This window comes from Halopseudomonas xiamenensis (assembly GCF_014219065.1).
GTDB classification, from domain to species: domain Bacteria; phylum Pseudomonadota; class Gammaproteobacteria; order Pseudomonadales; family Pseudomonadaceae; genus Halopseudomonas; species Halopseudomonas xiamenensis.
This window is the reverse complement of record NZ_JACLGO010000029.1, coordinates 1-56,321: the sequence shown is the minus strand read 5'-3', so window position 1 is coordinate 56,321 and position 56,321 is coordinate 1. Positions and strand designations below refer to the sequence as shown.

Here is a 56,321-nt window from a genome sequence, read left to right as displayed (position 1 = left end):
CCCCGGAACCGGGGCTGGAAAGCGCATCGCCCGCGTTGCGCCTGCTCAAGGACATCCTGCGTGCAGTGCGCCTGCCGCAGGTGCCGCATCTGTATGCGGACTTTACCTGGCCGCTGAATAGAAACCCGCAGTTCGATCGCAGTGCCCCGGCAGCCAGCCTGGCACTGCAAGCCTTCATGCAGGGGCGCCTGGAAAGTGAACCGGTGGTATCCATCGGCTGCTTTGGCACTTACCCCCGACTGTTGCTGGGGCCGGAGCTGGACGGGCAGGATCTGGTCTGTGGCCGCGAGGAGGCACTGGAACAGCTGCCGCCGGCATGGTTTGCACCTGATCTGGAAGCCTTGATGAAGGACTCGGCGAGCAAGGCACAATTGTGGCAGCAACTGAAGCGCATCATGTCCCGCTGGCAGGTTACGCAATGAGTGAACCGGTGTTTCGTCCCATGACCGAGGCGGACGTGGAGGCAGTATTGAATATCGAGTTCGCCGCTTTCAGTCATCCCTGGACCCGTGGCATCTTTCTGGACTGTGTAAAATCCGGCTATGAATGCTGGATGATGTTCCTCGGTGATCAGCAGGTCGGTCACGGTGTGCTGTCGGCCGCTGGGGATGAATCCCATCTGCTGAATCTGACGGTCAAACCGGAGAGCCAATGCAATGGATTGGGTGGCAAGCTGCTTGCGCACTTGATCGAGCAGGGCAGGCAGCGCGGGGCCGAGACGACCTTTCTCGAGGTCAGGGAGTCCAATCAACCAGCCATTCGACTGTATGAGCGCTTCGGCTTCAATGAAATCGGTCGCCGCCGAGGATACTATCCCGCCGTCGGCGGCCGTGAGGATGCGCTGGTCATGGCCTATTCGCTAATCGACTGAGTCTGCGCTCAATCACCACCAATGGCTTGTTTATGTCGACGCGACAATGGGCTGTTATCGGCCTGCTGACCACCGCCCTGGCCTGGGCCGGGAACGCCCTGATCGCACGGGCCTCGGCGGGCATGTTACCACCGATCAGCCTGTCTTTCTGGCGCTGGAGCTGCGCCCTGTTGCTATTGCTGCCGTTCACTGCACGAGGGGTGTGGCAGCATCGCCAGCTGTTGTTGGCACACTGGAAGCGCCTGGTGATCCTGTCGGCGCTCAGCATTGCCTCCTACAACACCTTGCTGTACCAGGCTGCGCAAAGCACCACCGCTATCAACCTGACGCTGGTCGGTACCGGGCTGCCGGTGGCGGCGTTCTTCTGGTCGGTGGTGCTGCTGCGCCAATGGCCGGCATGGACGACATTGTGTGGCGCCTTTCTGGGGTCCTGCGGGCTGCTATTGATCCTGGCGGGTGGGCAACCGGAGCGCTTGCTGATGCTGGAGTTCAATGACGGTGACCTGATCATGCTGGCGGCGGTGCTGTCCTGGGGGCTGTATTCGGTACTGTTGCAGCGCTGGATCATGCCGGTGCCGGGGCTGATATTGATGGCCGCCATGCTGCTGTGTGGGGTGCCGTTGCTGGTGCCGTTCTTTCTCTGGGAGTTGGTGCATGTCGGGCCGATGCCGCTGAGCTGGCAGGCTGCCGGGGCGGTGGGGTATACCGCTGTGTTTGCCTCGCTGCTGGCCTATGTGGCCTGGAACAATGGCGTCAAGGTACTGGGGCCGGCTACCGCCTCGCTGTTCAGCTACCTCACACCGGTGTTCACCGCGCTGCTGGGCGTGCTGCTATTGAGCGAACAGCTGTACTGGTATCACCTGGCCGGTGGCGCGCTGACGTTTCTGGGGTTGCTGTTGGCGACACGCTGGCCACAGGTCAGTCGATAGGTGGCGGCCTGGATTGCGCGCGCCATTGCCGGGGTGCCTGACCGCTCCAGCGCTTGAAAGCCCGGGAGAAGGCGGTCTCATCGGCATAGCCCAGATGCAACGCCAGATCGGTGATTGACTGCCCAGAGAGCCGCAGTTGCTGCCTTGCCTCGCTGTAGCGCACCTCATCCAGCAATTGGCGAAAGCTCAGCGAGCGGGCCTGCAAGGCCTGCTGCAGGCTGCGTGGGTGGCGGTCCAGCAGGCGCGCCACTACCTCAAGCCGTGCCTCGCCGGTGGGCAGGATCGATTGCAGAACCAGCCGCACCTGGCTGGCCAGGTCGCCGGGTACCTGGTGGCGCAGGGCGTATTCTTCCAGCAGATGATTCTTGAGCTGCAGGCGCTGCTCCAGCGGGCGCAAGGCAAGGGTTTGGGCACTGGCCCTGATACCATCGAGTGGCTGCTCGAACAGCACCGGGCAGCCGAAGAACTGTACATAGTCCTGCACCCGTCCCATGCAGGCGTGGCGCATGGATACTTCCAGCGGTTGCCACTGGTCACCGAACAGGCTGCGCATGGAACGGTGTACTACCCCCAGGCCCAATTCCAGCAACTGACGCAGATCCACCGACTCCTGCAGTTGCAGACGATACTCCACTTCCAGATAGCGATCGTCCTGCCGCGCGTTCAGGGTTATGCCCTGGGCATGCAGATGCACATATTGCTGGGTCAGCTTGAGCACCTCGGTGAAGCTTTCCGCCTGGGACAGCAACAGGCCGAAGGGGCCGAGCACCAGATAGTCATGGTAGTGGCTCAGGCGCAGGCCGAAGTCGGCACAATTGCCTCGCTCGGCGGCAAGGGTCAGCACCTGGGCAAAGCGTGCATAGGGCAGATGCAGGGCGGCGCGGCGCAGCAACAGCGGGTCCAGCCCGCAGCTCAATAGCAGATCATTGGGGTTCAGCCCGTGGCTGCGGCACAAGCTGTCGAAACCGATGAATACCGCGCTGCGGGCAAGTTGTGACATGGGAAAACCAGCTGGATAGGTATGTCCAGCCTGCGTAGCCATGCGTGAAATGTCAACTTCCCCTTCGTGAAATGTCAGGCCTCTTGTTTCCCGGCTGTCTATCATCAAGGCAGCACCAAGGGAGGGGAGTTCATGACCAAGGCGCAGCATGCGTGTGAAACGCTGGTGATCGGCGCTGGTCTGGCAGGCATCAGTACAGCGCTGGAGCTGCTGGACCTGGGGCGTAGTGTGTTGTTGCTGGATGCGGCACCGCGCAGCCAATGTGGCGGGCAGGCCAATGATGCCTTCGGTGGCATGTTGCTGTGCGGCACGCCTGAGCAGAAGCGCAATGGCATCTCCGACTCGCCGCAACTACTGCTGGAGGACTGGTGCCGGGCGGCGTTGTTCCAGCAGGATGATCTGTGGGCGCGGCGCTGGGCCGAGGCCTATGCCACACGCAATCGCATTGATATCTACGACTGGTTGCGGGCGCGGGGCGTTGGCTTCTTCCCGGCGGTGCAATGGGTCGAGCGTGGCAATCATGGCGATGGCAACTCGTTGCCCCGTTACCATGTCGCCTGGGGCTGTGGCCGCGGTGTGGTGCAGACGTTGGCAGCGCAGCTGTTCGGCCATGCGCGCCAAGCGCAGTTGAAAACGCTGTTCGAGCACCGGGTAACCGGCCTGCTGCAGTGCGATGGCGCAGTGGTCGGCTGTTGGGGGCAGGGCCCGCAGGGAGATTTTGAAGTGCGTGCCGAGCATGTGGTCCTGTGCAGCGGCGGGATCAATGGCAACCTGGAACTGGTGCGCCGGCATTGGGACCCGATCTATGGCCCGTGCCCGGAGAACCTGCTCAACGGCACTGACCCGCGTGCCGACGGTGCGCTGCATGAGCAGGTGCGCGTGGTCGGCGGCCAGGTGGTCAAGCTCGGGCAGATGTGGAACTACGCCGCGGGGATCGCGCACCCGCAGCCGCAGTATCCAGGGCATGGCATCAGCCTGATTCCGGCACGCTCGGCACTGTGGCTGGAGCCCAGCGGCCGGCGCATAGGCCCCTTGCCCCTGGTGACCGGCTTCGATACCCATGACCTGTGCAAGCGTATCGGCCATCTGCCCGGACAGTACGGCTGGCAACTGCTCAACTGGCGTATCGCAATCAAGGAACTGGCGGTCTCCGGCACCGATGCCAACCCATTGTTCCGCGATCGCAAACTGCTGCGCCTGTTGTGGCAGACCTTGACTGGTAACCGCAGCCTGGCACGTGAACTGATCGAGCAGTGCCCGGATGTGCTGGCTGCAGACAACCTGGATGAGCTGGCCCGGAGCATGGCGGCATTGGCCGACGATGGGCGCCTGGACCCGCAGGCCATGCGCGCGGATGTACAGCGCTATGATGCGATCATCGATCGCGGCCCGGCATTGCACAATGACGAACAGCTGCGCCGCCTGCAACAACTGCGTCAATGGCGTAGTGACCGCATGCGTACCTGCCGCTTCCAGAAAATACTCGATCCGCGGGCAGGCCCATTGATGGCCATCCGTACCCGCCTGATCAGCCGCAAGAGCATGGGTGGCATGCTGACCGATCTGCAGTCGCGCATCCTGAACCACCAGGGGCAGGTCGTTCCGGGACTGTATGCGGCCGGCGAGGCCGCCGGGTTCGGTGGGGGCGGCATCAGTGGCATACGCTCGTTGGAAGGCACCTTCCTGTCCAACTGTATCTTCAACGGGCGGCGGGCGGCGCGGGCCATCGCCAACCGACCCCTGGAATAACAATATCGGAGAATGGACCATGAAGAAAACCGGAGCTGCACTGGCACGCTTTGCCCTCGAACAACTGGGGGTGACCCACACCTTCGGTATTCCCGGGGTGCACAATACCGAACTCTATGATGAGCTGAATGCGTCCGGGCAGATCCAGCCGGTGCTGGTTGCCCACGAATGCGGTGCGGCCTTCATGGCCGATGCCGTCAGTCGCACCGGCGACAGCATCGGCACCCTGGCCATCGTGCCCGCGGCGGGGGTGACCCACGCTGCCAGCGGCATTGGCGAGGCGGGGCTGGACGGCATTCCCATGCTGATCATTTCCGGCGGCATCCACAGTGAAAACGGGCGGCGCTACCAACTGCACGATATCGATCAGCACAGCCTGCTCAAACCCATCACCAAGGCCAGCTTCCGTATTCTCAGCCATGCCGAGGTGATTCCCACCTTCTATGAAGCCTACCGTATCGCCACCAGTGGCGAGCCGGGGCCGGTATTCATCGAGCTGCCCTACAATATCGGCAACTTCCTGGGTGAGGTGGACGGATTGCCTGCCTATCAGCACGACGCTGCAAGCAGCGATATCCTACCGGATAGCCGGGTAGTGCAGCAGGCAGCACAGATGCTGGTCAACGCCCGACAGCCGGGGCTGTTCGTCGGCTGGGGCGCGGTGGATGCCCAGCCGCAACTGGTGGAACTGGCCGAGCTGCTCGGCGCCCCGGTGTGCACCACGCTGCAGGGGCTCAGTGCCTTTCCCGGCAATCATCCGTTGCACGTGGGGATGGGCTTTGGCGCCTATGCAGTGCCGGCTGCGGAAAACGCCTTCGCCAATTGCGACTGCCTGCTGGCAGTGGGCACCCGCTTCTCGGAAATCCCCACCGGCAGCTTCAGCATGCCGGTGCCGGAGCAACTGATTCATATCGATATCAACCCCGAGGTGTTCAATGCCAACTACCCGGCCAGCCTGACCCTTGCCGGGGATGCCGTGCAGATCCTCCCGGCGCTGTTGGCCGAGGTGCGTGCCCTGCAGCCGCAACCGCGCGGTGCTGCGCTGACCGAGCAGATCGCCAGGGACAAGGCCGCCTACCTGCAGAGCTGGCTGCAGCATGACAGCAAGGGACGGGTCAACCCGGCACACTTCTGCCAGGAGCTGCGTCGGCAACTGGCGGATGATGCCATCGTCGTGGTCGATGATGGCAACCATACCTTCCTGCTGGCCGAACTGATGCCGATCCATATCGGACGTGGCTTCATATCCCCCAGCGACTTCAATGCCATGGGTTACTGCGTACCGGCGGCCATCGGCGCCAAACTGGCCAATCCGCAGCGCCAGGTGGTCGGTGTGGTGGGTGATGGGGCGTTGCGCATGACGGGCCTGGAGACCCTCACGGCCAGCAGCCTGAATGTCGGCGTGCCGCTGTTCGTCTTCAATGACGGCGAACTGTCCCAGATCGCCCAGGCCCAGGAAGTACCCTATAACCGCAAGGCCTGCACCGTGCTCAAGCCACTGAAGATCGCCGCCCTGGCCGAAGCCACCGGCGCTGCCTTCGTCAGCATAGAAAGCAATCAGGACTGTGCCGCAGGCATCGCCGAAGCATTGCGCCTCGCCGCTACCGGGCAGCCGGTGCTGGTGGACGTGCACATCGACTACAGCAAGCGCACCCGCTTTACCGAGGGCGTGGTCAAGGCCACCCTCAAGCGCTTTACCCCACGGGACAAAGTGCGGGTGGTCGGTCGGGCGCTGTGGCGGCGGGTGACGGGGTAGCAGATGGAGTCGTTGGCTGGATCGCCATGGTGTGGGCTTGGCTACGCCGTTTGGTCAGTTTCTGGGCATTTTCTGGTCTGTGGCCCAAAACAAAAAAGGCTTAGCCGAAGCTAAGCCTTTGAAAAGGTTGGTGGCTACACCGGGACTTGAACCTGGGACACCAGCATTATGAATGCTGTGCTCTAACCAACTGAGCTATGTAGCCATCCGAGGCGCGCATTATTCCCAGCTACGCGATTCTTGTCAAGAGGTGTTGCGCTCAATTGGTAAAATTTTCAACCGCTTAGCCTTCCCAGCTGGTTCCGCTCAGCGGCTGCCCAGTTGTAGCTCGGTGGCGACCAGGCCGTTGCTGTCGGCTGCCCCTTCGCTGGCATCCAGCAGGTGGATGCGCTCGGCTTCCATGCCGCCTTCGTCCACCAGCCAGTCCTTGATGGTGGCGGCGCGTTGCTGCGCCAGTCGGCGCAGAGGCAGCGGGCTGTCGCTCCAGCTCTCGATCAGTGCCTGGCGCATGGCCAGATCACGTTCCTCGCGGGACAGCTCCTTCCATTGCTCGGGCACCGGCAGCGCGCGCTGCTCATGCAGTTCACGGACCAGCCTGGCCTGGTCTTTCTCGTCCAGCTCGATCTCTGCCGGGTTTTCCGGGGGGCGGCGCATCTTGCTGGCGGCCAGTTGGCGCATTTCATGTTCCAGGCGCTGGGCCGCCAGGGCCGGGCCGTCGGCACTGATAGCGCTGATGCCTTCCACTTCCAGAATCAGTTGTGGGCGCTCCTGCAGGGCAGTGGACAGAGTGCCCAGGGTCTGTCTGGCCTCGGGGTTCAGCTCGGCGCTGCCGGCAGCGAAGCCGAGCTGGCTGAGATCGGTATCGCCGGCACCGGCCAGGCCGGCGATGAACTTGAACGGGGCCTGTGTGGCACGCAGCACCAGGTTGCGCAGGGTCTGCCAGACGATCGGCATGACGCTGAATTCGGGGTTGTTCAGATCGCCTGCTACCGGTAGTTCGATATCGATATTGCCTTTGGTGTCCTTCAGCAGGGCGACTGCCAGCCGCACCGGAAGGTCCACTGCATCGGGGCTGTCGACCCGTTCGCCGAGCTGCAGGTCCTCCAGCAGCAGGCGGTTGTCGGCCTTGAGCTGACCCTGGTCGATCTGGTAGTGCAAGTCCAGGTTCAGCCGGCCCTTGCGGATGCGGTAGCCGGCGAACTTGCCGGAGTAGGGGGTAAGGGTGGTCAGTTCGACATTCTGGAAGCGGGTAGCGATATCCAGGCTGTTGAGCGGGTCGAAGGGTGTCAGGCTGCCCTTGATGCTGACCGGCGCGTAGCGGTCGACCTTGCCGCTGAGGTCCACGGCTGCGGCCTTCGGGCTCTGGTTGTCCAGCGTGCCGATATGACCGTTCAGTTGCTCGATGCCGGTGGCGAAGTTGGGACGCAGGCTGAAATCGGCGAAGTTGGCCGAGCCATTGGCGATATCGATGCCGCCGATGCGGATGGCCATGGGTTCGCTATCTGTACTGTCACTGGCTTCGGCTGCGGGCTGGGATACCACCAGGTCGCTGAAGTTGGTGGACATGTCGCGGTTGATGATGAAGCGCACATAGGGTTGCTGCAGGTTGACCTTGCCGATGCTCAGGCTGTCGCCCCGGTAGTCGATCTCGTCCAGTTGCAGGCTCTGCCATTTCAGCAGGTCGCGCTTGGCCGGACCGTCCACCACATGCAGTTGCTGCACTCCGGCCTGGCCGGTTACCTGCAGTTGCAGCGGCTCCAGTTGGCTGAGCTGCACCCGGCTCCGGGTGCCGAGCAGGCCGGATTTGAGCTCCAGGCGCACCAGCGGCTCGATGTACGCCTGGGCCAGTGTCAGATCGATATCCCGGGTCTCGACCTGCAGGTCGGCGCTGATCGGGTTGATGCCAACTTCGCCGGTGATGTTCAGTTGACCGTCGGTATTCAGCGCGGTATCCAGGCTCAGCTGGAAGGGCGTTTCGGCCAGGCTGTCGAAGTCGTTCAGGTCCAGGTTCAGCGGACCTATATCCAGCTGTACCGGTTGGGGCGGCTGGTGGTCGGTCAGGTGTAGCTGGTAGTCGCGCAGTTGCGCATCGGTCAGCAGGATGCGCCATGGGGCTTCTTCGGACTCGGCAGATTGCTCGGTCGCTGAGGTGCCTGGTTGTAGCAGCTGCAACCAGTCGATCTGCCCATCCGCTTGCCGGGCGGCCCAGGCTTCCAGCCCCTGGCTGCGGATGGAGCCCAGGTGTACCTCGCGCCTGGCCAGGTCCAGCGATGTGTCGCTGATTTCCAGACTGCTCAGGCGCAGCAGTGGATTGTCTGCCGACGCCAGATCGAGACCGCTGAGTTGCACCCGGACACCGGACAGCAGCAGTTCGGTCTCTGAGGCCAGGCTGAGCTGGTATTCGCTGCTGAGGTCCAATGAGCCCTGGTGCAGGGTCAGCGGCAGTTGCTCCTGCACATAGGGCCAGAAGGTTGCCAAGCGCGCCTCGCTGATCCGCAGCGTTCCGCTGGAGGTCAGCGGGCTGATACCGAGCCGGCCTTCCCAGTCGATGCGGGCACCGTAGGGGCCGCTGGCGCTGACCTGCATCAGCGCATTGTCCTCGGGCAGGGTGCTGAGATTGGTCAGCTCGATGTCCACCGCGTCATAGCCGAACTCGACCGGTTCGGCGGGGCGCAGGTCGCGAAACTGCAGGCTGTTGTCGATCAGTGCCAGGCGGTCGATGCGTAGCGGGAAGGGCCCGCTATCGCTGTCCTCGGGCTGCTCCGGTGATTCCGGCAGAATGAACAGCTCGGCAAGGTTGAGGCTGCCGTTCTCAGCAAAATGTACCCGTGTGCTGGCCTGTTCCAGTTCCAGGTCACGCAGATGTACGGCGCGGGTCCACAGGCTGTCTATCTGCAGGTTGGCATAGAGCCGGGAGAAGGCCACTTCCGGCTGCTGCGGCTCGCCGATATGCAGGCCGTGGAGAGTCAGCTCCAGGGTGAAGGGGTTGAACTTGATGTCATCCAGCTGCGCAGGCACGGTCGCCCGTTGTTCGAGCTGTTTGTTGACCAGGTGCAGGGCGATGGCCGGCAGTAACACAAAGCCCAGCAGGGCATACAAGGTCAGTGCCGCGACCAGGCTGATCAGCAGGGTTTTCGGTTTCATGCGCATGAACATCATCCGGCTCGCTTCAGATAGACCGGAGTATCGCATGCCTGCCGGCAAAACTGGACCAGTAGTGGCGCGTCAGAGCAGCCACTCGATTGGCAGGAACGACAGAAACCGGATACCGCTGCGCTTGAGCAGCCCGGTATTGGGTTCCCGATCATGCCGGACCTGCCGGTCGCCCAGTTGCTCCAACCAGTAGAGCTGGCCGCTTTCATCCAGCCGAACCTGATAGGCGTTGGCGGGGATGCTGCTGTCGAAGGCGGCATGGACGGCCCGGGCCAAGGGCGGGCTGTCGATGACAAAGCCCAGCTCGGTATTCAGGTTGGCCGAGCGCGGATCGAAATTGAACGAGCCGACGAAGACCCGCTCGCCGTCCACGGCAAAGGTTTTCGCATGCAGGCTGGAACCGGAGCTGCCAAAGGGCCCGGCGCTTTCATTGCGTTCCAGGTGCGGTGAGAGACGGCGCATTTCATACAGCTGTATGCCGGCCTGGAGCAGGTCCCTGCGCCGCTTCGCGTAACCGGCGTGTACCGCCGCCACGTCGGTGGCGTCGAGCGAGTTGGTCAGGATGCGCACATCGATACCCCGCTCGGCCAGGGCGGTAAAGGCGGCGACGCCGGTGGCGGTTGGCACGAAATAGGGCGAGACCAACACTACCGCCTGGTTCGGCTGCTCCAGGATCTGCGCAAGTTGATAGGTCAGCAGGCCGTTGGCTTCGGCCTGGCCCAGGCCCTTGGCCGGGTCATCAGTGACCATGCGCGTCTGCGCCCATTCCAGAGGCAAGTCACCGCTGAGCAACTGGCGGGTGAAGTCGGACCGGGCAATCGCTGCGACATAGTCGGCCGCGCTGGCATCCTGCTCGATGAGTGCCGCCCGCTGGCTCAGTTGGGCCAGGCTTCTGGCAGAAACCGCGGGCAGGACCTGTTCCACCGGGTAGGAGGAGCCGCTGGCCCAGTAGCGGTCGAAGTCCGTCGACACTTCAGCAACCACCGGGCCGACGGCCAGCACATCCAGATCGGCGAATAGAATCCCTTCGGTCGCGCCAAAATATTCATCGCCGACATTACGCCCGCCGACAATGGTGGCCTGATTATCGGCGGTGAAGGACTTGTTGTGCATGCGCCGGTTGGCCCGGGAAAAATCGGTGATGTAACCGAGCCACTTGGGGTTGCGCACCTTGAACGGGTTGAACAGGCGTACTTCGATCTGCGGGTGCAGCGCCAGGGCCGCCAGCTCCGTATCCAGTCCTGCGGTGCCGTTGTCATCCAGCAGCAACCTGACACGCACACCGCGATCCGCGGCAGCATGCAGCTCTTCCAGCAACAATGTGCCGGTCATGTCGCCGTGCCAGATGTAGTACTGCACATCCAGAGTGCGCTCGGCGGCCCGTGCCAGCAGCGCCCGCGCGGCAAAGGCGGCATGCGGATCGGCCAGGGCATGAATGCCGCTCTTGCCCGGGTGGACAGCCAGGCGCGGGGCCAGCCCTTGCCCGAGGCGGGTGGCCTGGGCGGCCTCGGGAGCCAGCGCGCTGGAGGCAATCATGTTCTGCGCCGGCAGGCTGCAACCGCCCAGCAGGGCGCCAAGCAGAATGACCGGCAGCCATTTGGCTGCCGGTATGGAGAAGAGGCTGATGGGAAGCATGCTCTCATGTTGTCCTGGTACTGGGGGCTGCCATATTCCGGGCAGCCGGGAATGTCGCTGCGCAGCATATCACCTGTGGTGATCGGAATGAGTTGCCGGATAGCCGGGCAGGTTTTGCAGCAAAGAAAAACCCCTTGAAGAGGTGATCCTCAAGGGGTCTTGGTAGCGGCTGGGTTCTGTACGTCTCAGACGTTGAACCGGAAGTGCATCACATCCCCATCCTTGACGATGTACTCCTTGCCTTCCAGTCGCCATTTACCGGCTTCCTTGGCACCGGCTTCGCCGTTGTACTGGATGAAGTCGTCGTAGGCGACCACTTCGGCGCGGATGAAACCTTTCTCGAAGTCGGTGTGGATTACACCTGCGGCCTGGGGGGCGGTGGCGCCGACCTTGACGGTCCAGGCGCGGACTTCCTTGACCCCGGCGGTGAAGTAGGTCTGCAGGTTGAGCAGTTCATAGCCGGCGCGGATCACGCGGTTCAGGCCGGGCTCGTCCATGCCGATGGCTTCGAGGAACATGTCCTTCTCCTCGCCGTCGTCCAGCTCGGCGATCTCTGCTTCGATCTTGTTGCATACCGGCACCACCACGGCGCCTTCGGCATCGGCGATCTCGCGTACGATGTCGAGGTAGGGGTTGTTGTCGAAGCCTTCCTCGGAGACGTTGGCGATGTACATCACCGGCTTGCTGGTCAGCAGGTGGAAGCCCTTGATCAGCTTCTTCTCCTCGTCGGCCAGCTCCTTGAGCAGGGTGCGTGCCGGTTTGCCTTCGGTGAAGTGCGGGATGAGCTTTTCCAGCAGGGCCTTCTGCGCGACGGCTTCCTTGTCGCCACCCTTGGCGTTGCGCGCCACGCGTTGCAGCTGTTTCTCGCAGCTGTCCAGGTCGGCGAAGATCAGTTCCAGGTCGATGATCTCGATATCGCGCTTGGGGTCGACGCTGTTGGAAACGTGAATGACGTTGTCATCATCGAAGCAGCGCACCACGTGGGCGATGGCGTCGGTTTCGCGGATATTGGCCAGGAACTTGTTGCCCAGGCCTTCGCCCTTGGAGGCGCCTTCGACCAGCCCGGCGATATCGACGAACTCCATGGTGGTCGGCAGGACTCGCTCGGGTTTGACGATGGCGGCCAGGGCGTCCAGTCGCGGGTCGGGCATGGGAACGATACCGCTGTTCGGCTCGATGGTGCAGAACGGAAAGTTCTCGGCACCGATGCCGGCCTTGGTCAGTGCGTTGAACAGGGTGGATTTGCCGACGTTGGGCAGTCCGACGATACCGCAATTGAATCCCATACTGGTGTCCTCTGCCGTTTACGGCGGCGAAAATGAATCAGGCCTTGAAGCTGTGCAGGCGTTGCATGACGCGGGTCCAGTCACCGGCAACCATGCCGGGTACCTCGCGCAGTGCTTCGTCGATACAGGCGTCCAGCGCCTGCTGTTCGGCCTTGGGGGTGCGGCCCAGCACATAGCCTGTGACCTGCGAGCTGTGACCGGGGTGACCGATACCCAGACGCAGGCGGTGAAAACCATTGTTGTTGCCCAGGCTGGCGATGGTGTCGCGCAACCCGTTGTGCCCGCCATGCCCGCCACCTTTCTTGCATTTGACCGTACCCGGTGGCAGGTCCAGCTCATCATGAGCGACCAGGATTTCGTCGGGGGGGATACGGTAGAAACCGGCAAGGGCGGCAATCGCCTGGCCGCTGCGGTTCATGAAAGTGGTGGGGATGAGTAGGCGAACATCCTGACCATTGACGGTCAGGCGGCCAGTGAGGCCAAAAAACTGTTTTTCCTGACGTAGAGTCAGGTTATGAGCATCCGCAAGACGCTCAACGAAAAGAGCGCCCGCGTTATGCCGGGTCATGTCATATTCCGGCCCCGGATTACCAAGACCGACGATCAACTTGATTCCCTGCGTCACGACGGGCGCCCCTCCAGGATTTCAGCGGGAAATTATTCCGCTGATTCCTCACCTTCACCAGCTGCGTCATCGGCGGCGGCAGCGGTACGCTGGGCCATGATGTTGACTACCGGCAGGTTGTGGTCGTCACCCAGAGCCAGACTCGGGATGGTCACGCCCTTGGGCAGTTTCAGGTCGGCCAGGTGCAGAGACTGACCAACCTTCAGCTCCAGCAGGTCGACTTCGATGAAGTCGGGCAGGTCTTTCGGCAGGCAGCTCACTTCGATTTCCGGCAGGTTGCGGAAGACCATGCCGCCTTCCTGCTTGACGCCTGCGCAGGTGTCTTCGTTGAGGAAGTGCAGCGGAACATGCACGGTCACTTTCTGGCCGGCAACGATACGCTGGAAGTCAGCGTGCATGATGCGCGGCTTGGCCGGATGACGTTGCAGTGCCTTGAGCAGGACTTCTTCTTTCTTGCCATCAATGGACAGGCCGATGATGGAGGAATAGAAAGCTTCGTTTTCCAGTGCCTTGTTCAGTTCGCGGGCGGCGATGGAAATACTTTGCGGCTCCTTGCTGCCACCGTAGACGATAGCCGGAACCAGGTCGGCGTTACGACGCAGGCGGCGGCTCGCACCTTTCCCCAGATCGTCACGCACATTCGCATTCAAAGTGAAGTCGACCATTGATAGTCTCCTTGCTGTGTGTCCGGGCACTTGCGACCAGTGCGTCGGACAATTGATAAAACCCGGCGGTATTGCCGGGCTGTTTGATCAGCGTCTGTTCCTAGCGGAACATGGCGCTGATGGATTCTTCATTGCTGATACGGCGCATCGCCTCGGCGATGATCGGTGCCATATCCAGCTGGCGGATGCGCTCGCAGTGGTCTGCGGCGGGGCTCAGCGGAATGGTGTTGGTCACCACCAGCTCATCGAGTACCGATGCATTGATGTTGTCGATCGCCTTGCCCGACAGGATCGGGTGGGTGCAGTAGGCCGATACGCGGGTGGCACCGAAGTCCTTGAGGGCCTTGGCCGCGGCGCACAGGGTGCCGGCGGTATCGACCATGTCGTCGACCAGGATGCAGTTGCGGTTCTCGACTTCACCGATGATGTGCATCACTTCCGACTGGTTGGCCTTGGGCCGGCGCTTGTCGATGATCGCCAGGTCGACACCGAGGCTCTTGGCCACGGCACGGGCGCGCACTACGCCACCGATATCGGGGGAGACGATCAGCAGGTTGTCCAGGCGCTGGTCCTGGATGTCGTCGATCAGTACCGGCGAGCCGTAGATGTTGTCCACCGGGATATCGAAGAAGCCCTGGATCTGGTCGGCATGCAGATCGACGGTCAGGACGCGATCGACACCGACCACGTCCAGCATGTCGGCCACTACCTTGGCGCTGATCGGCACGCGGGCCGAACGCGGGCGGCGGTCCTGGCGGGCATAGCCGAAGTAGGGGATCACGGCGGTGATGCGCGAGGCGGACGAGCGGCGCAGGGCGTCGGTCATGACAATCAGTTCCATCAGATTGTCGTTGGTCGGCGCGCAGGTCGGCTGGATGACGAACACATCCTTGCCACGTACATTTTCATTCAATTCAACGCTGACTTCGCCGTCGCTGAAGCGACTGACCAAGGCGTCACCAAGGGGGATATGCAGTTGACGCACGACACGTCGTGCAAGGTCGGGGTTTGCATTCCCGGTGAAGACCATCATCTTGGACACGCTACATTACCTTCTGGGTAGTGGTCTATGCGATGAGTCAGTGAGAGAGCCGGGCGAACAGAAACACGCCTGGCCGGTCGAGCCGGACTCAAGATGTCATGAATTATTGCTGCCGGAGAAAATGGCAGGGGCGGCTGGATTCGAACCAACGCATGGCAGGATCAAAACCTGCTGCCTTACCGCTTGGCTACGCCCCTGTAACTGTCCGGATGCTAAGGTTGCATCCTTCTTACGTCGCTTTGTCGAGTAAAGCATGTAACGGCGAAACGTTACATCCCTTTGCAACAAAGGCTTGCAGAGTGGCTGGCAACCGGGCGCGAACTTTATCAGCTTCGCGTTCGTTTGGGAAGGCCCCAAACAAGCAACTGCCAGTTCCGGTCATCTTAGCCTCACAAAATTTGTTTAGCAAGATCAACGTGTTACGTATTTCAGGGTAACGCGCTGTGACAACCGGCAAGCAGTCGTTCCGACCACCGTGCTCTCGAAAGGCCGCTAATGTAATAGGCGTCGTGTCGCGAGTCAACCTTTCATCGGAAAAAATTTCCGCGGTGCTGACGTGACAGGGCGGTACGACCACCAGATACCAGGGTTCGTCCACCTCCACCGGGGTCAGTCGCTCACCAACGCCCTCGGCCCAGGCCGCGTGGCCGCGGACGAATACCGGCACGTCGGCGCCCAGCTGCAAACCCAGTTCGGCCAGTTGCTCCTCGCCCATGGCGGTCTGCCACAGGTGATCGAGCCCGACCAGGGTGGTGGCGGCATCCGAGCTGCCGCCGCCGAGGCCGCCGCCCATCGGCAGGCGCTTGTCCAGGCGGATGTCCGCGCCCAGGCTGGTGCCGCTGGCCTGTTGCAGGATGCGGGCGGCGCGCAGGATCAGGTTGTCCTCGGCCGCCACGCCCGGCAATGCACTGAGCAGCCGCAGTTGGCCGTCGCTGCGCGAGGTGAAGTGCAGGGTGTCGCCATGGTCGAGAAACTGGAACAGCGTCTGCAGCAGGTGATAGCCATCGCTGCGACGACCGGTGATGTGCAGGAACAGGTTCAGCTTGGCCGGGGCCGGCAGGCTCAGGGTGGTGGTTGTCATTCGCTTGTATGCGGTTCCCAGCGGGTAATGACCAGCGTCAGCAGCACGTCATGGCCGGACAACTGCAGGCGCTGGGGCAGTTGCAGGCCATCGATCTGCTGGTAGCGGCTGTACTCGACGGTCCAGCCGGCCTGCGCCAGGCGTGCCAACTGGCTGTCGGGGTTGAGTTGCAGGCGGCTGGGGCTGTCCGGGGCGGGCAGGCCGCGCACCCACCACAGCAGGTGCTCGACCGGCAGGCGCCAGCCGATCTGCTGTTCCAGCAGGGCTTCGGCGGAAGCGGCGGTGGCCGGTGGCTGACCGGCGATTTCCAGCACGACCCCGGCATCGCTGCCCTGGATGCGGGTGGCGCCGCGGCCCAGGGGGCCGGACAGGCGGATGTCGTATTGGTCCTGCTGTTGCAACCAGAGCAGGGTGCCGCTGCCGGACTCAGCCGGTGCACGCACGCCCAGTTTGCCCTGCAGTGTCCAGTGGGTGAGCGGGGTCACCGCGTTGCGGTGTACCTGCCAGGCGGCAGGGTCGCCACCGAACTCCAGGGTTTCGCGTTGGTGCAGGCTGCTACAGGCGCTCAGTGTCAGGGCTAGGGCCAGCAGGAGCAGAATACGAAGCGGCAGCATCTCAGTTGGCCTTCAGGCGTTTGCGGGTGGCATCAATCAGCGAGCTGTCCTCGGCGTCCCTGGCGGCCTCATCCCAGATGGCCCGGGCTTCACGGTGCCGGCCCTGCTGCCACAGCACTTCGCCGAGATGGGCGCCGACCTCGGCATCGGGATAGGCGCTGAATGCCTGGCGCAGCAACTGCTCGGCCTGTTGCAGATTGCCGAGCCGGTAGTGCACCCAGCCAAGGCTGTCGAGGATGGCCGGGTCGTCCGGTTTCAGCTCATGAGCCTGTTCTATCAACTGCAGGGCTTCGTCGAGTCGCTCGTTGCGGTCGGCCAGGGTGTAGCCCAGGGCATTGAGTGCCATGGCGTTGTCCGGTTCCTGGTCCAGAATCAGGCGCAGGTCGGCTTCCAGCCCGGCCGGGTCGCCAAGGCGCTCGGACAGCAGCGCCCGGGTATACAGCAGGTTGTGGTTGCGTTCGAATTGCCTGAGTGCCTCGTTGGCACGCTGCATGGCCTGTTGCGGGTCTGCCGGCGCCAGGGTCTCGATTTCCAGCAGGTACAGTTCCAGCGCCTGTTGCGGATAGGTGCTGCGCTCGTCGCGCATGAGGGTGGCCAGTTCGCCACTGCGCTCGCGTTGCACCAGCAGCCGGCTGATGCGCAGGCGCGACGGCAGGAACTCCTCGCCGGCACCGATGCTCTGCCAGGTCTCGATGGCAGCGTCCCATTGCCCGGCGCGTTCATGGGCAGCACCGAGGTGATAGGCTGCGGCGGCGTTACCGGGGTCCATTTCCAGCAGTTGCTGAAGATCCCCGATGGCGGCCTCGGTATCACCGCTTTCCAGCTCCACCAGCGCCAGTGCCAGGCGTATTTCGTCGTCCTCGGGATTCTGCCTGGCCAGTTCGCGGAAGTGGGTGATGGCGGCCTGGTGATCCCCCTGGCTGACCAGCATCCTGGCCAGCAGCAGGCGCATGCGACCGTCGTCGGGGAATTCACCGACGCCACGCTGCAGCACCGCTATGGCTTCATCCACATCACCGAGCCCGGCATGCAGGCGGCTTTGCAGCATGATCGAGGCGCTGGTGCGATTATGCCGGGTGTGTTCCTCGAGCAGCTCCAGGGCTTCATCGGTGCGTTGTTCTTCCTGCAGCAGCAGGGCCGCGGCGAAGCTCAACTGGGCGTTGTCGGGATAGCGCTGCAGCAGCTCCAGCAGATTGTCCAGCATGCTGGCGCGGGTCTCGCTGTCGGCCTGCAGTGCGGTCAGTGCCAGCAGGTCGAAGTGGGTGTCGTCCTGCAGCAGCAACACCTGCTCCATCATCTGCATGGCCCGCTCATGCTGGCCGGCGCGGGCCAGTTGCAGCGCGGCGGCACGCAGGGCGTCGGGGTTGTCGGGGGCCACTTCGGTCCACAGCAGCGCCATGTCCATGGCCTGCTGGTGGGCGCCGAGGAATTCGGAGATTTCCATGGCCCGCTCGATGATGCCCGCGTCCCGGGTCACCACAGCCTGTTCCAGATAGTTGTTCAGGGCGATATCGAAGCGGTTGCGCTGCCCGGCGATTTCCGCCGCCAGCAGGGCGTAGAGGGTATCGGCCTGGAACTGGCCATAGACGGTCGGTTCCTCACTCGGAGTCGGGATGACCGGTGACTGCAGCGGCGCCGGGGGTGGCTCCGGGGTCGTGTCGGTGACCGCGCAGCCGGTGATCAGCAGACTGACTGCCAGCGCCAGAAGCGGGTGGTGGGATCTTGCCGTCATGGATACTCTCATTGGTACGGGTCTGCAGGCGCAGCCGGCAGCTGATGATACAGGATGAGTGGCAAACCCACAGTGTGCAAGTGCAAAGCGATATCGAACGCCTTGCGTGGGCCGGTTTTACCCGCCCGCCATGGAAGGAATTGATTGCCGCCTGTTTACATAGGACAATTACCCGCTTTTAACCCGTAGTTACTCGGGACCACATCTGTTGAGGTGTCATGGGCTTTCTCGCATTCGGGATCAATCACAAGACGGCGACGGTCGAGGTGCGCGAGCGTGTCGCCTTCGCGCCGGACCAGTTGGCCGATGCCCTGCAGCAACTGCGTGACGCCACCCTGTCCCGGGAAGTAGCCATTCTCTCGACCTGCAACCGCACGGAGATCTACTGCACCCAGGACCATGCCGACTCGGCCGCGCTGATCGACTGGGTGGCGCGTTACCACGGGCTGCAGCCGGAGTCGCTGGAGCAGTGCAGCTACGTGCACAAGGATGCCGGCGCGGTGCGGCACATGATGCGCGTGGCCGCCGGGCTGGACTCCATGGTACTGGGCGAGCCGCAGATCCTCGGCCAGATGAAGGATGCCTGGCAGTACGCGCGTACCGCCGGTACCCTCGGCCCGCGCCTGGATCGTCTGTTCCAGAGCACCTTCAACACCGCCAAGCAGGTGCGTACCGATACCGCCATCGGCGCCAACCCGGTATCGGTGGCCTTCGCCGCGGTCAGCCTGGCGCGGCAGATCTTCTCCGACCTGAGCCGCAGCACCGCCTTACTGATCGGCGCCGGGGAAACCATCGCGCTGGTCGCCCGGCACCTGAACGAGCAGGGTGTCAGCAAGCTGATCGTCGCCAACCGGACCCTGGAGCGGGCCGAGGAAGTGAGTTCGCCGCTGGGTGGGCGGGCGATCACCCTGAACCAGATTCCCGAGGTGTTGCACGAATGCGAGATTGTCATTGCCTCGACCGCCGCTCCGCTGCCGATCCTTGGCAAGGGTGCGGTGGAGCGAGCACTCAAGCAGCGCCGACACAAACCGATGTTCATGGTCGATATTGCCGTGCCGCGCGATATCGAGCCGGAGGTGGGTGACCTGGCCGACGTCTACTTGTACAGCGTCGATGACCTGCGTGAGGTCATCGAGGAAAACATGCGCTCGCGCCAGGACGCCGCCCAGGCGGCGGAACGGCTGATCGAGCTGGGCACCGACGAGTTCATGCAGCGCCTGCGCGCCCGCGCCGCGGTGGATGTGCTCAAGCGTTATCGCCAGCGCGCCGAGCAGCAGCGCGACCAGGAGCTGAACAAGGCCCTGGCGCGGCTGGAGCGGGGTGGCGACCCGGCGGCGGTGATGGCGGAAATGGCCCGCGCCCTGACCAACAAGCTGCTGCATGAACCCAGTGTGCAACTCAAGCGCATGAGCGCCGATGGCCGCAGCGAGTCGCTGTCGCTGGCCATGGAGCTGTTCGCCCTGGATGACGACACGAACACCGCACAAGGCAAATCATGAAAGCTTCACTGTTGAACCGTCTGGATACCCTGCGCGAGCGTTTCGAGGAGCTGTCCGCGTTGCTCAGCGATGCGGAGGTCATCAGCGACCAGAACCGCTTTCGCGCCTATTCGCGCGAGTATGCCGAGCTGGAGCCGACCGTGCAGTGCTATGGTCAGTGGCTGAAAACCAATGCCGACCTGGAAGAGGCGCGCAGCCTGCTCAAGGATGCTGACCCGGATATCCGCGCCATGGCCGAGGACGACGCCGACAGCTGCAGCGAGGCGCTGGCCGCCCTGGAGGCCGAGCTGAACCTGCTGCTGTTGCCCAGGGACCCGGATGACGAGCGCAACGTGTTCCTGGAAATCCGCGCCGGTACCGGTGGCGATGAGGCGGCGATCTTTGCTGGCAACCTGTTCCGCATGTATTCGCGCTATGCCGAGCGTCACGGCTGGCGTATCGAGATTCTCTCGGAAAACCCCGGCGAGCACGGTGGCTACCGGGAAGTGATCGCCCGGGTCGAGGGCCAGGGGGTGTATGCCCGGCTGAAGTTCGAGTCCGGCGCGCACCGCGTGCAGCGGGTGCCGGAAACCGAGTCCCAGGGGCGTATCCACACCTCGGCCTGTACCGTTGCGGTGATGCCCGAGCCGGACGAGCAGGCCGCGGTGGAGATCAACCCGGCCGACCTGCGGGTGGACACCTACCGTTCCTCCGGCGCCGGCGGCCAGCACGTGAACAAGACCGATTCGGCAATCCGCCTGACGCACCTGCCCACCGGCATCGTCGTCGAATGCCAGGAAGAGCGCTCACAGCACAAGAACCGAGCCAAAGCCATGGCCCTGCTGCAGGCGCGGCTGGCCGACCGCCAGCGCGAGGCGCAGGAGAAGGAGATTTCCGATACCCGCCGCTCACTGGTGGGCTCGGGGGACCGTTCCGAACGCATCCGCACCTACAACTTCCCGCAGGGACGGGTCACCGATCATCGTATCAACCTGACGCTGTACAGCCTGGATCACGTCATCGAGGGTGAGCTGGACAACGTGATCGAGCCGCTGCGCCGGGAATACCAGGCTGACCAGTTGGCGGCGCTGGACGCATAGATGACCCACAGCATCGCGGCCCTGCTGGCGCAGGCACAATTGCCCGACTCGGATACGCCGCGGCTGGATGCCGAACTGCTGCTCGCCCATGTGCTGGGCAAGCCGCGCAGCTACCTGCTGACCTGGCCGGAGCGCCAGCTTGCCGAGCCGCAGGTGGCGCGATTCCTGACCCTGCTGGCGCGCCGGCGCCAGGGTGAACCGGTCGCCTACCTGTTGGGTGAGCAGGGTTTCTGGAGCCTGTCGCTGCAGGTCAGTGCCGATACGCTGATTCCGCGCCCGGATACCGAGCGGCTGGTGGAGGTCGCCCTGCAGTTGGGTCCGCAGCATCCTGCGCAGATACTCGACCTGGGCACCGGGACCGGCGCCATCGCCCTGGCACTGGCCAGCGAGCGGGCACATTGGCAGGTCATCGGCGTGGATCGCATGCCCGGTGCAGTGGCGCTGGCCGAGAACAACCGGACCCGGCTCGCACTGGCCAACGTGCAGTTCCTGCACAGCGACTGGTTTGCCGCGCTGGGTCAGCGGCAGTTCCAGCTGATCGTCGCCAATCCCCCATATATCGCCGCGGATGATCCGCATCTGCAGCAGGGCGATGTACGTTTCGAGCCGGCCAGCGCGCTGGTCAGTGGCGCCGATGGGCTGTGTGACATCCGCCATATCATCGACAGCGCACCGAGCTATCTGCAGGCCGGTGGCTGGCTGCTGCTGGAGCATGGCTGGCAGCAGGCCGAAGCGGTACGCCAGCTGTTGAGCGAGCGCGGCTTCGAGGCGGTACAGTCCTGGCAGGACCTGGGTGGACATCAGCGCGTTACGGGAGGGTGCTGGCATGCATGACCAGCAGTTGTTGCGCTACAGCCGGCAGATATTGCTGGAACAGATCGATATCGACGGCCAGCAACGGCTACTCGACAGCAGGGTGCTGATCGTCGGCCTGGGCGGCCTGGGTGGCCCGGCAGCCCTGTACCTGGCTGGCGCCGGGGTCGGTAGCCTGCTGCTGGCCGACGACGACCACGTTGACCTGACCAACCTGCAGCGCCAGATCATCCACGGCACCGCCGATCTGGACCGGCCCAAGACCGCCTCGGCGGCCGACCGGCTGGCGGCGCTGAACCCCGAGGTGCAATTGCAGCGGCTCGACCGGCGCCTGCTCGGCGAGCAACTGAACCAGGCGGTGGCGCAGGTCGACCTGGTGCTCGACTGCACCGACAACTTCACCACCCGCCAGGCGATCAACAGTGCCTGCGTGGCGCTGCGCCGCCCGCTGGTGTCCGGCGCGGCCATCCGTTTGCAGGGTCAGCTCAGCGTGTTCGATCCCCGGCGTGCGGACAGCCCCTGCTACCAGTGCCTGTATGGCGATGGTGACGATGTCGCGCTGAGCTGTAGCGAGGCCGGGGTGATCGGGCCGCTGGTGGGCCTGGTCGGCAGTCTGCAGGCACTGGAAGCGCTCAAGCTACTGGCCGGCTTCGGTGAGCCGCTGGTCGGTCGCCTGCTGCTGATCGATGCCCTGCAGACGCGCTTTCGCGAGCTGCGTATCCAGCGTGACCCTGGTTGTACCTGCTGCGGAGCTGGAGCGGGGCATGAGTGAGCAACCCATCGGCGTATTCGATTCGGGCGTCGGGGGGCTTTCGGTGCTGCATGAGATACGTCGCCTGCTGCCGGCTGAATCATTGCTCTACGTGGCTGACAGTGGCTTCGTCCCCTACGGTGAAAAATCCCCCGAACTGATCGCCGAGCGCAGCCGGCTGATTGCCGAGTTCCTGCTGGCGCAGGGTGCCAAGGCGCTGGTGCTGGCCTGCAATACCGCCACTGCCGCCGCGGTGATGGACCTGCGCTCGCGCCACACCCTGCCGATCATCGGCATGGAGCCGGCGGTCAAGCCGGCCAGCAGCGCGACCCGCAGCGGGGTAGTCGGCGTGCTGGCCACCACAGGTACGCTGCGCAGTGCCAAATTCGCTGCGCTGCTGGATCGTTTCGCCGGTTCGGTGAAGGTGGTGACCCAGCCATGTCCGGGCCTGGTCGAATGTGTCGAGCGAGGCGAATTGAGCGGAGCGCATGTGACCGCTCTGTTGCTCCGCTATACTCAGCCACTACTGGAAGCGGGCTGCGACACCCTGATCCTGGGGTGTACGCATTACCCCTTCCTGAAGCCTGCGCTGCAACGGCTGTTGCCTGCCGATATCCAGTTGGTGGATACCGGCGCTGCGGTTGCGCGGCAAGTGCAGGTGAAACTGATGGAGTTCGATCTGCTCGCCCGGGGACCGGCTGCACCGACTGGGTTCTGGAGCAGTGGCGATACCGATGCACTGCAACGGGTTCTTCCACTCCTGTGGGCGGGCCAGGCAGCGACGGTGCAGCGGCTATCGGTATAGCCAAGCGGAACGGAACCTGCTCCGGGAGAGTCGATCATTGTGAGATTACCCATTGCAAGGAAAAAACGAGATGAAGAAAACTGCCCTGGCCTTATCTTGCGCGCTGTCAACGCTGCTCAGCATTCCTGCTGCCCAGGCGCTGGACGGGATCACCTTCCAGATTGGTGAATCATCCGAGAACACCACCACCTACCGCATCGGTGCGCAGTTCGAGTTCGGTCGCACCCTGTGGCAGAGCCAATCCGGTGGTGTGCAGCTCAATGGCTACTGGGACGCCGGGGTGACCCGCTGGAGCGGGCTGGATGCTACCAGCCTGACGCTGACCCCGATGTTCCGCCTCAGCTTCGGCGCCAGTGACGGTGGCGTGACGCCCTTTGTCGAGGGGGGGATCGGTGCCTCCTACTTCACTGAAACCGATCTGGATGACCAGGATCTGGGCAGCAAATTCCAGTTCGAGGATCGGCTGGGAGCCGGCCTGATGTTTGCCGGCGGCTCGGAGGTGGGTATCCGTGCCTACCATTACTCCAACGCCGGCATCAAGAAGCCGAATGACGGCATCAACATGGCCGCCCTGTACTACCGCCTGGGCTTCTGAGCCCGCCCCGGGCACGGGCAGGGAAGCCCGTCAATGCACACTTTCCCGTCCTACTTGTCCAGCAATGCCCTGGCCGCCTGCCGGCCGCTGAGCCAGGCATTCTCGATGCGGCCGCCCAGACACCAGTCGCCACACACATACAGGCCCAGCTTCGGCGCGGCCAGAGCACCCCATTTCAACTCTTCGGCGGGGCGCGCCTGCGGCCAGTAATGCAGCTCGACCTGTTCGGCCTGCGGCAGGGGCATGCCCAGCACCTCGCCCATCGCCTGCTGCAGGGTGGTGACCACCTGCTGCGGGCTGGCGTGCTGCTGCTCCTCGGCCCAGCTGGCGGTGGACTGCACTACCCAGCGTTCGTCGGCTGCCCGTTGCGGCTTGCTGTTGTTACGAGCCAGCCAGTCGAGCGGCCCGTCGCGCACGAAGCAGGCATCCAGTGCGGTATCCAGCGGCCTGGCAAAGCGTAGCGCCAGGCTCCAGCAGGGGCGCATGCGCACCCGTGCCACATCCTGCTGCAGGTGCGGCGCGGCGTCCTGCAACAGCGTCGCTGCAGCTGCGGGTGCGGTGGCCAGGATCAGCCCGGCGAAGGGGCCAGGGACGCTGCCGTCGTCGGCCTGCAGCAACCACTGTTCATCGGCGCTGCGCTGGATCTGGCGGATCTGCGTGTTGCATATCGGGCTGGTGCCGAGCAGGTGCGCTGCCAGCATGGCCATGTCCGGTATTCCGACCAGGCGCTGGATATCATCGGTCGAGGGGCGCAGACCATGGGCGTGGTCGTAGTGATACAGCCGAGGCGACCATTCGGCGACCCAGCCACGCTGCTGCCAGTCCCGGGTCGCCTGGCGGAAGGCGGGGTGGCGCACGGTGAAATACTGCGCTCCCATATCGGCGGCGCCACTGCCTCCGAGCCGTCCTCCCAGGTTGTCCTGCTCGAACAGGGTAACCTGCAGTCCGGCCTCGGCCAGGCTGGTGGCCGCGCTGAGACCTGCCAGCCCGGCGCCTATGATGGCAACCTTCTGATCTTTGTTGTGCATGTCCGTCGACCTTGCTGTACTTCGATGCCAGGCTATTGCGAGCCGTCAGCATCACCGAATCGCGGATGCTCTGCAAGAGGTGTATTGAAAGGATTGATTGGTCACCCCCGCCAGGCTGGTTATCCTCTATCTGCCTGCGGTGGCAACGCACCGCAGGCAAGGCACACAGGGTACAATTGCCATCTTGGCAGTCTGCCCAAGGTAACAACGATGCAACGGAGAGAGCCTGATGTCTGAGCGTGGAGTTCTGCTGGTCAACCTGGGGTCACCTGCCAGTACCGAGGTCGCGGATGTGCGTCGCTATCTGAACCAGTTCCTGATGGACCCCTGCGTGGTGGATCTGCCCTGGCTGCCGCGCCGAATACTGGTCAGCCTGATCCTGCTGCGTCGCCCACGCGAGTCCGCGCATGCCTACGCGTCCATCTGGTGGGAAGAGGGCTCACCGCTGGTGGTCATCAGCAAGCGGGTGCGCGACCAGCTGCGCAGCCGGGTGGACATGCCAGTCGAGCTGGCCATGCGTTACGGCGAACCCTCCATCGAGCAGGGTATCCTGGCGCTGATGCAGCAGGGCGTCAGTGAGATATTGCTGATGCATCAGTACCCGCAGTTCGCCGACAGCACCATTACCACGGCGGTGCGCGAAGCGCAGCGGGTCATCGAGCAGCACCGTCTGCAGGTGCGCCTGACCGTGCTGCCGGCCTTCCATGGCCGCCCCGACTACCTGGAGGCGCTGACGAGCAGCGCGCTGCCGCATCTCGAAGGCGGCTTCGACCATCTGCTGTTCAGTTACCATGGCCTGCCCGAACGTCACCTGCGCAAGGCCGATCCCACCGGTGACTACTGCGTGAGCCTGGAAGACTGCAGCGCGCGTCATTCGCCATCCCATCCCACCTGCTACCGAGCCCAGTGTCGGGCGGTCAGCCAGAGCGTCGCCGAGCGCCTTGGCCTGGCTCCACAGCAGTGGAGCATGTCGTTCCAGTCGCGATTGGGGCGTGCCAAGTGGATCGAACCCTATACCGAGGTGCAACTGGACGAGCTGGCTGCCCGCGGCGTCAAGCGCCTGCTGGTGATGTGCCCGGCTTTCACCGCCGACTGCATCGAGACGCTGGAGGAGATTGGTGACCGCGGGCGCGAGCAGTTCATCAGCGCCGGTGGTGAGGAACTGGTGCTGGTGCCCTGTCTGAACGACCACCCGCAGTGGATGGACGTGCTGGCCAACTGGGCGCGCAGCGAGCCGGCCAGCGCCTGAGCCGGGCTCAGCTGCGTCTGAACCACTCCGACAGTGCCAGGTGCAGCCCCAGCCCGACCAGCACGGCGCCCATCAGCCGGTCGAACCAGTGGCCCAGGCGGGCGAAGCCACGGCGTACCGCCGGCTGGCTGAACAGCAGGGCGACCAGGCAGAACCACAGGGTGGTGGCCACTGCCAGGTACAGGCCATAGCCGGCCTGCACCAGGATCGGTGTCTGCGGGCTGATCACCAGGGTGAACACCGACAGAAAGAACAATGTCGCCTTGGGGTTCAGGCCATTGGTGATGAAGCCGACGCCAAAGGCCTTGCGTGGTGCCAGGCTGAGAGCGGGTAGGGTGATATCCGTCACCGCCTGCGGCTTGGCACGCAACGCCTTGATGCCGATATACAGCAGATAGGCCCCGGCCAGCAGCTTCAGCAGGTTGAACAGCCATACCGACTGCGAGACGATGATGCCGATGCCCAGCAGCGAATAGGCCACATGCAGGAATATCCCGCTGCCTACCCCCAGGGCTGTGACCAGCCCGGCCTGGCGACCTGCGCTGACGCTGTTGCGGATCACCACGGCAAAATCCGGCCCGGGACTGATCACCGCCAGCAGGTGCACCAGCGCCACCAGAAGAAATTCGTTCAGATACAATGGACTGCTCCGGCTTGGAAAACGGCCATTCTAACTCCCTTCCCATGGCAGACACAGGTTGCACAATGAAAAAGCTATCGGCGGTATTTCTCGATCAGGCCTCGCTGGATCTGGGCGATCTCGACATGCGGGCGCTGCATGACAGCACCTCGCAGTTGACCCTGTATCCGGTCACCGCGGCGGAGCAGGTGGCGCAGCGTATCGGCGAGCATCAGGTGGTGATCAGCAACAAGGTGGTGATCGACGAGCAGGTCATGCAGGCCTGCCCGCAGCTGCAGCTGATCCTGATTGCCGCCACCGGCACCAACAATGTCGATCTGGAGGCAGCCCGGCGTCGCGGCATCGGCGTCTACAACTGCCAGGCCTACGGCACGCCGTCGGTGGCCCAGCACACGCTGATGTTGATGCTGGTCCTGATCACCCGTTTCGAGTCCTATCGCGACGCGGTACGCGGCGGTGCCTGGCAGCGCAGCAGCCAGTTCTGCCTGCTGGACTACCCGATCGGCGAACTGTCAGGGCGCACCCTGGGTATTCTCGGTTACGGCGAGCTGGGCCAGCAGGTGGGGCGCCTGGCCAGTGCCTTCGGCATGCGGGTGCTGGCCGGTTCGCTGCCGGGGCGTGAGCATCCCGAGCGTCCGGCGCTGGACGAACTGCTGCCGCAGGTGGACATCCTCAGCCTGCACTGCCCGCTGACCGACAGTACCCGCGGTATGATCGGCGCCGCGCAATTGGCGGCGATGAAGCCGGGCAGCCTGTTGATCAATACCGGCCGCGGCGGGTTGGTGGAGGAGCAGGCGGTGGTCGACAGCCTGCGCAGCGGGCACCTCGGCGGTGCCGGCTTCGATGTATTGACCACCGAACCGCCGGTGGCGGGCAACCCGCTGCTCGATGCGCAGTTGCCGAACCTGGTGGTGACGCCGCACAGTGCCTGGGGTAGTCGGGAGGCGCGCCAGCGCATCGTCGCGCAGTTGGCGGAGAATCTGTTGGACCAGCCGCAGCGTGCCAGCCGGCGCATTGTGTAGGCTGATCGACATAACGGGTATGACGGATTTCACAAATCCGCCAACATCACCCATTTGGGTGATGTTGCACCCCTGAGACCTCGCTACGTTTCCGGCCGCACGCCAGGAGCAGGCATTCCCTGAGCAACTTGTCTGCTAATGGGAGCCTGTCATGCGACCGAAACGATCTGCACGCCAGCAACGGCTGGCCTGTCTGCCGCTGTCCGGCACCGCTGGACGACAGTGCGGTGTGAGTCTGCTGGAAGTGCTGGTGGCGCTGTTGGTGGTGGCAGTGGGTGTGCTCGGTGCCGTCGAGTTGCAGACCAAGGCGCTGCGCTTCAATGCCAGCGCCGCCTATCAGACCCAGGCCAGCTTCCTCGCCTACGACATGCTCGATCGCATGCGCGCCAATCCCGGCGAGCTGTCCAGCTACGCCATCACAGTCAATACCGCCTGTGCCGCTGCAACGCAGAGTTCGTCGATCCTGGCCACCGATCGTGAGGATTTCGCCCGGGCGGTCAGTTGCCTGCTGCCGTCTGGCTACGGCAGCGTGGCGGTTAGCGGCAGCCGAGCGACTGTCACCGTGGGCTGGTCGGAACAGCGTATCGAGGCGGGTGCTGGCGATACCGAAGTGGTCATCTCCTCACTGATCCGCGGTGACCTGTGAACAGCCATCGGCGACCAGGTGGGCAGCAGGGCTTTGGTCTGGTCGAGCTGCTGGTCGCCATGGCCCTGGGGCTGATACTGGTGCTGGCGGTGGCGCAGATCTTCATCGCCGGCAAGCAGAGTTTCGTGGTCCAGCAGCACACCGCCGCGTTGCAGGAGAATGCCCGCTTCGTGTTGACGCGTATCAGCCGTGATCTGCGCCAGGCCGGCATGTTCGGTTGTCTGGATCTGGGCCGCCTGCCGGCCACCACGCGCAGCCAGCTGCCGCAGGCATTTGCCCAGCCAGTCAGTTCGATCGATGGTGTGCTGAGGGTGATCAGCGCGGTGCCAGTACATGCCAGCACCGCGCTCAGCGGCAACCACAGGGCCTCCGATTATGGTGCGCAATGGCTGCTGGCGAGCAACTGCCTGAACGAGCTGCGTATCGCCAGCGGTACCGAGAGTCTGATGGCGAGTCCCGGTGATCTGCTGATTCCGGTACGTCAGATCGAATACCGCCTGGCGCAGCATACGCTGCAGACCCGCATCAACGGCACTGGCAACTTCGAGGTGCTGATCGACAACGTGGCAGCCTTTGACGTCGGCTTCGGCCTGGCGGCCGATATCGCGCAGCGGCAGGTGGTCGGCAATTACCTGACAGCGGTGGCGGCCGAGGATAGCGCGCGTATCCGTAGTGTACGCATTGCCCTGAGTCTGAGTGACAACCCGGCCAGTAGCGATGACGGCCAGGTGCGCGCCCAGCAGTACACCCTGGTCACCGCCCTGCGCAACCGGCTGGACTGAATGAAACAGGAGCGAATCATGCTTTTACTTCCAGCAATGCGACAGACTGGCAGCGCGTTGATCATCAGCTTGATTCTGTTGCTGCTGCTGACCCTTACCGCGACCGCGGGCATCGGTATCTCCACCGGGCAGGAACGCATGGCGCATAACGCCAGGCTCAAGAATGACAGTCTCCAGGCGGCGGAAAGCGGCCTGCGCTACGTCGAACAGCTGGTCCGCGGCAACCAGCTGATGCTGCCGCAGACGCTCTGTGTCCAGAGCGCCTGCGAGTTGCCCGGCGCCGCCCTGGATACCGATCACCTGAGCGCTCCCGCTGCCGATTGGAGCGCACTGCCGGCGGCGGTCACCGGCAACGACATGCACGCCTGGTATCGGATCGTGCGGCTGGGTGACAGCGTCATGCCGACCAATCTGGCAGCCGGGGCGCCGAGCACCCTGTACCGGATCTCGGTGGTCAGCCACAAGGGTTCCACCCGTACGGTTCTGGAGACTGTCTATGCTTTCACACGGATGTGATATGCGCCGCTGGCCGGCGGCCATGGCGGGGCTGGCGCTGGGGCTGTTCGCGGCCGTGCCGGCGCAGGCCTTCGCTCCCTTGAGCGGGCCGATACTGACCGCCTCGGCGGTACCGCCCAACGTGCTGGTGCTGTTCGACAACTCCTCCAGCATGGTGCTGAACGCCATTGGCAACGAGACGCGCCTGGACATTGCCCGGGACGTTACCAAGGACGTGATCGCAGCCAATCGTGGCGTGCGTTTCGGCCTGTTCAGCTTCCGCCAGTCGCTGCCCAATGACAGCGGGCCGGGGGGACAGTTGCTGGTCGAGGCGGGCAGCGTCGATATCCACAGCGCCGATGGCATTGCCCGTTTCGATGCGCTCAACCGAGCACTGGACGGACTGAACCCGAGCACCAGAGGCAGTCTCACCTGGACGCCGCTGGCTGAATCCTACTATGAGATCACCCGCTATCTGCGCGGCATGCGTGCGTTCTACCCGCAGACCCTGGCCGAGCCGCAGCGCGAACTCTTCGACAGTCCGATCCAGTATCGCTGCCAGAAGAACTTCGGTCTGGTGGTGACCGACGGCTTGCCGACCCATGACAGTCAGTTTCCGAGCACGCTGGTACAGGAGCCGGACGGCAACAATCCGCGGCTGCCCGGCAGCTTCAACCTGCCCGACTGGGATGGCGACGGCGCCGATGTGGCTCCCGGTGCACAGGACAGCAGCGAAGGGGGAACCTTCTACCTGGACGATATCGCCCGCTTCGCCTATGAAACCGACCTGCGTCGCAGCGGCACCGACCAGGCCGGGCAGAGCTGGAATGATCCGCGCTTCCCCTTGCAGAACCTGCAAACCTATACCGTTGGCTTCGCCCTGGATGATGTGCGCCTCAGGCAGGCGGCAAGCGCGGGCAATGGACGCTATTTCACCGCCAGCGACCGGCAGCAACTGCAGCAGGCGCTGGGCAGCGCGCTGCAGGAAATCAGTGCCGCGGCCGGTTCCGGCGGCGGCGCGGTCAGTGACAGCCAGCAGCTCAGTGCCGGGATCAGTCGCTATTACCAGACCCGTTTCGACCCGACTGACTGGAGCGGCAGCCTGCATGCCTACCAGATGAACGCCGAGGGTGAGCCCGACACCCTGCTGTGGAGCACCGACCAGACCTTCGTGCCAGGTACTCCGGTGGGCAGTTTCCAGACCTGGCGTAACGCCGAGGGCAGCACGTCTGCCGGTGCCGTCCCCCTGGCCGGCAACAGCTGGACGCTGCTGGCTGCCGAACAGCGTGCACTGCTGGACGCCGAGGCGGCGGTGGCCGGCCTGACTGGCAGCAACGCGGCGCAGCGGTTGCTCGACTGGACCCGTGGCAGCCGGGACGGCGAGCTGCGCCGCCGCAGCCGGCTGTTGGGTAATATCATCAACTCCGCGCCGGTGCTGGTCGGAGCAGGGCATCAGGTGCTGGCCGGCGGTGACGCCGACTATGGCAGGTATTTGCAGCAAAGACGCAGTGGCATGGCGGAAGCGCTGCTGGTCGGTGCCAATGATGGTTTCGTGCGGCTGTTCGATACCGCCGGTGGGCACCTGTATTCCTATCTGCCGGCGGCGCTGCATACCGGACTCGGGGTGCGGGCGCGTACCGATCACGGCAATGGCAATCACCATCGCTCGGGTGTCGATGCGCGCCTGGCGGTAGCCGATGCGCCGCTGAACGGCCAGTGGAGTACCTTGGCGGCGGGTGGCCTGGGCGCTGGCGGCAAGGGCCTGTTCGTGCTGCGCCTGTTCGATGCGCTGCGTGGTGAGGCGGCACGCGGTGCGCTGTGGGAGGTCAATGCCAGCCAGAGCAGCATGATCGGCCATATCTACGGGCGGCCGGTGATAACCCGGCTGCATGGCGCTCCGGTGCTGATCACGGGTAATGGCTATGGCAGCGCTGCTGGTGGCGCAGCCCTGTTGATCTTCGATCTGCACAGTGGCGCGCTGCTCCGGCAACTGGATGTCACTGCCCGGCCGGGGGAGCTGCAGGGCAATGGTCTGTCTGCACCGGTGTTGCAGTTCGACGCCGCTGGCCAGGTGAAGGCGGCGTTCGCCGGGGACCTGCATGGCCAGTTGTGGAAGTTCGAGCTGCACGAGCCGGAAGCGGCCCGTTGGGCTGTGGCACATGCGGGCATGCCGTTGTTCACCGCCGCCGCTGCTCAGCCGATCACCCTGCCGCCACAGTTGCATGCGGGCATGCACGACGGCCTCGAGCTGGTTCTGTTCGGCACCGGCAAGTTCATGGAGGCAGCGGACCTGATCGATACCAGTACCCAGGCGTTCTACGCGGTTCTGGATGTACCGACGCTGCCAGCGGCCGGGTTGACTCCCGCCGCGTTGCAGGAGCAACGCATCGATTCGGTCACTACTGACCCCGGCACTGGCCAGGCGGTGCGTACGGTGACCTCAAATGCGGTGGATTGGACTAGCCGGTTTGGTTGGTACCTGCCGCTGATTCACAATGGCCAGGCCCAGGGCGAGCGGGTCACCCGGGACTTCGTGATCAAGAACGCCCGGGTGTTGTTCACCACCGGTTTCATCAGGACCGATGTCGATGACCCCTGCCTGACCCAGGCCGGCGGCTGGTTGATGGCGGTGTCGTTGACTCGCGGTGGCATGCCGGTCAAGCAGGTGCTGGACACCAATGGCGATCGGCGCATCGATGATGACGACCTGCCGGCGGCTGGATTGGAGCTGGATATCGGACTGCCCGGCGACCTCAGCGTCATGGATCGTGATGACCCTGAGGCGCAGAGTGGCTGCAACGACGAGATCTACCTGGTGCAGGGCTCCAGTGATGTCGCGGTGGTTGCCGGGCAGCCACACTGCCAGTTCAACCGCATCATGTGGCGGCAACTGCAATGAGGAGGGTATGCATGTCGAGGGAAGGGCGGCGGGGTTTCACCTTGATCGAGCTGATGATCGTGGTGGTGGTGATCGGCATTCTGGCGGCGATTGCCTATCCGTCCTACCTGGAACATGTGCGCCAGACCCGGCGTGCCGAGGTGAGCGCGCTGCTGCTGGAAAATGCCCAGCTGCTGGAGCGACATTACAGCCGCCACGGTGCCTATGACAGCGGCACGGTCAGCGGCCTGGCCAGCCAGAGCCCGGCCACGGGTGCGGCGATATTCAGCATAGTGCCGAGCCTGGCGGCCGAGAGTTTCACGCTGACGGCAACGGCTGTGCCCGGCGGCATCATGGCCGGGGATGCCTGTGCCAGCTACACCCTGAATCAGGTCAATCAGCGAACGCCAGCCGAGTCGAAATGCTGGCGGCGCTGATGTTCAGTCGGCTGTGGGGGCCGCCGGGTCCGGTCTGGTGCCTGGTAGTATCAGGTTAAGCAGAATGGCTACGATGCCGCACAGGCTGATGCCCTGCAAGGTGATCGCCTGGTTGCCGATAGCCATGCCGCCGATGCCGAACACCAGGGTGACCGAGACAATACACAGGTTGCGCGCTTCGGACAGGTCGACCTGGTGGCGGATCAGGGTGTTGATACCGACCACCGCGATCGAACCGAACAGCAGGCATAGGATGCCACCCATCACCGGTACCGGAATACCCAGCAGGATGGCACCGAACTTCTCGATGAACGCCAGTCCGATAGCGAAGACGGCAGCCCAGATCATCACCAGCGGATTGAAATTGCGGGTCAGCATCACGGCACCGGTCACTTCGGAATAGGTGGTGCTTGGCGGTCCGCCGAAGAAAGCCGCGGCAGAGGTGCCCAGGCCATCGCCCATCAGCGTGCGCTGCAGGCCGGGCTTGCGTATATAGTCCTTACCGGTTACCGCGCCGATCGCCATCACGTCGCCGATATGCTCGATGGCCGGGGCGATGGCAACCGGGATCATGAACAGGATGGCGGCCAGGTGGAACTCGGGAAGGGTGAAGTCCGGTACGGCCAGCCAGCCGGCATTGTCGACGTTAGTGAAATCCACCACGCCCAGCACCCAGGCCAGCGTATAGCCGACCAGCACGCCGGCCATGATCGGCACCAGGCGGAACAGGCCGCGGGCATAGACGGCGACCAGCAGGGTGGTGATAAGCGAGACCAGGGAGATGGTCAGTGCGGTGGAATAGTCCACCAATTGCACACTGCCGTCACCGGACTTGCCGGAGGCCATGTTCACCGCGGTGGAAGCCAGCCCCAGACCGATCACCATGATCACCGGGCCGACCACTACCGGCGGCAACAGACGATGGATGAAGCCCGGCCCGCGTAGATGCACCGCCAGGCTCAGCAGCAGATACACCAGGCCCGCAGCCACCAGTCCACCAAGGGTGGCTGGGAGCCCCCAGGTCTGATTGCTGTACAGGATGGGCGCGATGAAGGCAAAGCTGGAAGCGAGAAAGACCGGTACCTGGCGCTGGGTCACGAAGTGGAATATCAGAGTGCCCAGGCCAGCGGTGAACAGCGCTACGCTGGGGTGCATGCCAGTGATCAGCGGCATCAATACCAGCGCGCCAAAGGCCACGAACAATATCTGCGAGCCGGCCAGTACGCTGCGCCAGCCGGTGGTGCTCATGTCCTGCATCAATCGACGTCCTTCTGTCGGGTGCCGAAGATCTTGTCACCGGCATCGCCCAGCCCGGGCATGATGTAGCCATGTTCATTCAAGCCGTCATCCACCGAGGCGGTGAATATTTCCACATCCGGATGGGCGGCGTTCACCCGGCGGATGCCCTCCGGCGCGGCCACCAGCACCAGCGCACGGATCTCGTGGGCACCTGCGCGCTTGAGCATGTCGATGGTGCCGATCATCGAGCTGCCGGTGGCCAGCATCGGGTCGATGATCAGGGCGCGGCGCTGATGCAACTCGCTGACCAGCTTTTCCAGGTAGGTGTCGGCTTCCAGGGTCTGTTCGTTGCGCACCATGCCGATCACGCTGACCTTGGCGCTGGGGATCAGGCTCAGTACGCCATCGAGCATGCCGAGGCCGGCGCGCAGTATGGGCACCACGGTGATCTTCTTGCCGGCCAGCCGTTCGACGCTGACATCGCCGCACCAGCCGTCGATGGTGTGGTTTTCAACCGGCATGTCCTTGGTCGCTTCGTAGGTCAGCAGGGCGGCAACCTCCTGCGCCAGTTCGCGGAAGTTCTTCGTGCTGATATCGTTGCGACGCATCAGGCCGAGTTTGTGGCGGATCAGCGGATGGCGGATTTCCTGGATATTCATGGGTGGGATTCCGTGGCGAGTCAGGTTCGGCAATAGCCTAAACGAATGTCCAATGCCGGTCATCCGGTTATCCGCGGTGATTCGCCACATCGCTTGCATGGCCGCGGCAGGTACAGTATTTTGCCTCGCTTTTCCGATGCCCCCGGAGGCTATGCATGTCCCTTGATCTCGAGCACGTCAGGCAGGTCATGAACGAGGCGGATTGCCTGTATACGCAGCAGCAGGTCGAGGCGGCCATGGACCGGATGGCCGCGGACATTACCCAGGTCATGCAGGACAGCAACCCGATCGTCTACAGCGTGATGAATGGCGGCCTGATCATCGCCGGGCAGTTGCTGACCCGGCTCGCCTTCCCGATGGAAGTGGGCTATCTGCATGCGACCCGCTATCGCAACAAGCTGTCCGGCAGTGAGCTGTTCTGGAAGGCCCGTGCCGAGCATTCACTGGTCGGGCGTACGGTGCTGATCATCGACGATATCCTCGACGAGGGTCATACCCTGGCGGCGATCGTCGAATACTGCCGTGATGCCGGCGCCGAGCAGGTGCTGACCGCGGTACTGCTGGACAAGACCCATGAGCGCAAGGCCTATCCCGGCATGCGTGCCGATTTCACCGGGCTCGACGTGGTCGACCGCTACGTGTTCGGCTACGGCCTCGACTACAAGGGCTACTGGCGCAACGCTGCCGGCATCTACGCGCTGAAGGATCACTGAAGCGCAGGCTTCATCCCCCTGCCGTTTCCGCCAGCCGGGTTCTGATCATCTTCGCCGCCAGCTCAGGCGTGGCGACGAAGATGCGCATATCGCGGCTGGCGCCGATCCCGGCACGCTTGAGCTTGAGCCGGATCTGCGCCTTGACGCCCAGCAGGTATACCGCGATGCCCCGCTGGGCGAGTTCGCTCAGCGCCTTGTCGAACAGCACCAGGGCGCTCATGTCCATGCTCGGAACGGCGCGCATGTCGATCACCATGTGGCGCACCTCGTTGTCGAACCGACTGATGGCTTCCAGCGCCTTGTCGGCGGCGGCGAAGAACAGCGGGCCCTGAATGCGGTACAGGGCAACGCTGTCCGGCAGATCGGCCAGCGCTTGGTCATGCTGGCGTGGCTGGGCACTGCCACCACTCAGCTCGGCCATGCGCCGGATGAACAGGGCCGAGGCCAGCAGCAGACCCACCCCTACCGCCAGCACCATATCGAACAACACCGTCAACAGCAGGCAGATCAGCAGCACCAGCACATCCTGGCGCGGCCCGACCCGCAGCAGATGCACCACCCTGGGGGCCTCGCTCATGTTCCAGGCGACCATCAGCAGCATCGCCGCCAGCGAGGCCATCGGCAGCCAGGCGAACAGCCGGGCCAGCAACACCACCGCCAGCAGCATGACCAGCGCATGGACCACCGCGGCGATCGGAGAACGGGCGCCGCTGCGCACGCTGGTGGCGGTACGGGCGATCGCCGCGGTGGCGGTGATGCCGCCGAAGAAGGGGACGATCAGGTTGCCGAGCCCCTGGCCGAGCAGCTCGGCGTTGGGGTCATGCCGGGTATTGGCCATGCCGTCGGCGACCAGCGCACAGAGTAGCGACTCGATGGCGCCGAGCATGGCCACCGCCATGGCTGAAGGCAGCAGCTGGCGCAGCAGCTCGAAGTTGACCAGCAAGGGCTGGCCGTCGGCACCGGGGAGGCGCCATGGCAACACCCACTGCGGTGCGAACGGCGGGATGCCAGCATGCAGCACCCCGTCCACCTCGTAGCTGAAGCGCGCGCCAAGGGTCGCTACCGGCATCTGCAGCGTTATCAGAAGCAGCCCGAGCAGGCTGCCGGCCAGCAGCGCCACCAGGTGTCCGGGCACGCGCCGGGTCAGGCGCGGCCAGAGAATCAGCGTTGCCAGGGTGGCGATACCGACCAGCGTATCGCCCGCGCTGATCGACGGCAGGGCGCCGGCCAGCGCTTGCAACTGCTCGATGTAGTTGCTGTGCTGGCCGATATTCTGCAAGCCGAAGAAGTCCTTGATCTGCAGGGTGGCGATGACGATGCCGATGCCGGCGGTAAAGCCCATCACCACCGGGTAGGGGACGAACTGGATCAGGTTGCCCATGCGCCCCAGTCCCAGTGCCAGCAGGATCAGCCCGGCCATCAGCGTGACCAGCAGCAACCCGCCCAGGCCGTACTGCTGGGTGATCGGTAGCAGGATCACCACGAAGGCGGCGGTGGGGCCGGAGATGTTGAAGCGCGAGCCGCCACAGATGGCGATGATCAGGCCGCCGACGATGCCGGTGTACAGACCGTGCTGTGGTGCCACGCCGACGGCGATGGCCAGTGCCATGGCCAGCGGAATGGCGATGATGCCGACGGTGATGCCGGCGAGTACATCGCTGCGCAGACTGCTCAGGGAATAGCCCTGCCGAAAGCTGTCGCGCAAGGCGGCGAACAGTGGCACACGAAAGGAGGAGTTCATAGTATTTCCTGTGTTGACAACGCCGGGCATGGCTGCCACAACAGATCTTTGCGTCTGCTCGGGAAGTCTGCCCCATGAAAATTACTGCCAAGGCACTGACAAGCATACTCCTCGCTGCGCTGGCAGGTGTAGTGGTCGCCGCCCCGCTGGACCTGCCGCATGAGGAATTCATGCCGCCGGATCGCTACGCGGCACGCCAGGATCGTCCCGAGCAGCTGTTGCTGCAGATCGACAGCTATCGCATGACCGTGGCCAACGAATCGCGTCAGGGCAGCACTGGTCGCAGCCAGGAAAGCAGCCTGTGGCTGTTCGTCGAAGGGCGCTCGCTGCTGCGGGGTGGAGCGCTGCGCAGTGTGCGCATCGGCTTCATCGACGGCGCGGCCAGCCTGCCGCCGGCCCGGCATGACCAGCAGGCGCAGACATTGACCCTGTACTACCCGCTGAGCTACCTGCCGGCGGTCACCGGCCTGCTCGAGAGTCCCGGCCCGCATTTTGTCCAGGCACGCTTCCATGGCAACGGCACGGTATGGGCAGATATCCACGCCGGGCCGATCAGCGTTCCGTGAGGCCAGGCTGGTGGCGGCGTGGCCGGATGGTTACAATCTGGCCTTTCCGTATTCAGATGAGGGGTTATTCGTGCGCAAAGACAAGAAGAAGGTGGTTGGCGAGCCCATGACCGATGAGCAGGTTGCCGTGTTCATGAGCTTTCGTCCGCGTGAGGCTGACGAGTCCGTCGATCATTACATGTTGACGCGCGCCTACCGCGGTCTGCGGGCGCACGACTTTGCCCGCTTCCTGGAAATGTTCCAGGCTGCAGGCCATGATGTGAACGCGGTGGATGCCGAGGGCAGGACCTTCCTGCAGAGCATTGTCGATCACGCCCAGGCCGAAGACTACGTGGCGGCGCTGGAAGCGGCGGGAGCGAGTCCGGCCCAGGCCTGACCATCTGTCATTCTGTAACTCTGTCATCGCTGAAAGGAGTGCAAGCATGTTGAAACATCTGGGTTGGCTGGCGGTAGCGGGATTGACACTGGTGCTGGGCGGCTGTGCCCACAGCCCGCAGCAACTCAACGTGACACCCAGCGTGACCGTGCCCTTGAGCCAGGTTGCACGCCAGCAGCCGGTGGTGGTGACGGTGCAGGACAGCCGCTCATCACCAGTCCTTGGCACCCGTGGCGGTATCTATCCCGATTCGAGTAACCTGACCCTCAGCGCCCAGACCGTACCGCACCTGCGCCAGCAGGTGGAGCAGGCGCTCGGCAAGCTGGGCTTCCAGGTGGTGCCGGAAGGTACGCCCAATGCCAACAACCTGGTGGTGAGCCTGGCGGAGCTGTCCTACGTTTCGCCCAAGGAAGGCGTGTATGTCACCCAGGCCGACATCTCCGCGGTATTCGCCGCCGAGGTGCGCTCGATGAACCAGCGTTATAACGGCCGCTACAGTGCCTCGGCGCAGCACCGCTTCGGCTATGCGCCGAACCAGGCGACCAACACCCGGCTGGTGACCGAGGTCATGAGCGATGCGCTGTCGCGCATCTTCAAGGATCAGGAAGTCATCCGCATCCTGCAGCAGTAGCCGGCTGCAACTGCGCGGGCCGCCACGCCGACGGCCCGCGTAGCGCTTACTCTTCCTTCGGTGTATTCAGCATTTCGTCATGCTCGGCCATGTTCCACGGCAGCACGCCCGGTGACAGATGCAGGAAGTGCAGGTACTTCTCGAAGTGGTCGAGAATGTCACTGATGATCTCCTGGCCGTCATAACCATATACATCATAGGCCTGCCCGCCCCGGCGCAGGAATACCTCTGCGCGGTAGTAAAAGCTGTCCTCGTCGGCGGTTTCCCCGGTTTCCGGATGGGCGAAGGCCGGGCGCAGGTAATCGCGCAGGCGGATCTCGTAGAGAAAATCCAACTGCTCCGGTACCACCACTTCCAGATAGGCGCGGCGGTGCTCCTCATCGTAATGCACCTCGGCCGGCCAGGACTGCGCCTGCAGCCCCTTGGCCACGCGGATCATGGCGGTCAGCGCCGGGCCCTTGATGAACTGCTCCACCTCATCCTTCTGCGGATAGTTGACGATGCCGGCCAGGCGCTTCTTCCAGGGTGAGCCGCCCTGGCCGCTGCTGCCACGGTTCGCCTGCAGGCTGACCTGCTGGTGATGGCTTTCGATGATCAGCGCTCGCCACATGCCCAGCGCTGACAACAGCATGATGATGGCGAAGGGCAGGGCGCTGGCGACGGCCATGCTCTGCAGCGCCTTGAGCCCGCCGGCGATCAGCAGCACCGAGGCCAGCACACCGCTGAGAATGGCCCAGCCGCCACGCTGCCAGGCCGGGGTGAGCAGGGCGCCGCCCGAGGCCAGCGAGTCGACCACCAGCGCCCCCGAGTCGGCCGAGGTGACGAAGAACAGGGCGATCAGCAGTACTGTCAGGAACGATAGCAGGCTGGTCAGCGGCAACTGCTCCAGCAGCTTGAACAGGGCGATGGCGTTGTCGCTCTTCACCTGGTCGATCAGCTCGCTATAGCCCTGCTCGATGATCATGTGCAGTGCGGTGTCACCGAACACCGAGAACCAGAAGAAGGTGAACAGGGTTGGTACCAGCATCACCCCGAAGACGAACTGGCGGATGGTCCGCCCGCGGCTGATCTTGGCGATGAACAGGCCGACGAAGGGTGCCCAGGCGATGGTCCAGCCGAAGATGAACAGCGTCCAGTTGCCAATCCAGTCACTGCGCGAATAGGCCTGCAGGTTGAAGGTGCGCTCGACGATGTTGTTCAGATAGCTGCCGGTATTTTGCAGAAAGGTTTCCAGGATGAAGATCGTCGGCCCTGCGAGGAATACGAATAGCATCAACGCGGTGGCGATGATCATGTTCAGTATCGCCAGGTTCTTGATGCCCTTGTCCATGCCGGCCACCACCGAGCCCATGGTCAGGAAGGTGATGACCGCGATGCAGGTGATCTGTACCCCGGTGCTCAGCGGAATCGACGGCCACAGGTAGTTCAAGCCGGCGTTCATCTGTGCCACCGACAGGCCGAGAGTGGTGGCGATGCCGAACATGGTGCCAAGGATGGCGAAGATGTCCACGGCATGCCCGATCGGTCCATAGATACGGTCGCCGATCAGTGGATAGAGTGCCGAGCGAATCGATAGCGGCAAGCCATGGCGGAAGGAGAAGTAGGCCAGCACCAGGCCGGTCAGGCCGTAGATCGCCCAGATATGGAAACCCCAGTGGAAGAAGGCGATCTGCATCGCCTGCTTGGCCGCATCCACCGTCAGCCCCTGGGCGCCTTCCGGTGGGTCGGCATAGTGCAGCACCGGCTCGGCGACACCGAAGAACAGCAGGGCGATGCCGTAACCGGCGGAGAACAGCATGGCGAACCAGGACGGGAAGCTGTACTGCGGCTCGGCATGGTCCGGCCCGAGTTTGATGTGACCCCACTTGCTCATGGCCACGATGACGATGAAGATCAGGAAAATCGCCACCGACAGCATGTAGAACCAGCCGAAGGTATTGGTGATGTAGCTCAGCACTGAGGTGAACAGCTCGCCGGCCAGTTCCGGCTGGCTGGCGGTACCTATGACCAGCAGCAGTATGAAGAAGAAGGCCGGGATGAATACCGGCAGCAGTATGGTGGTATTCCAGAGACGGGATCTGGTGGCGTCCGGCATGCGGGAAAGCTCCTTGGGCCAGATGGGGTGAGCGCGTCAGGGCGCTGGCGAAGTATCGCCAGTATAGCAGCCGGTGGGCTTGCCCCCGGCTCCGGGGTGTCTCAGGACTCCAGTTCGCAGGTCTCCACCCGTACCCGGGCGGTACCGGCGCGCAGCATGCCCAGTTCCTTGGCGGCAGCCAGCGAGACGTCGATGATGCGGTTGCCGACGAAGGGGCCGCGGTCATTCACCCGCACCACGGTACTGCGACCATTGAACAGGTTGGTGACGCACAGCTGGGCATCGAACGGCAGACTCGGGTGGGCGGCGGTCATCGCTGTTTCGTCGTAGGGTTCGCCGCTGGCGGTACGCCGACCATGCAGGCGTGAGGAATAGTAGGAGGCGCGGCCCTCGGCGGTGTAAGACAGGCCGCCATCGCTGTCGTCCAGGCTGTCGCCGATGGCCGAGCAGCCGGGCAGCAGCAGGAGCGAGGTGAGCAGTGCGCGCCCCAGCAGCACCGGCAGGGTGCCGGCGCGGCTGGGACGGAAGCGAAGGATGGCGTTGACGACAGGCAAAACTCAGCCTTCCAGTTTCTGCTTGAGCAACTGGTTGACCTGCTGCGGGTTGGCCTTGCCCTTCGATGCCTTCATCGCCTGGCCGACGAAGAAACCGAACATCTTGCCGCGCTTGGCCTCGTCGCTGGCGCGGTACTGCTCGACCTGCTCGGCGTTCGCCGCCAGTACCTCATCCAGCATGGCCTCGATGGCGCCGCTGTCGGTGACCTGCTTCAGGCCCCTGGCTTCGATGATCTGGTCGGCGTCACCTTCGCCGGCGGCCATGGCCTCGAACACCATCTTGGCGATCTTGCCGGAAATGGTGTTGTCCTTGATGCGCAGGATCATGCCACCCAGCTGGCTGGCGCTGACTGGCGACTGCTCGATCTCGATATCGGACTTGTTCAGCAGGCTGGACAGCTCGCCCATTACCCAGTTGGCCGCCAGCTTGGCGTCGCCGCAGGTCTGCTGTACCTGCTCGAAGTAATCGGCCATCTCGCGGCTGGCCGCCAGCACGCTGGCATCATAGGCCGACAGGCCGAACTCGCTCTGGAAGCGCTCGCGTTTCTGTTGCGGCAGTTCCGGTAGCTCACCGCGTACCTGCTCGATGAAGGCCGGCTCGATGACCACCGGCAGCAGGTCCGGGTCGGGGAAGTAACGGTAGTCGTTGGCTTCCTCCTTGCTGCGCATGGAGCGGGTCTCGTCCTTGTTCGGGTCGTACAGGCGGGTTTCCTGCACCACCTTGCCGCCGTCCTCGATCAGTTCGATCTGGCGCTGCACCTCGGTATTGATGGCCTTCTCGATGAAGCGGAACGAGTTGACGTTCTTGATCTCGCAGCGGGTGCCGAACTCGGCCTGCCCCTTGGGCCGTACCGAGACGTTGCAGTCGCAACGCAGCGAACCTTCGGCCATGTTGCCGTCGCAGATGCCCAGGTAGCGCACCAGCGAGTGGATGGTCTTGGCGTAGGCGACCGCCTCCTTGGCACTGCGCATGTCCGGCTCGGAGACGATTTCCAGCAGCGGCGTGCCGGCGCGGTTCAGGTCGATGCCGCTCATGCCATGGAAGTCCTCGTGCAGGCTCTTGCCGGCGTCTTCCTCCAGGTGCGCGCGGGTTACGCCGACACGCTTGACTGTGCCGTCATCCAGGGTGATGTCCAGATGGCCCTTGCCGACGATCGGCAGCTCCATCTGGCTGATCTGGTAGCCCTTGGGCAGGTCGGGGTAGAAGTAGTTCTTGCGTGCGAACACGTTGGTCATGCCGATCTCGGCATCGATCGCCAGGCCGAACTTGACAGCGTTCTTCACCGCCTGGGCGTTGAGTACCGGCAGGGTGCCGGGCATGCCCAGGTCGATCAGGCTGGCCTGGGTATTGGGCTCGGCGCCGAAGGTGGTGGCGCTGCCCGAGAAGATCTTCGAGGCGGTGGTGAGCTGGGCGTGAATTTCCAGCCCGATAACGATTTCCCATTGCATGTTCAGTATTCCTCAAAACCCATCAGGCGTGCGGGTGTGCCAGTCGGTGTGCTGCTGGTACTGGTGAGCAATGTTCAGCAGCCGCGGCTCGCTGAAGTACGGGCCGAGCAGTTGCATGCCGATCGGCAGGTCACCGGCGAAGCCGGCCGGCAGGGCGATGCCCGGCACCCCGGCGAGGTTGGCGGTGATGGTATAGATGTCGGTCAGGTACAGGCTGACCGGATCGTCGATCTTCTCGCCGATGCGGAACGCCGGGGTCGGCGAGGTCGGGCAGAGGATAACGTCGACCTGCTCGTAGGCGGCCATGAAGTCGTTCTTGATCAGCCGGCGGATCTTCTGTGCCTGCAGGTAGTAGGCATCGTAGTAACCGGCGGACAGCGCGTAGGCGCCGACCATGATGCGGCGCTTGACCTCGTCACCGAAGCCCTCGGCGCGTGAGCGCAGGTACAGGTCGGTCAGGTCCGCCGGATTGTCGCAGCGATAGCCGAAGCGCACCCCGTCGAAGCGCGACAGGTTGGAGGAGGCCTCAGCCGAGGCGATCACGTAATAGGCTGGAATCGCCAGGTCGGCGTTGGGCAGGCTGATGTCCTTGACCTCGGCGCCGAGTGCCTGGAACTGCTTGACCGCGGCGGCGATCGCATCGGCGGTGGTGCTGTCCAGGCCGCTGGCGAAATACTCCTTCGGCAGGCCGATGCGCACACCGGCCAGCGGCTGGTTCAGCTCGGCGCTGTAGTCCGGTACCGGCTGGTCGACACTGGTGGAGTCCTTGTCATCGAAACCGGCCATGGCCTGCAGCAGCAATGCGCAGTCCTCGGCGGTGCGGGCCATCGGGCCAGCCTGGTCGAGGCTGGAGGCATAGGCGATCATGCCCCAGCGCGATACCCGGCCATAGGTCGGCTTGAGGCCGGTCAGGGCATTGAAACCCGACGGCTGGCGGATCGAGCCACCGGTATCGGTGCCGGTGGCCGCGGCGCACAGCCGGGCCGCCACGGCGGCGGCCGAACCGCCGGAGGAGCCGCCGGGGATATGTTCGAGGTTCCACGGGTTGCGTACCGGGCCGTAGAAGCTGGATTCGTTGGACGAGCCCATGGCGAACTCGTCCATGTTGGTCTTGCCCAGGGTCACGCTGCCGGCATCAATGAAGCGTTGGGTGACGGTCGACTCATAGGGCGCGATGAAGTTGTCGAGCATCTTCGAGCCGCAGCTGGTGCGCACGCCCCGGGTGCAGAACAGGTCCTTGTGCGCCAGCGGGATACCGGTCAGCGGACCGGCGCTGCCGTCGGCCAGGCGTGCATCGGCGGCGCGGGCCTGCTCCAGGGCCAGCTCCGGGGTGACGGTGATGAAGCTGTTGAGCGTGCCATCAAGCTGGTCGATGCGCTTGAGGTAGTGCTCGGTCAGCTCGACGCTGGAGATCGCCTTGCTGCGCAGGGCCTGGGACAAACCGGCCAGGGTTTTCTCATGCATGTCTAATAATCTCGTATCAAATTACTCGATGACCCGCGGAACCAGATAAAGACCCTGTTCGGTGGCTGGTGCGATGGCCTGCAGCGCCTCGCGCTGGTTGCTTTCGGTGACCACGTCGGCGCGCAGGCGCTGGGTGGTTTCCAGGGGGTGGGCAAGCGGCTCGACGCCGCTGGTGTCGACAGCCTGCATGGTGTCGATCAGGCCCATGATGCTGGACAGTTTGGCCGTGGTGGCGGGAATGTCCTCATCCTGGATGCCAATGCGCGCCAGATGGGCGAGTTGTTCCACGTCTGAGCGGTCTAGGGCCATGTGTATTCTCCATGAAGCCGGACGATCCGGGTTGGATGCTGGGTAATTCCGGGAAAAGGGACGAATTTACCACATCCGCGCCTTGCCCAAAAACCCCGCCATTGTTAGAGTTGCGACACTTCGGGAAGTACCGATCAGTTGCCTGTGTTCGAGTCGTTCCGCCGCTCTTCATCCTGTGTGTCAGTGGCCATTTGCCAGGCGACCAGCTTATCAGTGTTTCTTTACAATCAACCCATGTGCCCTCGGGGTGTATTCAACGCATGTTCAAAAAAATTCGTGGCATGTTTTCCAGTGACCTGTCCATCGACCTGGGAACCGCCAATACTCTGATTTATGTTCGCGAGCGGGGCATTGTACTGGATGAACCGTCCGTAGTTGCCATTCGCACCCACGGCAACCAGAAGAGCGTGGTGGCGGTGGGCACCGAGGCCAAGCGCATGCTCGGCCGTACCCCCGGCAACATTCAGGCGATCCGGCCGATGAAGGATGGCGTCATCGCTGACTTCAGCGTGTGCGAGAAGATGCTGCAGTACTTCATCAACAAGGTGCATGAGAACAGCTTTATCCAGCCCAGCCCGCGGGTGCTGATCTGCGTGCCGTGCAAGTCCACCCAGGTCGAGCGCCGCGCCATCCGCGAGTCGGCACTGGGCGCCGGTGCCCGTGAAGTATACCTGATCGAGGAGCCGATGGCCGCGGCCATCGGTGCCGGCCTGCCGGTGGAAGAGGCGCATGGCTCGATGGTCGTGGATATCGGCGGTGGCACCACCGAGATCGCGCTGATCTCGCTCAACGGCGTGGTCTATGCCGAGTCGGTACGGGTTGGCGGCGACCGTTTCGACGAGGCCATCATCACCTATGTGCGGCGCAACTATGGCAGCCTGATCGGCGAGTCCACCGCCGAGCGCATCAAGCAGGAAATCGGCGTGGCCTTCCCCGGTGGCGAAGTGCTGGAAGTCGACGTGCGCGGGCGCAACCTGGCCGAGGGCGTGCCACGGGCCTTCACGCTGAACTCCAACGAAGTGCTGGAGGCGCTGCAGGAGTCGCTGCAGACCATAGTCCAGGCAGTCAAGAGCGCGCTGGAGCAGTCGCCGCCGGAGCTGGCCTCGGACATCGCCGAGCGTGGCCTGATCCTCACCGGCGGCGGCGCGCTGCTGCGTGATCTGGACAAGCTGCTGGCCCAGGAAACCGGTCTGCCGGTGATCGTTGCCGAGGAGCCGCTGACCTGCGTGGCCCGTGGCGGTGGCCGGGCGCTGGAGATGATGGACCAGCACGCCATGGATCTGCTGTCCACCGAGTGATCGCTGGCGGGCAGCCCGGCGTGCTGCAGGCCGGGGCTGTCGCCACGGTCTGATCCTGCTGTCGCAAGGAGCCCATCATCAAACCGCTTTTCATCAAGGGGCCGTCGCTCGGGGTCCGCTTTCTGGCGCTGACGGTACTGTCGATCGTACTGATGGTGGTGGACGCCCGTTTCGCCGCCCTCAAGCCCCTGCGCTCGCAGTTGGGCATGCTGCTGACGCCACTGTATTACGTTGCCGAGTTGCCGGTGCGCGCCTGGGATACTGTCTATCTGCAGCTGACCAGTCGCGCCGACCTGATCGCCGAGAACGAGGGCCTGCGCGCCGAGGCGCTGCTGACCAAGCGCAAGCTGCAGAAACTGGCGGCATTGACCGAGCAGAACGTGCGCCTGCGCGAGTTGCTCAATTCCTCCGAACTGCTGGACGAACGGGTACTGGTCGCCGAGTTGATCGGTATCGATCCCAATGCCTTTACCCAGCGTATCCTGATCAACCGTGGCGAGCGCGACGGGGTGTTTCTCGGCCAGCCGGTGCTGGATGCCACCGGACTCATGGGCCAGGTGATCGAGGTGCTGCCGTTCAGTGCCCGGGTGCTGCTGATTACCGATGTGTCCCACAGCCTGCCGGTACAGATCAACCGCAATGGCCTGCGCGCGATCGCCACCGGCACCGGCAGCAGCGACTGGCTGGAATTGCGACATGTCAGCGATACCGCCGATATCCGTGTCGACGATATCGTGGTCAGTTCCGGCCTGGGCCAGCGCTTCCCGGCCGGCTATCCGGTGGGCCGCGTCACCCATGTCAATCGCGACTCCTCGCAGCCGTTCGCCGAGGTGCGCGTCGCCCCCACCGCGCAGCTCAACCGCAGCCGCTACCTGCTGCTGGTGTTCAGCCCCGAGAGTGGCTACGGTGATGTGTTGCCGGCGCTGAGCCTGGAGGCGGATGAGGAACCGCTGTCGGACGAGACGGCTGCCGTGCCCGATGCCGCTCCGGCGGCGCCGGCTGAAGAGGAGCAGGGCGATGCGCAGTAGCCTGATCGTGGGACTGACCTTCCTCGCGGCACTGGTACTCAGCGTGGTGCCCATGCCCGCGCCTTTCGATGCCGGCCGGCCGATGTGGCTGGCGATGGTGGTGGCCTACTGGGTGATGGCGCTGCCGCACCGTGTCGGCCTGCTCACCGCCTGGGTGGCCGGGCTGGCCACCGATGTGCTGTTCGGCGAGCTGTTCGGCCAGAACGCCCTGGTGCTGGTGCTGGTGGCCTGGCTGGTATTGCTGCTGTACCAGCGTATCCGTCGTTTTCCGCTGTGGCAGCAGAGTCTGGTGATGCTGCCGGTACTGGGTATCGCGCAGATGGTCGCGCTGTGGCTGAGCAGTCTCGCCGGCAACCGCCCGCCAACCCTGCTGTACCTGTTGCCGGCGGTGATCAGTGCGTTGCTCTGGCCGTGGGTATTCTCGGTGTTGCGCGGTATACGGCGGCGCTTCCATGTGCTCTGAACAGACGCTGTACCTGGCCTCGGCGTCGCCACGCCGGCGCGAGCTGCTGGAGCAGATCGGCGTGCCGCTGCAGGTCGTATCCTGCGCGGTGGACGAGCAGGTGCTGGCCGGCGAGGCGGCCATGGACTATGTGCAGCGGGTGACCCGCGACAAAGTACGCGCCGGCGTGGAGCAGGCGCCGGCCGGCGCTGTGGTGCTGGCCGCCGATACCGCGGTGGTGCTGGATGGACGCATTCTTGGCAAGCCGGTCGACCGCGAGCAGGGCCTGGCCATGCTGCGCGCCCTGTCCGCTCGGGAGCACAGCGTGATTACCGTTGTCGCCGTGGCCAGGGGCCGCGATGTGCGGCTGCGCCCGGTGGTCACCCAGGTACGTTTCCGGGCGCTGAGCGAGGCCGAGATCAGCGCCTACTGGGATACCGGTGAGCCGGCGGACAAGGCTGGAGGCTACGGTATCCAGGGCCTGGGCGCGGTATTCGTCGCGCACATCGCCGGCAGCTACAGCGCGGTGGTGGGGCTGCCGCTGATGGAAACCGCCGAGCTGCTCGCCGAATTCGCCATGGCCTGCTGGCAGCCGCGCTGACAGGAGGCCGGCAGACCGGTATTCTGACGGTCTACACAAGGGGAACGAGGGCTCCATGAGCGAAGAAATCCTGATCAACATCACGCCAATGGAGACCCGGGTCGCGCTGGTGGAAAACGGCATGCTCCAGGAAGTGCACATCGAACGCACCCTGCGCCGGGGCATCGTCGGCAATATCTACAAGGGCAAGGTGGTGCGGGTACTGCCCGGCATGCAGGCGGCCTTCGTCGATATCGGCCTAGAGCGGGCGGCGTTCATCCATGCCTCGGAAATCTCCGAACGTGAAGGCGCGGCGGTCGAGCCGATCAGCGCCCTGGTGCACGAAGGCAAGGCACTGGTGGTGCAGGTGACCAAGGACCCGATCGGCACCAAGGGCGCACGCCTGACCACCCACCTGTCGGTACCGTCGCGCTATCTGGTGTACATGCCGCGCACCCCGCATGTGGGGATTTCCCTGAAGATCGAGGATGAGGCCGAGCGCGAGCGTCTGCGCGACATCGTGGCCCGCTGCGTCGAGCAGGAAGGTATCGAGGAACGCGGTGGCTTCATCCTGCGCACCGCCGCCGAGGCCGCCCGGGAAGAGGACATCCTGGTGGATATCCGCTATGTGCGGCGCCTGTGGCAGCAGATATCCCAGCAGATGAATACCGCACCGGCGCCCTCGGTGATCTATGAGGACCTGCCGCTGGCGCTGCGTACCCTGCGCGACCTGGCCAACCCGCGGATCGAGAAGATCCGCATCGACTCGCGGGAGACCTTCCAGAAGGTCGAGCAGTTCGTCCAGGAGCTGATGCCCGGGGTCGAGGACATGCTCGAACACTATCCGGGCGAGCGCCCGGTGTTCGACCTGTACGGCATCGAGGATGAGATCCAGAAGGCCATGGAGCGCAAGGTGATGCTCAAGTCCGGCGGCTACCTGGTGATCGACCAGACCGAGGCGATGACCACCATCGACGTCAACACTGGTGCCTTCGTCGGCCATCGCAACCTGGAAGAGACCATCTTCAAGACCAATCTGGAGGCGGCCACCTCGATTGCCCGGCAACTGCGCCTGCGCAACCTGGGCGGCATCATCATCATCGACTTCATCGATATGGAAGACGAGGAGCATCGCCGCCAGGTGCTGCGTACGCTGGAACGCCAGCTGGAACGTGACCACGCCAAGAGCAATATCATCGGCATTACCGAACTGGGGCTGGTGCAGATGACCCGCAAGCGCACCCGCGAGAGCCTCGAACAGATTCTCTGCGAGCCCTGCCCGTGCTGCTCGGGGCGCGGTATCCAGAAGACCGCCGAGAGCGTGTGCTATGAGATTTTTCGTGAGATCCTGCGTGAAGCTCGGGCCTATCAGGCCGGCGGCTACATGGTGCTGGCCTCACAGGCGGTGATCGACCGGCTGCTCGACGAGGAGTCGGGCAACGTCGCCGACCTGGAAATGTTCATTGAACGGCCGATCAAATTCCAGGTAGAAACCATGTACACCCAGGAACAGTACGATGTGGTGCTGATGTAGCAGTGCCTCGCCCGCAGTGGGCGATGGCGTGGTTCAACCGATCCGGAGTGACTGACCTTCCATGAGCTGGCAACGCTGGTTGCGGCGTTTTCTCGATGGCCTGATCCTGCTGTTGGTGGGCTGGCTGCTGCTGGCGGCGGCGTACGTCAGTCTCGGGCGCCAGTTCGTGCCGGCGGTGGCCGACTACCAGGCCGAGCTGGTCGCCTGGGTCGAGCGTGAGACCGGGCGCGCCATCGAGTTGCAGGGCCTGCAGGGCGAGATGCAGGGCGCACAGCCGGTACTGACGCTGCGCGGTCTGCGGGTGCACGAGGCGGCCGAGCGCGACAGCCCGGTATTGCTCGATCTGCAGCATGTCACCGCCCGCATCGACGTATTCTCCAGCCTGTGGCACCGCCAGCCAGTGATGGACGCGCTGCAACTGGAAGGCCTGGCGCTGGAAGTCATCGAGGATGCCGACGGCGACTGGCGGCTCAGCGGTCTGGGCCAGAGCAGCCCCGAGGTCAACGGCCTGGACCGTGCCCTGCAGCGGCTGTTCGAGCAACGACGTATCACTCTGCTGGATACCAGCATCCGCATCAGCCCCTGGGCGCAGCCCGATTGGGTATTTACCGAGGGTGACCTGACCCTGCTGAACCGTGGCCAGTGGCATCGGCTGGACGCGCGCATGCGTCTGCCGGATGAGCAGATGGTCAGCCTGCAGCTGGAGGGCTCGCTGCCCGACCGGGACTGGCGCCAGGCCGAGATGCAGTTTTTCGCCGACCTGCCGGCCAGCGACTGGAGCCATTGGCTGCCCGCGGAACTGCTGCAGCGGGCCCGCATCCAGCATGTGGTGGCCGGGGGGCAACTGTGGGGGCACTGGCAGCAGACCCGCCTGCAGCAGCTCAACGGACAGCTGACCGCACCGGTGGTCGAGCTTGATCTGCCGCGCGAGGCGCCGGCAATACAGGACCTGCAGCTACAGTTCGAGCTGCAGCTCGAAGACGATCAGCAGCGCCTGGATATCGAGCAACTGAGCCTGAGTGTGGGTGAGGATGGCTGGCCGGCGACCCGTCTGCAGCTGACCCGCAGCCCCGCTGATGGTCAATGGCAGGCGCGCGCTGACCAGTTGCCGCTGGCGCTGCTCGGCGCCTGGCTGCCGGGTGCGCTGCCGGATGAACAGGCGGCTGAGGTCCTCACCGTGCTGGCGCCGCAGGGTACGCTGCGCGATGTGCTGGTGCAGGGCGGCAGCCTGGCCGGGTTCGCCGACTGGTCCCTGCAGGCACGCCTGGATCGGGTTGCGGTCGAGGCCTGGGACGGGGTGCCGGCCTTCGCCGGCATCAGTGGGATGGTCTCGGGCACGCCCAGTGCCGGCGAGCTGCGGGTCGACACCCATGACTGGAGCATGCACCTGCCCAAGCTGTTCCCCAATCGCTGGCATTACGATGCGCTGGTCGGTGCGATGAGCTGGAGCTGGTCCGAGCAGCAGGGGCTGCGGCTGGCGGTGCCGGGCGCGGCGGTCAGCAGCAGTGAAGGCGTCGGCGCGGCGACCCTGCAGTTGCACGTGCCGCCGCCGGGCGGCACGCCGACCATGGATCTGCGAGTGGCACTGCGTGACAGCCGCGCCGAGTATCACGGCAACTACCTGCCCACCTTGTCTCCAGCGATGGAGCCGGCCCTGACCGAATGGCTGCAGGAGTCTCAGCTCAGCGGCGCGGTACCGCTGGCGATCTTTGCCTACCAGGGTTCGCTGCTCAAGGCGGCCACCAGCGAGGAGCGTCTGATCAGCCTGTATGGACGGCTGGAGCAGGGCAGCCTGAACTTCCAGCCGGGTTGGCCAGCGCTGGACCAGGTCAGCGGCTCGCTGTATCTGCACAATGCCGATCTGGATATCAACCAGGCGCAGGCCCGGCTGCTGCAGATGCAACTGGATGACACCCGAGTGACCCTCGGGCGCCTGGCCGATGACAGGCTGGAACTGCAGATCGGCGGCCGCTTCAGCGGCCCGCTGGGCGACGGCCTGCAGTTGCTGCAGGACACCCCCTTGACCCAGCTGACCGGCGACCCACTGCATGGCTGGAGTGGTAGCGGTGACCTGCAGGGCGCGCTGCAGCTGGGCATACCTCTGGGTGGCGGGCATCAACCCAGGGTCCAGTTGCAGTTGCAGGCGCACGCCGAGCGGCTGGACATACCACTGCTGCAGGCGCCGCTGCGTGACCTCGATGGCCTGCTGCGCTACGAACATGGCACGGGGCTGACCAGCGAGGCGATCACCCTGCGTTTTCTTGAACAGCCGGTCAAGGCCAGCATCGACCTGCAGGGTGATAACCAGCGGCTGCGCCTGAGTGGCACGCATGGCATCGACAACCTGCGCAGCTGGCCGCTGCTGGCGGCGCTGCCGCCGCGGCTGGCGCAGGGCAGCGCCAGCTGGAATGCCGAACTGCTGCTGGGCGACGACCTGCGCCGCCTGCTGGTGCAAAGTGACCTGCGTGGCATTCAGCTCGATCTGCCCGGCCCGCTGGCCAAGGCCACCGATGCCAGTCTGCCCAGCCGCCTGCAGCTGGATATGGGTGAGCCCTCACGTTGGCAGTTCCAGCTCGGCGACGACCTGCGCGGCCTGTTGCTGGAGCGTGGCGGTGAGCTGTCCGGTGATATCCGCTATCGCCGGGGCCTGGCCCAGCCGTCCGCTACCCGGGGCATCGATGTCAGTGCCCGTTTCGATGAGTTCGACTGGCAACAGTGGCAGCAGTGGTTCGCCTCCGGCGTGCTGTCGAGCGAGACCTTGACCGGGGCGTCCGGTCCGCCCGGCTCTGGGCAGCAGGCGCCGCTGCAGTCGTTGAACCAGGTGCAGGTGCAGGCCGGGCACTTTACCGGCTTCGGTCTGGACCTGCGCGACCTGAGCGTCACCGCGCGGCCGGACGCCGCCGGCTGGGAGCTGATCTCCGAGCACCCTGATCTGCTGGGCCGCATCCATCTGCCGAGCGCCGATGACGCGCCCATCAGCCTGGATCTGCAGCGCCTGGGCTTTGCCCGCAGCAGCGAGCTGCCCAGCGACAGCGACGGGCTGATCGAACCGCTGGTGCCGGAAGATCCGCTGCGCGGCATCGACCCGACCAGCGTGCCGGCCATGCAGGTGAATATCGAACAGCTGTACTGGGGTGAGGACCTGGTCGGCGCCACACGCTTCGAGCTGCAGCCGGATGCCGCCGGGCTGGATATCCGCGATATCGACCTGGCGCTGCGCGGTGGCCTGCAGTTGAGCGGGGGCATGCACTGGAGTGCCGAGCGTACCCGCTTCGATGGCAGCCTGGCGGCCGGTGACATCGGCCGGGTGCTGAGTGCCTGGCGCTATGCGCCAACGGTGACCAGCAAGTCCTTCCAGGCGCAGGTCGGCCTGGACTGGCCCGGCTCGCCGGCCTGGTTTGCACTCAAGCGCAGCTCCGGCTCGCTGGCGGTGCAGGCCGAGGATGGCATGCTGCAGAGTGGTGAAAGCGGTGCCGAGGCGCTGCGCGTGTTCGGTCTGCTGAACTTCAACGCCCTGACCCGGCGCCTGCGGCTGGACTTCTCCGACCTGTTCGGCAAGGGCACCGCCTATGATACCTTCAGTGGTGAGGTGGCCATGACCAACGGCCTGATGCAGACCATGACACCGCTGGTGATGGACGGGCCGAGTGCCAAGCTGCAGCTCGACGGCACCCTGGACCTGCCCGCCGACCGGGTCGACATGGGCCTGCTGGTGACCCTGCCGGTGACCAACAATCTGCCGCTGGCGGCGATCATCGCCGGCGCGCCGCACATTGGCGGGGTGCTGTTCCTGGTCGACCGGATTCTCGGAGACCGGGTCGCACGCTTCGCCTCGGTCAAGTACCGCATCAGCGGCGACTGGAAGCAGCCGTCGGTCGACTTCGACCGGGCATTCGATGACAAAGCCGCGCTGGAGGATTGACATGTCGCAGGTTGCCGCCATACAGATGATCAGTGGTGCGGAGGTACAGGCCAACCTGGACACTGCCGCCCGTCTGATCGCCGAGGCAGCGCAGCAGGGCGCGCAGCTGGCGCTGCTGCCGGAATGCTTCGCCGCCTTCGGCAATCGGGCATTGCAGCAGATCGCCGCCGCCGAATACGACGGCAGCGGGCCGATCCGCCGGTTTCTCGCCGAGCAGGCCCGCCAGCACGGCATCTGGCTGGTGGCGGGCAGCATCCCGCTGCCGGCCGTGGCCGGCGGCAAGGCCATGGCCTGCTGCCTGGTGCTGGACGCGCAGGGCAACGAAGTGGCGCGCTATGACAAGCTGCACCTGTTCGATGTCGAGGTGGCGGACAACCAGCGCAGCTACCGCGAGTCGAAGGACTACGGCTATGGCGATCGGGTGGTCTGTATCGATACCCCGGTGGGCCGGCTGGGCCTGAGTATCTGTTACGATGTACGCTTTGCCGAACTGTACCAGGCGCTGCGCCGCGCTGGCGCCGAGCTGATCGTGGTGCCCTCGGCGTTTACCGCGGTGACCGGCGCCGCCCATTGGGAAGTGCTGCTGCGCGCCCGGGCGATCGAGACTCAGTGTTACCTGCTGGCCGCCAATCAGGGCGGCACGCATGCCAACGGTCGCGACACCTTCGGCCACAGCTGCCTGATCGATCCGTGGGGCGAGATCACCGCCTGTCTGCCGCAGGGCGAAGGCGTGATCGCCGGCGAGATCGACCTGCAGCACCTGAATACCATTCGCGGACGCATGCCGGTTGCCGCGCATCGCCGCTTCGAGCCGGTGGACAGCATTGTCCCGGCTACCAGGGAGTCTTGAATATATGAGTAATCTGCTGACCCAGGTCGAAGGCCGCTTGCTGCTGCCGGCCGAACTGAGCCCCGACAGCATCGCCAGTGTGCTGGGCCAACTGGTCTCGGCACCCGGCGTGGACGCGGCGGACCTGTATTTCCAGCATCAGGTCAGTGAGTCCTGGGTGCTGGAGGACGGCATCGTCAAGGACGGCAGTTTCAATGTCGACCATGGTGTCGGTGTGCGCGCCCAGTCCGGTGAGAAGACCGGTTTCGCCTACAGCAACGACCTGCGCCTGAACGCGCTGAACCAGGCCGCCGGCGCCGCCCGCTCGATCGCCCGCAGCGGCAGCAATGGCGCGGTGCAGGCCTGGCAGCGCAGCGGCAATACCCCGCTGTACGGCGCGGACAATCCGCTGGACAGCCTGGCCCAGGCCGACAAGGTGGACTTTCTGCAGCGCCTGGATGCCTACACCCGCAGTCTCGACCCGCGCATCACCCAGGTCTCGGTCAGTCTCGGCGGCGTGCACGATACCGTGCTGGTGGCCGCCAGCGACGGCACCTGGGCCGGCGACATCCGCCCGCTGGTGCGGCTCAACGTCAGCGTCATCATCGAGCACAACGGTCGCCGCGAGCGTGGCAGCTTCGGTGGTGGCGGGCGCACCGACTACCGCTTCTTCGAGGCCGAGGAACGTGCCATGGCCTACGCCCGCGAAGCGGTACGCCAGGCCACGGTGAACCTGGAGGCGATTCCCGCGCCCGCCGGCAGCATGCCGGTGGTGATGGGGCCGGGCTGGTCGGGTGTGCTGTTGCATGAAGCGGTCGGCCACGGCCTGGAGGGCGACTTCAACCGCAAGGGCAGCTCGGCCTACAGCGGCCGGGTCGGCGAGAAGGTCGCCTCCAGCCTGTGCACCATCGTCGATGACGGCACCCTGCCGGGGCGCCGTGGCTCGCTGAGCGTGGATGACGAGGGCAACCCGACCAACTGCACCATGCTGATCGAGAACGGCATCCTCAAGGGCTATATCCAGGACAAGCTCAACGCCCGGTTGATGGGCGTGGCACCGACCGGCAACGGCCGGCGCGAATCCTACGCCCATCTGCCGATGCCGCGCATGACCAATACCTACATGCTGGCCGGCGAAAGCGATCCAGAAGACATCATCAGATCGGTGAGCAAGGGCATCTACTGCGCCAACCTCGGCGGTGGCCAGGTGGATATCACCAGCGGCAAGTTCGTGTTCTCGACCAGCGAGGCCTACCTGATCGAGGACGGCAAGATCACCGCCCCGGTGAAGGGCGCCACCCTGATCGGCAACGGCCCCGAGGTGATGAACCGGGTATCCATGGTCGGCCACGACCTGCAACTGGACAGCGGCGTGGGTACCTGCGGCAAGGACGGGCAGTCGGTGCCGGTCGGGGTGGGCCAGCCGACGTTGAAGATCGACCAGATTACCGTGGGTGGTACCGGGGCATGACAGGCTCGCCAACGGCATGGCACCGGTGACGCGGGCGAGCCATTGGCTGGAGGTATCACGCCAGTGCTGGGTACAGATCATGCCAGTCGGGATTATGGTGCATGATCAATGCGATCTTTTTTTGCCTGCTGCCGGCCTTCAGCTGCTTTTCCCGTCGAATCGCAGCTTCCATCGAGTCATGGGGTTCGAACCACACCAGACGGTCAACCCCATATCGCGAGGTGAAACCGGGGAGCAGCTTCTCCCGGTGTTGCCATATTCGCCCCGGCAGGTTTGATGTAACCCCGACATACAGCGTTCCGTTCTTCTTGCTCGCCAGAATATAAACGCAAGGCATTCTGTTCATGGGCTTCGGGTCTTTCGAGAAGGAAAGCAGAAACTAGCCTGTCGCAGCAGGGGAATGCCGGAATCACTTCACAAATATGGAACAGGGTGCTTAATCAGAGCAGTATTCTGTGTGTTGGTGCCTCTGGATTGCCGTGCCCTTCGGGCTCAATGAAAGGGACTCCTCCCCTCCCGATGCCTCATTGGGCAGAATTGGTAGTTAGCGAAAAAACCAATAGG

Annotated in this window: 51 protein-coding genes and 2 tRNA genes (1 of these 53 running past the window's edge); 30 read left to right on the top strand and 23 right to left on the bottom strand. The window is 64.3% G+C overall.

Features of this window, described 5'->3' with window-relative positions; translation table 11 throughout:
* The 3 genes in view from H6X51_RS16650 to H6X51_RS16640 are tightly spaced (at most 32 nt apart) and all read left to right on the top strand, a layout consistent with a single transcriptional unit that may run on beyond the window.
* On the top strand, positions 1–422 hold the 3' portion of the coding sequence (locus H6X51_RS16650; RefSeq protein WP_185268593.1) for a hypothetical protein. Its footprint begins 358 nt before the window's first position; 422 of the gene's 780 nt are visible here — the last part of the coding sequence; its start codon lies off the left edge, out of view; the stop codon is at positions 420–422.
* Complete coding sequence (rimI, locus tag H6X51_RS16645) at positions 419–871, top strand: ribosomal protein S18-alanine N-acetyltransferase (RefSeq protein ID WP_185268592.1); 453 nt, start codon at positions 419–421, stop codon at positions 869–871. The genes H6X51_RS16650 and rimI overlap by 4 nt, the downstream gene beginning before the upstream one ends.
* 32 nt (positions 872–903) lie before the next feature.
* On the top strand, positions 904–1,800 hold the full coding sequence (locus H6X51_RS16640; protein WP_185268591.1) for a DMT family transporter: 897 nt from the start codon (positions 904–906) through the stop codon (positions 1,798–1,800).
* Here the strand turns inward: H6X51_RS16640 and H6X51_RS16635 are convergent.
* Complete coding sequence (locus tag H6X51_RS16635; protein WP_185268590.1) at positions 1,790–2,800, bottom strand: AraC family transcriptional regulator; 1,011 nt, start codon at positions 2,798–2,800, stop codon at positions 1,790–1,792. The two genes, H6X51_RS16640 and H6X51_RS16635, sit on opposite strands and share 11 nt — an antisense overlap.
* A gap of 132 nt (positions 2,801–2,932) precedes the next feature.
* Here H6X51_RS16635 and H6X51_RS16630 point away from each other — a divergent pair, with 132 nt between their 5' ends.
* Both H6X51_RS16630 and H6X51_RS16625 read left to right on the top strand, forming a co-directional pair.
* On the top strand, positions 2,933–4,549 hold the full coding sequence (locus tag H6X51_RS16630; protein ID WP_185268589.1) for an FAD-binding dehydrogenase: 1,617 nt from the start codon (positions 2,933–2,935) through the stop codon (positions 4,547–4,549).
* A gap of 19 nt (positions 4,550–4,568) precedes the next feature.
* Positions 4,569–6,305 carry a thiamine pyrophosphate-binding protein gene (locus tag H6X51_RS16625; protein WP_185268588.1) on the top strand — a complete coding sequence of 579 codons (1,737 nt, stop codon included), beginning with the start codon at positions 4,569–4,571 and terminating at the stop codon, positions 6,303–6,305.
* A 128-nt stretch (positions 6,306–6,433) separates the two neighbouring features.
* On the opposite strand, the gene H6X51_RS16620 is transcribed toward H6X51_RS16625, so the two are convergent.
* The 11 genes from H6X51_RS16620 to H6X51_RS16570 form a co-directional block, all read right to left on the bottom strand.
* Positions 6,434–6,510 (bottom strand) — tRNA-Met (locus H6X51_RS16620).
* 101 nt (positions 6,511–6,611) lie between these two features.
* Positions 6,612–9,455 carry a DUF748 domain-containing protein gene (locus H6X51_RS16615; protein ID WP_185268587.1) on the bottom strand — a complete coding sequence of 948 codons (2,844 nt, stop codon included), beginning with the start codon at positions 9,453–9,455 and terminating at the stop codon, positions 6,612–6,614.
* Between the two features lie 75 nt (positions 9,456–9,530).
* Complete coding sequence (locus H6X51_RS16610; protein ID WP_185268586.1) at positions 9,531–11,093, bottom strand: phospholipase D family protein; 1,563 nt, start codon at positions 11,091–11,093, stop codon at positions 9,531–9,533.
* A 185-nt stretch (positions 11,094–11,278) separates the two neighbouring features.
* Positions 11,279–12,379 carry a redox-regulated ATPase YchF gene (ychF, locus tag H6X51_RS16605; RefSeq protein WP_185268585.1) on the bottom strand — a complete coding sequence of 367 codons (1,101 nt, stop codon included), beginning with the start codon at positions 12,377–12,379 and terminating at the stop codon, positions 11,279–11,281.
* A 37-nt stretch (positions 12,380–12,416) separates the two neighbouring features.
* Entirely contained in the window at positions 12,417–13,004 is a 588-nt protein-coding gene (gene pth, locus H6X51_RS16600; protein WP_328795707.1) for an aminoacyl-tRNA hydrolase, read from the bottom strand.
* A 32-nt stretch (positions 13,005–13,036) separates the two neighbouring features.
* Positions 13,037–13,669, bottom strand: coding sequence for a 50S ribosomal protein L25/general stress protein Ctc (locus H6X51_RS16595; RefSeq protein ID WP_185268584.1), 633 nt, complete (start codon positions 13,667–13,669; stop codon positions 13,037–13,039).
* A 100-nt stretch (positions 13,670–13,769) separates the two neighbouring features.
* Entirely contained in the window at positions 13,770–14,711 is a 942-nt protein-coding gene (locus H6X51_RS16590; protein WP_185268583.1) for a ribose-phosphate pyrophosphokinase, read from the bottom strand.
* 122 nt (positions 14,712–14,833) lie between these two features.
* Positions 14,834–14,908, bottom strand: a tRNA-Gln gene (locus H6X51_RS16585).
* Positions 14,909–14,940: 32 nt separating this feature from the next.
* Entirely contained in the window at positions 14,941–15,792 is an 852-nt protein-coding gene (gene ispE / locus H6X51_RS16580) for a 4-(cytidine 5'-diphospho)-2-C-methyl-D-erythritol kinase (RefSeq protein WP_185268582.1), read from the bottom strand.
* Positions 15,789–16,406 (bottom strand): lipoprotein insertase outer membrane protein LolB, encoded by a 618-nt coding sequence (gene lolB, locus H6X51_RS16575; RefSeq protein WP_185268581.1) that lies wholly within the window; start codon positions 16,404–16,406, stop codon positions 15,789–15,791. Before lolB ends, ispE begins: the two co-directional genes overlap by 4 nt.
* Position 16,407: 1 nt before the next feature.
* A complete protein-coding gene (locus H6X51_RS16570; protein WP_185268580.1) occupies positions 16,408–18,138 on the bottom strand; it encodes a tetratricopeptide repeat protein in 1,731 nt (576 codons plus the stop codon).
* Between the two features lie 218 nt (positions 18,139–18,356).
* Here H6X51_RS16570 and hemA point away from each other — a divergent pair, with 218 nt between their 5' ends.
* The 6 genes from hemA to H6X51_RS16540 all read left to right on the top strand — a co-directional run bounded on the left by hemA (position 18,357) and on the right by H6X51_RS16540 (position 23,680).
* Positions 18,357–19,637, top strand: a complete 1,281-nt coding sequence (gene hemA / locus H6X51_RS16565; protein ID WP_185268579.1) for a glutamyl-tRNA reductase — start codon at positions 18,357–18,359, stop codon at positions 19,635–19,637.
* Complete coding sequence (prfA, locus tag H6X51_RS16560) at positions 19,634–20,716, top strand: peptide chain release factor 1 (protein WP_185268578.1); 1,083 nt, start codon at positions 19,634–19,636, stop codon at positions 20,714–20,716. Before hemA ends, prfA begins: the two co-directional genes overlap by 4 nt.
* Complete coding sequence (gene prmC, locus H6X51_RS16555) at positions 20,717–21,550, top strand: peptide chain release factor N(5)-glutamine methyltransferase (RefSeq protein WP_185268577.1); 834 nt, start codon at positions 20,717–20,719, stop codon at positions 21,548–21,550. It begins immediately after the preceding gene.
* A complete protein-coding gene (moeB, locus tag H6X51_RS16550; protein ID WP_185268576.1) occupies positions 21,543–22,301 on the top strand; it encodes a molybdopterin-synthase adenylyltransferase MoeB in 759 nt (252 codons plus the stop codon). The genes prmC and moeB overlap by 8 nt, the downstream gene beginning before the upstream one ends.
* Complete coding sequence (gene murI, locus H6X51_RS16545) at positions 22,294–23,085, top strand: glutamate racemase (RefSeq protein WP_185268575.1); 792 nt, start codon at positions 22,294–22,296, stop codon at positions 23,083–23,085. Before moeB ends, murI begins: the two co-directional genes overlap by 8 nt.
* 70 nt (positions 23,086–23,155) lie before the next feature.
* Positions 23,156–23,680 (top strand): acyloxyacyl hydrolase, encoded by a 525-nt coding sequence (locus H6X51_RS16540; RefSeq protein ID WP_185268574.1) that lies wholly within the window; start codon positions 23,156–23,158, stop codon positions 23,678–23,680.
* 50 nt (positions 23,681–23,730) lie between these two features.
* Here H6X51_RS16540 and H6X51_RS16535 read toward each other — a convergent pair whose 3' ends face one another.
* Complete coding sequence (locus H6X51_RS16535; protein WP_185268573.1) at positions 23,731–24,708, bottom strand: NAD(P)/FAD-dependent oxidoreductase; 978 nt, start codon at positions 24,706–24,708, stop codon at positions 23,731–23,733.
* A 229-nt stretch (positions 24,709–24,937) separates the two neighbouring features.
* Here H6X51_RS16535 and hemH point away from each other — a divergent pair, with 229 nt between their 5' ends.
* Positions 24,938–25,957, top strand: a complete 1,020-nt coding sequence (hemH, locus tag H6X51_RS16530; RefSeq protein WP_185268572.1) for a ferrochelatase — start codon at positions 24,938–24,940, stop codon at positions 25,955–25,957.
* 7 nt (positions 25,958–25,964) lie between these two features.
* Here hemH and H6X51_RS16525 read toward each other — a convergent pair whose 3' ends face one another.
* Complete coding sequence (locus H6X51_RS16525) at positions 25,965–26,597, bottom strand: LysE family transporter (protein WP_185268571.1); 633 nt, start codon at positions 26,595–26,597, stop codon at positions 25,965–25,967.
* Between the two features lie 65 nt (positions 26,598–26,662).
* Here H6X51_RS16525 and H6X51_RS16520 point away from each other — a divergent pair, with 65 nt between their 5' ends.
* The 6 genes from H6X51_RS16520 to H6X51_RS16495 all read left to right on the top strand — a co-directional run bounded on the left by H6X51_RS16520 (position 26,663) and on the right by H6X51_RS16495 (position 32,857).
* Positions 26,663–27,619 (top strand): 2-hydroxyacid dehydrogenase, encoded by a 957-nt coding sequence (locus tag H6X51_RS16520; protein WP_185268570.1) that lies wholly within the window; start codon positions 26,663–26,665, stop codon positions 27,617–27,619.
* Positions 27,620–27,770: 151 nt separating this feature from the next.
* Entirely contained in the window at positions 27,771–28,265 is a 495-nt protein-coding gene (pilV, locus tag H6X51_RS16515) for a type IV pilus modification protein PilV (RefSeq protein ID WP_185268569.1), read from the top strand.
* Entirely contained in the window at positions 28,262–29,047 is a 786-nt protein-coding gene (locus H6X51_RS16510) for a prepilin-type N-terminal cleavage/methylation domain-containing protein (RefSeq protein WP_185268568.1), read from the top strand. The genes pilV and H6X51_RS16510 overlap by 4 nt, the downstream gene beginning before the upstream one ends.
* An 18-nt stretch (positions 29,048–29,065) precedes the next feature.
* A complete protein-coding gene (locus tag H6X51_RS16505) occupies positions 29,066–29,563 on the top strand; it encodes a PilX N-terminal domain-containing pilus assembly protein (protein ID WP_185268567.1) in 498 nt (165 codons plus the stop codon).
* A 1-nt stretch (position 29,564) separates the two neighbouring features.
* Entirely contained in the window at positions 29,565–32,441 is a 2,877-nt protein-coding gene (locus H6X51_RS16500; RefSeq protein ID WP_185268566.1) for a PilC/PilY family type IV pilus protein, read from the top strand.
* Positions 32,442–32,452: 11 nt separating this feature from the next.
* On the top strand, positions 32,453–32,857 hold the full coding sequence (locus tag H6X51_RS16495; RefSeq protein ID WP_185268565.1) for a type IV pilin protein: 405 nt from the start codon (positions 32,453–32,455) through the stop codon (positions 32,855–32,857).
* Positions 32,858–32,860: 3 nt separating this feature from the next.
* On the opposite strand, the gene H6X51_RS16490 is transcribed toward H6X51_RS16495, so the two are convergent.
* Together H6X51_RS16490 and upp are read right to left on the bottom strand one after the other, a co-directional pair.
* Complete coding sequence (locus tag H6X51_RS16490) at positions 32,861–34,114, bottom strand: uracil-xanthine permease family protein (RefSeq protein ID WP_185268564.1); 1,254 nt, start codon at positions 34,112–34,114, stop codon at positions 32,861–32,863.
* Positions 34,114–34,755: a uracil phosphoribosyltransferase gene (gene upp, locus H6X51_RS16485; RefSeq protein ID WP_185268563.1), complete on the bottom strand. Its 642-nt coding sequence runs from the start codon at positions 34,753–34,755 to the stop codon at positions 34,114–34,116. Before upp ends, H6X51_RS16490 begins: the two co-directional genes overlap by 1 nt.
* Positions 34,756–34,910: 155 nt before the next feature.
* On the opposite strand from upp, the gene H6X51_RS16480 reads away from it, so the two are divergent.
* On the top strand, positions 34,911–35,468 hold the full coding sequence (locus H6X51_RS16480) for a hypoxanthine-guanine phosphoribosyltransferase (RefSeq protein ID WP_185268562.1): 558 nt from the start codon (positions 34,911–34,913) through the stop codon (positions 35,466–35,468).
* 10 nt (positions 35,469–35,478) lie between these two features.
* Here H6X51_RS16480 and dauA read toward each other — a convergent pair whose 3' ends face one another.
* Positions 35,479–37,209: a C4-dicarboxylic acid transporter DauA gene (dauA, locus tag H6X51_RS16475; RefSeq protein ID WP_185268561.1), complete on the bottom strand. Its 1,731-nt coding sequence runs from the start codon at positions 37,207–37,209 to the stop codon at positions 35,479–35,481.
* Positions 37,210–37,283: 74 nt separating this feature from the next.
* On the opposite strand from dauA, the gene H6X51_RS16470 reads away from it, so the two are divergent.
* The 3 genes from H6X51_RS16470 (at position 37,284) to H6X51_RS16460 (ending at position 38,782) form a co-directional block, all read left to right on the top strand.
* Entirely contained in the window at positions 37,284–37,775 is a 492-nt protein-coding gene (locus H6X51_RS16470; protein WP_185268560.1) for a hypothetical protein, read from the top strand.
* 70 nt (positions 37,776–37,845) lie between these two features.
* Complete coding sequence (locus tag H6X51_RS20265; protein WP_221627391.1) at positions 37,846–38,151, top strand: PA4642 family protein; 306 nt, start codon at positions 37,846–37,848, stop codon at positions 38,149–38,151.
* 46 nt (positions 38,152–38,197) lie between these two features.
* The gene (locus H6X51_RS16460) at positions 38,198–38,782 is read left to right on the top strand and encodes a YajG family lipoprotein (protein WP_185268558.1); all 585 of its coding nucleotides are present in this window, start codon (positions 38,198–38,200) and stop codon (positions 38,780–38,782) included.
* Between the two features lie 46 nt (positions 38,783–38,828).
* Here the strand turns inward: H6X51_RS16460 and H6X51_RS16455 are convergent, their stop codons facing one another.
* From H6X51_RS16455 to gatC, 5 genes are all read right to left on the bottom strand, one after another.
* Positions 38,829–40,877: a BCCT family transporter gene (locus H6X51_RS16455; protein ID WP_185268557.1), complete on the bottom strand. Its 2,049-nt coding sequence runs from the start codon at positions 40,875–40,877 to the stop codon at positions 38,829–38,831.
* A 101-nt stretch (positions 40,878–40,978) separates the two neighbouring features.
* Positions 40,979–41,380, bottom strand: a complete 402-nt coding sequence (locus tag H6X51_RS16450) for a septal ring lytic transglycosylase RlpA family protein (protein ID WP_407925982.1) — start codon at positions 41,378–41,380, stop codon at positions 40,979–40,981.
* Between the two features lie 54 nt (positions 41,381–41,434).
* Positions 41,435–42,880 (bottom strand): Asp-tRNA(Asn)/Glu-tRNA(Gln) amidotransferase subunit GatB, encoded by a 1,446-nt coding sequence (gatB, locus tag H6X51_RS16445; RefSeq protein ID WP_185268556.1) that lies wholly within the window; start codon positions 42,878–42,880, stop codon positions 41,435–41,437.
* A gap of 12 nt (positions 42,881–42,892) precedes the next feature.
* Positions 42,893–44,344, bottom strand: a complete 1,452-nt coding sequence (gene gatA / locus H6X51_RS16440; RefSeq protein ID WP_185268555.1) for an Asp-tRNA(Asn)/Glu-tRNA(Gln) amidotransferase subunit GatA — start codon at positions 44,342–44,344, stop codon at positions 42,893–42,895.
* A gap of 21 nt (positions 44,345–44,365) precedes the next feature.
* Complete coding sequence (gene gatC / locus H6X51_RS16435) at positions 44,366–44,653, bottom strand: Asp-tRNA(Asn)/Glu-tRNA(Gln) amidotransferase subunit GatC (RefSeq protein ID WP_185268554.1); 288 nt, start codon at positions 44,651–44,653, stop codon at positions 44,366–44,368.
* A gap of 260 nt (positions 44,654–44,913) precedes the next feature.
* Between gatC and mreB the strand changes: the two genes are divergently transcribed.
* The 8 genes from mreB to tldD all read left to right on the top strand — a co-directional run bounded on the left by mreB (position 44,914) and on the right by tldD (position 55,757).
* On the top strand, positions 44,914–45,951 hold the full coding sequence (gene mreB / locus H6X51_RS16430; protein ID WP_185268553.1) for a rod shape-determining protein MreB: 1,038 nt from the start codon (positions 44,914–44,916) through the stop codon (positions 45,949–45,951).
* A gap of 92 nt (positions 45,952–46,043) precedes the next feature.
* Complete coding sequence (gene mreC, locus H6X51_RS16425) at positions 46,044–46,979, top strand: rod shape-determining protein MreC (RefSeq protein WP_185268595.1); 936 nt, start codon at positions 46,044–46,046, stop codon at positions 46,977–46,979.
* Entirely contained in the window at positions 46,969–47,442 is a 474-nt protein-coding gene (mreD, locus tag H6X51_RS16420; protein ID WP_185268552.1) for a rod shape-determining protein MreD, read from the top strand. Before mreC ends, mreD begins: the two co-directional genes overlap by 11 nt.
* Entirely contained in the window at positions 47,432–48,022 is a 591-nt protein-coding gene (locus H6X51_RS16415) for a Maf family protein (protein ID WP_185268551.1), read from the top strand. The genes mreD and H6X51_RS16415 overlap by 11 nt, the downstream gene beginning before the upstream one ends.
* A gap of 55 nt (positions 48,023–48,077) precedes the next feature.
* The gene (gene rng / locus H6X51_RS16410) at positions 48,078–49,535 is read left to right on the top strand and encodes a ribonuclease G (protein ID WP_185268550.1); all 1,458 of its coding nucleotides are present in this window, start codon (positions 48,078–48,080) and stop codon (positions 49,533–49,535) included.
* A gap of 61 nt (positions 49,536–49,596) precedes the next feature.
* Positions 49,597–53,457 (top strand): YhdP family protein, encoded by a 3,861-nt coding sequence (locus tag H6X51_RS16405; protein ID WP_185268549.1) that lies wholly within the window; start codon positions 49,597–49,599, stop codon positions 53,455–53,457.
* Between the two features lies 1 nt (position 53,458).
* Positions 53,459–54,307, top strand: a complete 849-nt coding sequence (locus H6X51_RS16400; RefSeq protein ID WP_185268548.1) for a carbon-nitrogen hydrolase family protein — start codon at positions 53,459–53,461, stop codon at positions 54,305–54,307.
* Positions 54,308–54,311: 4 nt separating this feature from the next.
* Complete coding sequence (tldD, locus tag H6X51_RS16395; RefSeq protein WP_185268547.1) at positions 54,312–55,757, top strand: metalloprotease TldD; 1,446 nt, start codon at positions 54,312–54,314, stop codon at positions 55,755–55,757.
* Positions 55,758–55,812: 55 nt separating this feature from the next.
* Here tldD and H6X51_RS16390 read toward each other — a convergent pair whose 3' ends face one another.
* A complete protein-coding gene (locus tag H6X51_RS16390) occupies positions 55,813–56,103 on the bottom strand; it encodes a GIY-YIG nuclease family protein (RefSeq protein WP_185268546.1) in 291 nt (96 codons plus the stop codon).
* Positions 56,104–56,321: the final 218 nt, after the last annotated feature.

What these genes read in the sequence shown, in the direction of transcription:
- rimI (WP_185268592.1), top strand. Translation starts at nt 419, where the DNA reads ATGAGTGAACCGGTGTTTCGTCCCATGACCGAGGCGGACGTGGAGGCA.
- H6X51_RS16640 (WP_185268591.1), top strand. Translation starts at nt 904, where the DNA reads ATGTCGACGCGACAATGGGCTGTTATCGGCCTGCTGACCACCGCCCTG.
- H6X51_RS16635 (WP_185268590.1), bottom strand. Translation starts at nt 2,800, where the DNA reads ATGTCACAACTTGCCCGCAGCGCGGTATTCATCGGTTTCGACAGCTTG.
- H6X51_RS16630 (WP_185268589.1), top strand. Translation starts at nt 2,933, where the DNA reads ATGACCAAGGCGCAGCATGCGTGTGAAACGCTGGTGATCGGCGCTGGT.
- H6X51_RS16625 (WP_185268588.1), top strand. Translation starts at nt 4,569, where the DNA reads ATGAAGAAAACCGGAGCTGCACTGGCACGCTTTGCCCTCGAACAACTG.
- H6X51_RS16615 (WP_185268587.1), bottom strand. Translation starts at nt 9,455, where the DNA reads ATGCGCATGAAACCGAAAACCCTGCTGATCAGCCTGGTCGCGGCACTG.
- H6X51_RS16610 (WP_185268586.1), bottom strand. Translation starts at nt 11,093, where the DNA reads ATGCTTCCCATCAGCCTCTTCTCCATACCGGCAGCCAAATGGCTGCCG.
- ychF (WP_185268585.1), bottom strand. Translation starts at nt 12,379, where the DNA reads ATGGGATTCAATTGCGGTATCGTCGGACTGCCCAACGTCGGCAAATCC.
- H6X51_RS16595 (WP_185268584.1), bottom strand. Translation starts at nt 13,669, where the DNA reads ATGGTCGACTTCACTTTGAATGCGAATGTGCGTGACGATCTGGGGAAA.
- ispE (WP_185268582.1), bottom strand. Translation starts at nt 15,792, where the DNA reads ATGACAACCACCACCCTGAGCCTGCCGGCCCCGGCCAAGCTGAACCTG.
- lolB (WP_185268581.1), bottom strand. Translation starts at nt 16,406, where the DNA reads ATGCTGCCGCTTCGTATTCTGCTCCTGCTGGCCCTAGCCCTGACACTG.
- H6X51_RS16570 (WP_185268580.1), bottom strand. Translation starts at nt 18,138, where the DNA reads ATGACGGCAAGATCCCACCACCCGCTTCTGGCGCTGGCAGTCAGTCTG.
- hemA (WP_185268579.1), top strand. Translation starts at nt 18,357, where the DNA reads ATGGGCTTTCTCGCATTCGGGATCAATCACAAGACGGCGACGGTCGAG.
- prfA (WP_185268578.1), top strand. Translation starts at nt 19,634, where the DNA reads ATGAAAGCTTCACTGTTGAACCGTCTGGATACCCTGCGCGAGCGTTTC.
- prmC (WP_185268577.1), top strand. Translation starts at nt 20,717, where the DNA reads ATGACCCACAGCATCGCGGCCCTGCTGGCGCAGGCACAATTGCCCGAC.
- moeB (WP_185268576.1), top strand. Translation starts at nt 21,543, where the DNA reads ATGCATGACCAGCAGTTGTTGCGCTACAGCCGGCAGATATTGCTGGAA.
- murI (WP_185268575.1), top strand. Translation starts at nt 22,294, where the DNA reads ATGAGTGAGCAACCCATCGGCGTATTCGATTCGGGCGTCGGGGGGCTT.
- H6X51_RS16540 (WP_185268574.1), top strand. Translation starts at nt 23,156, where the DNA reads ATGAAGAAAACTGCCCTGGCCTTATCTTGCGCGCTGTCAACGCTGCTC.
- H6X51_RS16535 (WP_185268573.1), bottom strand. Translation starts at nt 24,708, where the DNA reads ATGCACAACAAAGATCAGAAGGTTGCCATCATAGGCGCCGGGCTGGCA.
- hemH (WP_185268572.1), top strand. Translation starts at nt 24,938, where the DNA reads ATGTCTGAGCGTGGAGTTCTGCTGGTCAACCTGGGGTCACCTGCCAGT.
- H6X51_RS16520 (WP_185268570.1), top strand. Translation starts at nt 26,663, where the DNA reads ATGAAAAAGCTATCGGCGGTATTTCTCGATCAGGCCTCGCTGGATCTG.
- pilV (WP_185268569.1), top strand. Translation starts at nt 27,771, where the DNA reads ATGCGACCGAAACGATCTGCACGCCAGCAACGGCTGGCCTGTCTGCCG.
- H6X51_RS16505 (WP_185268567.1), top strand. Translation starts at nt 29,066, where the DNA reads ATGCTTTTACTTCCAGCAATGCGACAGACTGGCAGCGCGTTGATCATC.
- H6X51_RS16500 (WP_185268566.1), top strand. Translation starts at nt 29,565, where the DNA reads ATGCGCCGCTGGCCGGCGGCCATGGCGGGGCTGGCGCTGGGGCTGTTC.
- H6X51_RS16495 (WP_185268565.1), top strand. Translation starts at nt 32,453, where the DNA reads ATGTCGAGGGAAGGGCGGCGGGGTTTCACCTTGATCGAGCTGATGATC.
- H6X51_RS16490 (WP_185268564.1), bottom strand. Translation starts at nt 34,114, where the DNA reads ATGCAGGACATGAGCACCACCGGCTGGCGCAGCGTACTGGCCGGCTCG.
- upp (WP_185268563.1), bottom strand. Translation starts at nt 34,755, where the DNA reads ATGAATATCCAGGAAATCCGCCATCCGCTGATCCGCCACAAACTCGGC.
- H6X51_RS16480 (WP_185268562.1), top strand. Translation starts at nt 34,911, where the DNA reads ATGTCCCTTGATCTCGAGCACGTCAGGCAGGTCATGAACGAGGCGGAT.
- dauA (WP_185268561.1), bottom strand. Translation starts at nt 37,209, where the DNA reads ATGAACTCCTCCTTTCGTGTGCCACTGTTCGCCGCCTTGCGCGACAGC.
- H6X51_RS16470 (WP_185268560.1), top strand. Translation starts at nt 37,284, where the DNA reads ATGAAAATTACTGCCAAGGCACTGACAAGCATACTCCTCGCTGCGCTG.
- H6X51_RS16460 (WP_185268558.1), top strand. Translation starts at nt 38,198, where the DNA reads ATGTTGAAACATCTGGGTTGGCTGGCGGTAGCGGGATTGACACTGGTG.
- H6X51_RS16455 (WP_185268557.1), bottom strand. Translation starts at nt 40,877, where the DNA reads ATGCCGGACGCCACCAGATCCCGTCTCTGGAATACCACCATACTGCTG.
- gatB (WP_185268556.1), bottom strand. Translation starts at nt 42,880, where the DNA reads ATGCAATGGGAAATCGTTATCGGGCTGGAAATTCACGCCCAGCTCACC.
- gatA (WP_185268555.1), bottom strand. Translation starts at nt 44,344, where the DNA reads ATGCATGAGAAAACCCTGGCCGGTTTGTCCCAGGCCCTGCGCAGCAAG.
- gatC (WP_185268554.1), bottom strand. Translation starts at nt 44,653, where the DNA reads ATGGCCCTAGACCGCTCAGACGTGGAACAACTCGCCCATCTGGCGCGC.
- mreB (WP_185268553.1), top strand. Translation starts at nt 44,914, where the DNA reads ATGTTCAAAAAAATTCGTGGCATGTTTTCCAGTGACCTGTCCATCGAC.
- mreD (WP_185268552.1), top strand. Translation starts at nt 46,969, where the DNA reads ATGCGCAGTAGCCTGATCGTGGGACTGACCTTCCTCGCGGCACTGGTA.
- H6X51_RS16415 (WP_185268551.1), top strand. Translation starts at nt 47,432, where the DNA reads ATGTGCTCTGAACAGACGCTGTACCTGGCCTCGGCGTCGCCACGCCGG.
- rng (WP_185268550.1), top strand. Translation starts at nt 48,078, where the DNA reads ATGAGCGAAGAAATCCTGATCAACATCACGCCAATGGAGACCCGGGTC.
- H6X51_RS16405 (WP_185268549.1), top strand. Translation starts at nt 49,597, where the DNA reads ATGAGCTGGCAACGCTGGTTGCGGCGTTTTCTCGATGGCCTGATCCTG.
- H6X51_RS16400 (WP_185268548.1), top strand. Translation starts at nt 53,459, where the DNA reads ATGTCGCAGGTTGCCGCCATACAGATGATCAGTGGTGCGGAGGTACAG.
- tldD (WP_185268547.1), top strand. Translation starts at nt 54,312, where the DNA reads ATGAGTAATCTGCTGACCCAGGTCGAAGGCCGCTTGCTGCTGCCGGCC.
- H6X51_RS16390 (WP_185268546.1), bottom strand. Translation starts at nt 56,103, where the DNA reads ATGAACAGAATGCCTTGCGTTTATATTCTGGCGAGCAAGAAGAACGGA.